Source organism: Nonomuraea candida (assembly GCF_000725485.1).
GTDB lineage: Bacteria > Actinomycetota > Actinomycetes > Streptosporangiales > Streptosporangiaceae > Nonomuraea > Nonomuraea candida.
Map to the genome: position 1 here is coordinate 112,692 of NZ_JOAG01000003.1, position 56,849 is coordinate 169,540.

The following is a 56,849-nucleotide window of genomic DNA, read 5'->3' on the forward strand; positions in this document are numbered from 1 at the left end:
CCGCGCGACACCTGGCGGCTGCGCAGGCTGATCAGCGGGCTCTGACCCCGGCGCGCCCGGATCAGCGGGTCTTGACCGGGCCCTCGTCGTCCTTGACCGTCTGGTGCCACGGGCGGCGCACCGACCCCGGCGCGAACGGCTCCGGCCTGCCCTGCAACCGGTCGGACGAATGGAGCTGCCACGGCACGCTGGTCACCATGACCCCGGGCTTGAACAGCAGCCGCGCCTTCAGCCGCAGCGCGCTCTGGTTGTGCAGCAGGTGCTCCCACCAGTGGCCGACCACGTACTCGGGGATGAAGACGGTCACCACGTCGCGCGGCGAGCGCCGGCGCAGCGTCTTGACGTAGTCGAGGATGGGCTGGGTGATCTCGCGGTAGGGGGAGTCGAGCATCTTCAGCGGCACCTCGATGCCGCGCCGCTCCCACTCCTCCTGCAGCTTGCGCGCCTCCTCGCCCTCGACCCCGACGGTGATGGCCTCCAGGGTGGAGGGGCGCGTCGCGCGCGCGTACGCCAGCGCCCGCATGGTCGGCTTGTGGATCTTGGAGACCAGCACGATGGCGTGGTTGCGGGCGGGCAGCATGGCCGGCTCGTAGTCCTCGGTGATCTCCAGCTCGGCCGCCACCTTGTCGTAGTGGCGCCTGATGCCCTTCATCATGAGGAACAGGACCGGCATCGCGATCACCACGATCCAGGCCCCGACCATGAACTTCGTCACCAGCACCACGATCAGCACCAGCCCCGTCATCACCCCGCCGAAGAAGTTGATCACGCGGGAGCGGTGCATCTGGTGGCGGACCCGGGGATCGGTCTCGGTCTTCAGGTGGCGGGTCCAGTGGATGACCATGCCGGTCTGGCTGAGGGTGAAGGAGACGAAGACGCCGACGATGTACAGGTTCAGCAGGCGGCTCACGTCGGCCTGGAACCCCCACAGCAGCAGGCAGGCGCCCAGCGCCAGGATGATGATGCCGTTGGAGAAGGCCAGCCGGTCGCCCCGGGTGTGGAGCTGGCGCGGCAGGTAACGGTCCTGCGCCAGGATCGAGCCGAGCACGGGGAAGCCGTTGAAGGCCGTGTTGGCCGCCAGGAAGAGGATCAGCGCCGTCACCGCCGAGATCATGATGAACGGCAGCGACCCGCCCCCGAACACCGCGTCGGCCACCTGCGAGATGATCGGCTGCTGGTGGTAGCCGGGGCCGACGGGCGTGCCGTCGGGGCGCAGCAGGTCCTCGGCGACCACGGACGGCTCGGCCACCTTCACCCCGGAGGCCAGGCCGAGCGCGATGATGCCGCTGAACATGGTGATCGCGACGAGGCCCATCATCAGCAGCGTGGTGGCGGCGTTCTTGCTCTTGGGCTTCCTGAAGGCGGGCACGCCGTTGCTGATGGCCTCGACCCCGGTCAGGGCCGCGCAGCCGGAGGAGAACGCGCGCAGCACCAGGAAGGCGGCGGCGAAGGCGGTGAGGTTGGTCTGCTCGGCCACGATCGAGAAGTGCGCGCTCGGGGCCTCGATCCGCTCGCCCAGCACGAGCAGCCGGAAGCCGCCCCAGGCGATCAGGAGGAGGACGGAGATCATGAACGCGTACGTGGGGATGGCGAAGGCGGCGCCGGACTCGCGGATGCCGCGCAGGTTGACCACGGTGAGCAGGACGACGATGGCGATGGCGACGGCGGGCTTGTGCTCGGCCACGAACGGGATCGTGGCGCCGACGTAGTCGACGCCGTTGGCGACGGACACCGCGACGGTCAGCACGTAGTCGACCATGAGGGCGCTGGCCACGGTGAGCCCGGCGTTCTTGCCGAGGTTGGTGTTGGCCACCTCGTAGTCGCCGCCGCCGCTGGGATAGGCGTGCACGTTCTGCCGGTAGGAGGCCACCACCGTGAGCATCACGACCACGACGGCGGCGGCCACCCAGGGGCTGAAAGAGTAGAAGGAGACCCCCGCCAAGGAAAGGATGACGAGAATCTCCTGGGGCGCGTACGCGACGGAGGACAGAGCGTCGCTCGCGAAGACCGGCAGTGCGATCCGTTTAGGGAGGAGTTGCTCGTGGAGCTGCCCGCTACGCAGGGCGCGCCCCACGAGCAAGCGTTTGACAAGATCCGTTACCTTCGCCACGTAACGAGATGCTAGCCCCACACCCAGCCGCTAAACGCGGGACGCCCCCATAGGTCCATACTGGTGTCGAGCAACCGGCCGACCGCGAACATGCGGGGGGAAATGCATATAGTGATCATGGGGTGTGGCCGGGTCGGATCGACCCTCGCGCACATCCTCGAAGACAGCGGCCATTCCGTCGCCATCATCGACCGCGACCCGCAGGCGTTCCGCCGGCTGCGCGCGGGGTTCCGGGGGCGCAGGGTGACCGGCGTCGGTTTCGATCGCGACGTGCTGACCGAGGCCGGGGTCGAGTCGGCCGCCGCGTTCGTGGCGGTGTCCAGCGGCGACAACTCCAACATCATCTCCGCCCGGGTGGCGCGCGAGACGTTCGGCGTCGACAACGTGGTGGCCCGCATCTACGACCCCCGCAGGGCCGAGGTCTACCAGCGGCTGGGCATCCCCACGGTGGCCACCGTGCGCTGGACCGCCGACCAGATCATGCGCCGCATCCTGCCCGAGGGCGCCGAGCCGCTCTGGCGCGACCCGACGGGCACCGTCGTCCTGGCCGAGGTGACCGTGCACGCCGCCTGGATCGGCACCCGCGTCAAAGACCTCGAAAGCCGCGCCCGGGCGCGCGCCGCCTTCATCAACCGCATGGGCGAGGCCGTGACCATCACCGACGACACCGTGGTGCAGGAGGGCGACGTCCTGCACGTCATCGCGGCCGAGAACGACATGGACCGGATCAACAAGGTGCTCGCCGCGGCACCGGAAGAGGACTAGTGATGCGCGTCGCCATCGCCGGAGCGGGCGCCGTGGGCCGCTCCATCGCGGCCGAGCTGCTGGAGAACGGGCACGAGGTCCTGCTCATCGACAACGACCCCCGCGCCATCAAGATCGACAGCGTGCCCCGCGCCGAATGGCTCCTCGCCGACGCCTGCGAGATCGCCTCCCTCGACGAGGCCGGTCTCAACAACTGCCACGTCGTCGTCGCCTCCTCCGGCGACGACAAGGTCAACCTCGTGGTCTCCCTGCTGGCCAAGACCGAATACGGCGTGCCGCGCGTGGTGGCCCGCATCAACCATCCCAACAACGAGTGGCTGTTCAACGAGTCGTGGGGCGTCGACGTCGCCGTCTCCACCCCGCGCCTGCTGTCCGCCCTGGTGGAGGAGGCGGTCAGCGTCGGCGACCTGGTGCGGCTGATGACGTTCCGGCAGGGCCAGGCCAACCTGGTGGAGCTCACGCTGGCGGAGGACGCGCCGGTGGTGGGCCAGCGGGCCGGCTCGGTGCCGTGGCCGGTGGACTCGGCGCTGGTGGCCATCCTGCGCGAGGGCAGGGTCCTGGTCCCGACGTCCGACGACCCGCTGGAGGCGGGCGACGAGCTGCTGTTCGTGGCGAACCAGGAGGTGGAGCAGGAGCTGGCCCACCTCCTGTCCCAGCACTGACCTCCGCACACGGCCGGGCCCGGCCGGCGAACCGGGCCCGCGACGTGTGGCGTTCCGAGGACCGCGCCCCGCGGCCACCACGCCCGGTGATGCCCGCGGCATGAATATCGTTTGCCGCCGTAACCGGGCATGGGGCATATTTCGCCGGATGGAACGATCCCTGATCAGCCACCTCGCCCACGCGGACCACCCCGTCGCCGCGCCCATCAGCGAGGCCGGCCTGGAGCGCCTGCTGCTCCGCGCGAAGCTGCCCGCGCGGGCCCGCATCCTGGATCTCGGCTGCGGGGAGGCGGCGTGGCTCACCAGGGCGCTGGCGCTCTATCCCGACGCGACGGCCGACGGGGTGGACATCTCCGGCACGGCCCTGGCCACGGCCGCGTCGGAGGCGGAGCGCCGCGACGTGTCCGACCGCCTCCGCCTGCACCACGCGTCCGCCGCCGGCTTCTCCACCGCCGAGCCGTACGATCTGGTGCTGTGCGTGGGGGCCACGCACGCCTTCGGCGGCCTCGCGCCGACCCTGGCCGCCGTCCGCGGCCACCTGCGCCCGTCCTCCGGGCTCGCCCTGGTCGGGGAGGGCTTCTGGGAGCGTACGCCGCCGGCGGAGCTCCTCACCGCGCTGGGGGCCGAGCCCGACGAGTACGCCGACCTGGCCGGCACGGTCGCCCGCGCGGAGAGCGCCGGGTACGCCACCGTCCACGGCCACACCAGCACCCTGGAGGAGTGGGACGAGTACGAGTGGTCCTGGACCGGCACCCTGACCCGCTGGGCCCTCGACCACCCCGGCCCGGACGGCGAGGCCGCGCTGGCCGCCGCGCGCGAGCACCGGGACCTGTGGCTCACGGGCTACCGAGGCGTGCTGGGATTCGTCACGCTGCTGCTGCGGCAGGGCTGACCGACACCGTGGAACAGACGAGGACCAACGTGCCCGATCACGACAGGCGAAAGCCCGACGAGCCGTCCACCCGAACCGGCGAGCCGTCCACCCAAGCCGACGAGCCGTCCACCCGAACCGGCGAGCCGTCCACCCAAGCCGGCGAGCCGTCCACCCAAGCCGGCGAGCCGTCCACCCAAGCCGGCGAGCCGTCCACCCAAGCCGACGTGCCGTCCACCCGAACCGGCGAGCCGTCCATGACCACGATCGGGACGCCTCGGCTCGACCTCGTCCCGCTCCGGGTGGAGCACGCCGAGGAGATGGCGGCCGTGCTCGCCGCCCCCGAGCTGCACGCGTTCACCGGCGGCGCTCCCCTCGGCCCCGAGGAGCTGCGCGCCCGCTACGAACGCCTGGTCGCCGGCCCGCCCGGCTGGCGCAACTGGGTGATCCGGCTGCGCGCGGAGGACCGGCTGGTGGGCTACGTGCAGGCCACGATCGAGGGCCGTACCGCCGAGATCGCCTGGGTGATCGGACTGCCCTGGCAGGGCCGGCGCCTGGCCTCCGAAGCGGCCGGCGCCCTGGCCGGCCTGCTGGAGACGCAGGCCATCGACACGATCGTCGCGCACATCCACCCTGACCACGCGGCCTCGGCCGCCGTCGCCCGATCGGCCGGACTGAGGCCCACCGGCCAGTGGCACGACGGCGAACTCCGCTGGGAACGAACTCTCGGGGACCGCTGACATCCACCCGCCCCACGGACTCGCCCTGGCCGGGACGCGCGGCAGCGCCACGCCGCGCCCGGCTCTTCCGTCCCGCAGGGCAGCGGAAAGCCCCTCGCGGCGCGCCCCGCGAGGGGTCTCTACGATGAGGGGGTCACTTCATCAGGTGCGAGAGGCTCTCGTCGTCCCAGGGGTGGCAGCCCCGGTCGGAGAGGAACAGCACCATCGGCGCCTGCATCCTGATCAGCTTGGTGCCGTCCGTCCCGCACACCCCGAACACCGGGCCGTTGTAGTCGTCGTCGGCGATGGCGGGCGTCGCGGCCAGGAGCAGGGCGGCGGCGGTCATGGTGATGGCGGCGATGGCGCATTTGTACATGGTGGTCCCCCGATATGGTGTGAGGTGATCGTTCGCCAGCCTTCGTACCCGCGCGCGTGGATCAACTGGTTCAGGGGTTCCTCTGGAGCTGTTTACCTCACGCCCTCGTTCGTACCGTCCTGGTCATGGGGAGGCTCAGGGGCTCGGGTCCGCCGCCCGTGAAGGCACGGCCGCGCCCCTGGACAGCCACGCGGTGACGCCCAGCACGGCGGCCGAGAGCGTGGCGAGCAGCACCGTGTTCACCGTCGCGCCGGCCCCCGGCACCCCGCCGGCGATCACCGCCGCCATCGGCGTCAGCGCGAGCACGGCCCGGCGACCGGCGGGCGCGCGCAGCGCCACCACCGTCGCCGTCAGCGCCACCGCGAACGCGACGGGGAGACCCCACCTCCACGCGACCAGGGCGGCCGTGATCGGCAGGCCGAGCGCCACGGCGGTCCAGCCGAGCAGCCGGGACGAGCCCAGCGGGCCGGCGCCCGGCGCGGACGCGACGACGAGCAGCGCGGCGCACAGGACCGCCGGGAGCAGCACGAGCCCCACGCCGTCGAGCTCGGCGGACCGGTCCTTGATCAGGACCACGCCGTCCTCGACCAGGACGACGAACGGCTGCGAGGCGCGCCAGAGGCGGTCCACCGCCTTGACCACCGCGTACGCGACCGCGACCGCCAGCGCCGCCCGGCGCCGCCCGGCCCAGGCCAGCAGGGCCACCAGCCCGTACGGCAGCGCGTACACGACCTGTTCGAGCAGTTCTTGCGCCTCCGGCTCCGCGAATCCGCCCGGCAGCGCCCGCGAACCGAGGACGGCGGCCCGGACGAGCAGGGGGGCGAAGATCGCGAGGGGCGCGACGACGGCGGCGACGTTGACCGCGTCGCGCCAGTGGTGACGCCTGGCCGGGTCGCCGGCCCGGCGCAGGCGGATCGCCAGGCCGCCGCGCAGCACGTCGTACGCGTCCCCGAGCGGCGGCCGCCGCGTGCCGGGCCCGGCCGCGGCGAGCAGCACCGCGATCATCTCGTCGGCGTGCCGCGCCCGGTGCTCCTTCGGGTACGCCGCCAGCAACCTGCGATAACGCCGCTCCAGCCGGGTCATGGGGACCCTCGTCATGCGGCACCCCCCGCCGGCCGGGCCGCCGGTGCGGGGTGCGCCGTCATGCGGCCGCGCAGCCGGGAGGTGGCGGCCTCCAGGTTGCGCCGCAGGTGCTCGGCCTCCTCCGCCAGCCGGGCCTCCCCCGCCGGCGTCAGGCGGTAGTAGCGCCGGGCCCGCCCGTCCACGATCTCCTCGCGTTCGGCCTCGACCAGCCCTTCCCCCTGCAACCGGTCCAGCGCCGCGTACAGCGTGCCGGCCCGCAGCCGCACCCGCTCCTCCGAGATGCGCAGCACGTCGGTGATGATGCCGTAGCCGTGCTGAGGCCCGGCCGCCAGCGCCGTCAGGATCAGGAACGTCGGTTCCTGCATCGCTCGACTTTTCATGCCACCGATATATACCGATGAACTGACTACAAGGCAAGCGGACCCGGGCGGCCGCCGGAATGCGCCTTCAGCTCCGCCGTCGCCAGAGGCGGGGCAGGAAGCGCAGCTTTCGCGCCGATTTCTTGCTTCATAGGCAAGAACGTATGCCGCAGGGGCACAGAGCGCTTAGCGTACAGGCATGACACCGCATGCTAACCAGCACAAATCCGAGCACCAGCACGATCACGGGCACGGTCACGGGCATGGGCACGCTCACGGGCACGGGCACCACGACGAGTCCGGGCAGGCGGACATGCTGGCGCTGGACGCCCTGATCTTCAGCCGGTACGTCGGCGAGGTGACCGCCTGGGCGGAACAGTTCGCTCCCGACAAGCCCGGCAGAGTGGCCGACATCGGGGCCGGCCCCGGCACCTACGGCCTGGCGCTGGCCCGGCGTTTCCCGGACGCCGAACTGGTCGCCATCGACCGGTTGCCGGTGATGCTCGACCGCATCCGCGCGACCGCCCGCGAGCAGGGCCTGGACGACCGGCTGCGCGTCGTACAGGCCGACCTGGACGCCGGCTGGCCCGCCGTGACCGGCGTGGACGTCGCCTGGGCGGCCTCGTCGATGCACCACCTCACCGACCCCGACCGGCTGCTCCGCGAGCTCCGCCCGGCGCTGAACCCCGGCGGCCTGCTCGCGATCACCGAGATGAGCGGGATGCCGTACTTCCTCCCCGACGACCTGGGCCTGGGCCGGCCCGGCCTGGAGGAGCGCTGCCACGAGGCGGTGGCGGGGTTCGGCTGGAACGCCTACCCGGACTGGCAGGTCAACCTGGAACGCGCCGGATACGAGCCGGTCGGCCGCCGCACCTACGCCATCGAGGCGAGCAGCCCCGCGCCCGCCGTCCAGCGGTACGCGCGCGCCGTCCTGAGCGGCTTCCGCTCGGTCCTCGCCGACCTGCTGACCGCCGAGGACCTCGACGTCCTCGACCGCCTGCTGTCCCCCGACGGCCCGGAGTCGCTCACCCACCGTGACCTGACGGCGCGTGGCGAGCGCACCGTCTGGGCCGCCCGCCGCCCTCGCGACTGAATCGGGGCGCATCCGCATGAACGGCGGGCACCGGGCAGAGGGGGATGATGCCGAACGGGTCAAAGTTCACCTCCCTTTCACCCGCCCAGCCGGATGCCCGCCCTCCTGCGGGTAAGGGGAGCACCATGCGCTACAACGTCCTGGCCTGCGACTATGACGAGACCCTGGCCCGGGGTGGCCAGGTGGACGAGGAGACGATCAAGGCGTTGGAGCGGCTGTCCCGCGCCGGCGTGACGCTGCTGCTGGTCACCGGGCGCGAGCTGGACGACCTGCTCTCCGTCTTCCCGCATCCCGCCCTGTTCGACCTGATCGTGGCCGAGAACGGCGGTCTCCTGTACGACCCCCGCCAGCGCACCTGCGACGCCCTGGCCGCCCCGCCGCCGCCCGAGCTGGCCGACCGGCTGCGCGGCGAAGGGGTGAGCCCGCTGGGCATCGGGCAGGTGCTGATCGCCACGCGCGAGCCCCACGACGTCCAGGTCCAGGCGGCGATCCGCGAGCTGGGCCTGGAGCTGCAGGTCATCTACAACAAGGGCGCGGTCATGGTGCTGCCCGCCGGCGTGAACAAGGCCACCGGCCTGGCCGCCGCCCTCGACCGCCTGTCCATGTCGCCGCACAGCACGGTCGCGGTCGGCGACGGTGAGAACGACCACGCCTTCCTGACTGCCGCCGAGTGCGGCGCCGCCGTCGCCAACGCGCTGCCCGCGCTCAAGAACGCCTGCGACGTCTGCCTGGAGGGTGAGAACGGCCGCGGCGTGACCGAGCTGACCGCGAAGCTGCTGTCGGGCGACCTCGACACCCTGGAACTGCCCCGCCACCACGTCCTCCTCGGCCACGCCGGCGGCGACGGGGAGGCCGGCGCCGGCCGGGACCGCGAGGAAGGCGGCGAGGGCGGGCCGAGCAGGACCGGCAGGGCCGGCGCGGAAGCGCGGGGCGGCGGGGGAGGCGGTGCGGCGAGGCCGGTCACGGACGACGGCGACGGCGAGGTGCGGCTGCCCACGTACGGTCTCGGCCTGCTCGTCGCCGGCCCCTCCGGCAGCGGCAAGTCCACCGTCACCACCGCCCTGCTCGAACGCCTCACCGGCGCCAGCTACCAGTGCGTGATCGTCGACCCGGAGGGCGACTACGCCGAGTATCCCGGCGTCACCGTGCTCGGCGACCCGGACCGGGTGCCGGCCGTGGACGAGGTCCTGCACGTGCTGGAGCAGCCCGCCCACAGCGTCGTGATCAACCTGATCGGCCTGCAGCTGCGCGACCGCCCGGCGTACTTCGCCGAGCTGCTGCCCCGGCTGACCGCGCTGCGCGCCAGGCTGGGGCATCCGCACTGGCTGATCCTCGACGAGGCCCACCACCTCATGCCCGCCGAGATCCGGCACGTCCCGCTCCAGCAGGCCGGCGACGTCGGCGCGCTGCTGATGATCACGGTGCATCCCGACGCGATGAGCCCGGAGGCGTTGCGGCTGGTCAACGCCACGATCGCGGTGGGCAAGGACCCGGAGAACACGCTGGCCGCCTTCGCCGCCGCGCGCGGCCTGGAGCCGCCCGCGCTGCGCCCCGCTCCGGCGGGCGACCTCGCCCTGTGGCTCGAAGAGGCCGGGTACGCGCGCCGCCTCACCCTCGCCCCCGCCCGCGCCGAACGCACCCGCCACCGCCGCAAGTACGCGGCCGGCACGATGGCCAAGGACAAGAGCTTCTACTTCACCGGCCCGCAGGACCGGCTGCGGCTGCGGGCCAGGAACCTGCACACGTTCGTCGAACTGGCCGAGGGCGTGGACGACGACACCTGGCTGCACCACCTCCGCCGCGGCGACTACTCGGGGTGGATCCGGGGCAGCCTGGGCGACGACGAGCTGGCGGAGGAGGTGGCGGCGGTGGAACGCGAGGAGGCCGGCATCGCGCCGCAGGAGAGCCGGCGGCGCGTCGCCGACCTCATCAACGCGCGTTACACCCTCCCCGCCGAACCCACCGCCTTCGACCCCGACCACGAGGACCGCTGACCGCCCCGTGCCCGGGCCCTGAGCGGGCCCGGGTCGGGGGTCAGGCGGGGGCGACGGGTGGCTTGATCGGGGTGCGGCCGCGGCCGAGCACCCACAACATGGCCGCCAGCGCCGCCACCTGCAACGGCCAGCCCATGACGATCTTGGCGAACCCGAGCGCCGCCACCGCCTGATCACCGCCGCCGAACAGGTAGACCGGCCCCTGCACCGCCACCCGGACCGCGCACGGCAGCATGAGCAGCCAGGTCAGCCGGACGCACAACTTCACGATGCCCGCGTCCTTGTGCCAACCCGTCGGATCACCGGTGACCGAGCCGATCAGGAACCCCACGACCGGCCACCGGGTGACGATCGAGATCAGCATCGCCACCGCGTAACCGGCGTTGTAGAGGATGCCGGGCAGGAAGTAGTCTTTCGCGTCGCCCGTGCGGCTGGCGAAGAACGCGCCGATCGCGATGCCGATCAGGCTGTTGATCACGAACTGCGGCGTGGAGCGCTGGATGATCCGCACCAGGAGCAGCAGGACCGACAGCGAGACGCTGATGATGAGCGACAGCTTCAGATCTTCGGTGAAGATCCAGGACAGCGTGAACGCGATGGTCGGGACCGCCGCCTCGATGATGCCGCGCACCCCGCCGAACGCCTTGGCGAGCTGTGCTCGCACCGCGGCCTCGACGGTGTCATGGGCGACCTCTTCCGCCTCAGCACTCACCTGATCAACTCCCTGGGCGCAGCTCGTAACGCGGATTGAACATCACCTTGCGCCCGTCCTGCATGCTGACCAGGCCTTCGGCCTTGACCGTGCGGCCGGGCTCGATTCCGGCGATCTTGCGGCGGCCGAGCCAGACCAGGTCGATCACGTCGGACCCGTCGTAGAGCTCGGCCTCCAGAGCGGGGGCGCCACCCCTGGGACGCAGAGTGACCGTACGTAGCGTACCCGCCACGCAGAAGCGGCGGCGCCCGCCACACGAGACGATCGGGGTCGCGCCGACCTCGTCGGCGTCCTCCCGGAGTTCCTGGGCCTCGATCTCGGACTGGCTGGTGGCCAGCCTGCTGAAGAACCCGCGCAATCCCCCACGTTTAGGGGGCTCTGCCGTACTCATGATGCATCAGCCTATGTGATGTCAGCTCTTAGCGAATCTCACTGATTTCAGGTCCTCGTTTGAACGGGTTGAGCCCGGGCCGCTCGGCCTGCTCGCTCGCCTGATCGCTCGCCTGCTCGTTGGGCCGGCGCAGCGGGATCGGCTCCTCCCGCGCCATCGGCTCGTCACCGCGCACGACCACGACGTCCCTGATGAAGTCGATGTACGCCGCCGCGACCGTGTCGTCCACCGCCGCCTTGCCCGCGATGACCGCGAGCAGGAACCAGCGGGGGCCGTCGATGCCCAGGTAGCGGGCCGGCCGGCTCTCGCCCTCGACCCGCATCTCGCCGGCCAGCTCGCTGCCGAACGGCCCCTCGCGCTCCTCCAGGTGCTTGGCCTGGGCGAGGATCTTGGTCTTCACCTCGTCCCACAGGCCGGAGCTGCGCGGCGCGGCCAGGGCCTGGAGCTGCAGCGAGCTCTCGTCGTACAGGACGACGACGCCGACGTGCTGGTCTCCCAGCGAGGCCAGGCGCACGTCGAAGTCGGGGTTGTGGGGCAGCCGCAGGCCGCCCAGATCGATGCGGTCGCTCTCCGGGTGGGGCTCGTCGGCGTCCCACGGGCCGGACTCTCGCGTGGGCGCGGCCTGCTCCTGCTCGACCGCCTGCTCCGGCTGCTCACGACGACGACGTCGGAACACGTTCCTCACTCTCCCTGCTCGTCGGGCCGCTCACGGGCCCGTTGTACGTCGGGCCCGTGACGGGCCCCTTCCTGCCCACCGGTCAACGCCCCGTGGACCCGAACCCGTTCGCGCCCCGCGCGGACTCGGGCAGCCGCCCGGCCTCGACGAAGGCGACCCGCTCCACCTGCTGGATCACGAGCTGCGCCACCCGGTCGCCCCGCCGCAGCCGGAACGGCTCCTTGAGGTCGGTGTTGATCAGCGTCACCCTGATCTCGCCCCGGTAGCCGGCGTCCACCGTGCCGGGCGCGTTGACCAGCGTGACGCCGTGTCTGGCCGCCAGCCCGGAGCGCGGATGCACGAACGCGGCGTAGCCGTCGGGCAGCGCGATCGCCACGCCGGTGCCGACCACGGCCCGCTCGCCGGGCATCAGCTCCGCGTCCTCGGCCGCGTAGAGGTCGGCCCCCGCGTCGCCCGGGTGGGCGTAGGACGGCATCGGCAGCCCGGGGTCGAGCCGCTGGATGAGGACCTCTGTCCTGGTCAAGGATTCACCTCGTAGTCCTGGTGTTCGGCGGCGATGGCGGCCAGATCGCCGTGCTTGGCGAAGTGTTCCATGTTCACCTCGATGAACAGCGCTGCCGCGCGGACGGCGACCGGCCCGTCTGGAGCGCCGATGCGCCCCTCAGCCTCAAGGTACGCCTTTCTGCCCGCGATGCCGTTGCACCAGGCACGCAGGTGGAGTGTCGTGCCCACGGGAACGGGGAGGAGGTAGTCGGTCTCCAGCCGTCCCGTCACATAAGGCTTGTGGAACAGGTAGACGGACATGCCGATGACCTCGTCCATGGCGGCGGCCAGCACGCCGCCGTGCGCCAGCCTGGGCGCGCCCTGGTGTGCCTCCCCCACCGTGAACTCCGCCTCGACGGTCGCGCCGTCGGGCGTCCTGGCCGTGAGGTGCAGCCCGGTCGGATGGCCGGCGCCGCAGCCGAAGCACTGACTGTAGTGGGAGCCCAGCGTGCTGCCCGGCGCCGGCGCGGCGGGGTGCGCGGCGGGCGTCTCGGCGTGCGGTGGCGGGGTGGTGAGGGAGGAACGAGTCACGGGTGACGAGGTTACTCCGTGTCGCCCCCGCCCCCGTCCACGCGCTATCGCGACACGACGGCCCCATCGCGCCACCGCCATCCCCGGGCGTCGCTCCGGCCCGGCACGCTGTCGTCACGCGGAGGCCGGCCGTCGTCGCCCCGGAGCCGGCCGTCGTCGCTCCGCAGGTCGTCGTCGCCGCCGAACCCGCCGTCGTCAGGGCCCGGCGGATCGCCGCCCGGCGGGGCGTCGCCATGGCCGGGTGGCAGCTCGGGTGTCTGGTGCCGGAGCTCGGGCAGCGCGCGGTAGATCACCGCCGCCACCGGCACGGCCACGGCCGCTCCCGCGATGCCCGCCAGGATGCCGCCGATGGCCAGCACGAGGATGATCGCCAGCGGGTGGAAGTTGAGCGCCCGCCCCACGATCAGCGGCTGCAGCACGTGGTTTTCGAGCTGCTGCTCCACGATGAGGATGCCGAGGAAGATCAGCGCGTAGACGAGCCCCTTGGCGCCCAGCGTGACCAGGGTGGCGACGGTGCCGGCGAAGAAGATGCCGACGATGGGGATGAAACTGGCGAAGAAGATCAGCACGGCCAGCGGCGCCCAGAGCGGCACGCCCATCCCGGCCAGCACGATCCCCATGATCAGCCCGTGCACCGCGGCCACCGCCACCGTGCCCTGGACGTAGTGGGAGAGCGTGGTCCACGCGGCCCGCCCCGCCCGGTCGACGCGCGGCGCCACCCCGCCGAACGCCTTCAGGAACCACGCCCAGATCCGGTCGCCGTCCTTGAGCAGGAAGAACGTCACGAACAGCAGCAGCACGATGGACGCGAGCACCTCGAAGGCCACCGCGCCGGCCGACAGCACGGTGCCGGTGATGGCCGTGCGCTGCGCGTTGACCATGGCCGCGATCTCGTCGACGTAGCCCGTGATCTGCGCTTCCTTCAGGTGCAGGGGGCCGGTGATCAGCCACTCCTGCACGGCCCTGGCCGTCTCCTGGACCTGCTTGACCAGGTTGGGGAACTCCTCGCTGGCGCGCGCGCCCACCAGCCAGCCCGTGCCGGCGAGCACGGCCAGGGCCACCAGCATGGTGATCCAGGTGGCGTAGATGGGGCGCATGCCGGCGTTGCGCAGGCCCCTGGTCAGCGGGAACAGCAGGGCGGTCAGCAGGAGCGCGATCGCCACGGGCAGCGCCACGAACGCCAGGCGGGCGATCACCTGGGCGAGGAAGTAGACGACCACGCCGACGAGGATCAGGCACCCGGCCCAGGCGGCCATCCTGGCCAGCACGGGCGGCACGAGCTTGGTGGGGCGGTCGGACAGCACGTGTTCAAGACTGGCACGTCCGGAGCCGGGATGCGCGCGGATAACCGTCCGGGCAGCTGAGAGCGTAAAGAAGCGGCAATCCGGGGAGCCGCGAGATCGGGTCTGTGCAGAGGGCGGCGGGCGTGTCACCGTCGTGCCCATGAAGATCAGGCGGCGGGCAGCTCCCGCATCGTGCGCAGGGGCGAGGCGAACACCCACAGGAACGCCAGGCACGTCCCCGTGGCGGCCACCAGCAGCGCGTTCCTGACCCCGATCGCCTCGCTCAGCGCCCCGCCGATCACGCCGCCGACCGGCATCGTCCCCCACACCAGGAAGCGGATGGTGGCGTTCATGCGGCCGAGCATCGGCTCGGGCGTGATGGCCTGGCGGAAGCTGAGCTGGGTGACGTTGAAGACGACCGCGCCGGCCCCGGAGCAGAACTGGAAGACCACGAACAGCCCCAGCCGCCAGTCGGCCTCGACCAGCGGCACCAGGAACATCAGCGGCGCGGGCAGCGCCATGGCCAGCCAGATCGTCGGCCCCTGCCCGAAGCGCCGGGCCACCCGCCGGTTGACCATCGCTCCCACGACGCCTCCGAGCCCGCCGGTGGCCAGGAGCAGCCCGATGGCGCCCGCCGCCAGCCCTAGCTCCCTGGCCAGCAGGAGCAGGATCGCGGGCTGCGCCATGGTGGCGAACAGGTTGGCGGTGGCCGCGCAGCCGGCGATGCGCCGCAGCAGCCGGTGGCCGAACACGAACCTGACGCCCTCCCCGATCTCCCCGGCCAGGTGGGTGCGCGAGCGCCCGGGACGCGGCTCGCGCCTGCGGATGGCGCCCAGGCACAGGGCCGACCAGGCGTAGCCGGCCACGGTGACGGCGAGCGCGAACGGCGCGGTGAGGAGCTGCACGAGGTAGCCGCCCAGGCCGGGCCCGCCGAGCTGCGCCACCGTGCGCACCCCCTCCAGCAGCGAGTTCCCCTCGACCAGCCGCTCGCGCCCGACGAGGTGCGGCAGATAGCTCTGGTACGCCGCGTCGAAGAACACGGTGCACACCCCGAGCACGAGCGCCACGGCGTAGAGCTGGTGGATCGTCAGCACGTCCAGCCACCAGGCCGCCGGCACGGAGGCCAGCGCCAGGGCCCGCGCCCAGTCGGCGACGATCAGCACGGCGCGCTTGCGCAGCCGGTCCACGATCGCCCCGGCGGGCAGCCCGATCACCGCGAAGGCCACCGTCTGGCAGGCGGCCAGCAGGCCCACCTCGAACGACGAGGCGTGCAGCGCCGACACCGCGACCAGCGGCAGGGCCAGCAGGAGCAGCTGGCCGCCGACCTGGCTGGCGCTGTCGGCCAGGAAGAGGCCGCGGAAGTCGTGCTCGCGCAACAAACCCATGGCGGGCCAGCATTCATGACCGATTTATTAAAGTCAACCGGTTATAGGCTGCCTGCCATGGGCACCAAACGCCGCCCCGCCACCGAGGCCGAGGCCCGGGCGCTGGCCTCCTCCGTACGACTGCGCATCCTGCGCCTGTGCCTGGACCGGGCACTGACCAACAAGGAGATCGCCGACCGCCTCGGCGCCAACCCCGCCACGACCCTCCACCACGTGCGCAAGCTGGTCCAGACCGACTTCCTGGCCGCCGAGCCGAGCCGCCCGGGGCCGCGCGGCTCCACCGAGATCCCCTACCGGGCCACCGGCAAGTCCTGGGACATGGACGTGCGCGAGAGCGGGGTGACCGGCGCCAACGCCGCGATCCTCGACGCCTTCCTGGAGGAGCTCAAGCTGGTGGACATCGAGGAGGGCGACTTCGCCAGGCTGGGCCTGCGGCTGACCGCCGAGGGATACGACGAGCTGCACACGCGGCTGCAGGAGGTGTTCGACGAGTTCCGGGTCCGCCGGCCGCCGCCGGACGGGCAGGCGTACTCGTTGTTCGTCGCCCTCCACCGCGACGTCGCCCGCGACACCGCACCACCCCCGGGCGACGCCTGACCCGAAGAAAGACGCTGACCCGAGAAACACGGGAAACGCCGGCCACCCCGGCGAGACCGGGGGCGGCCGGCGTCAGGACCTGAAGGACCTGAAGAGCCTGAAGGACCTCAAAGACCTCAAAGACCTCAAGGACCTGAAAGGGCCTCAGCCCAGGTGCACCTCGACCTTCAGCTCCTCACCGTGGTCCAGCACGAACTCCTCGACGTTGCCCGCCGCGCACAGGTCGTCGGCCGCCTGCCGCACCAGCTCGACGTCGGGCGTCCACACGGTCAGCCGCGACACCTCGGCCCGCATCGACACCTTGGCCTCCGACTTGGCCTTGCGCACCTGCCCGAGCACCTCGGAGGCCACGGCCAGCACCGCCGGGTCGCCCGCGCCCCGCTCGGCGACCGGCCAGGAGGCGCGGTGCACCGAGCCCTCGCGCCACCACGACCACACCTCCTCGGTCACGAACGGCAGGAACGGCGCGAACAGCCGCAGCAGCGTGTCGAGCGCCTGCCGCAGCGCCGCGTGCGCGGACGCGGAGGCGCCGCCGGACTCGTAGGCCCGGGCCTTGACCAGCTCCAGGTAGTCGTCGCAGAACGACCAGAAGAAGCGCTCCACTGCCTCGATGGCCCGGGTGTGGTCGTAGCCCTCGAACGCCTCGGTGACCTCCCGCACCGTGTCGGACAGCACCGCCAGCATGGACAGGTCGAGCGGCTCGGTGACGTCGGCGGCGCCGGCGTCGCCGGCGGCCAGGCCCAGCACGAACTTCGAGGCGTTCAGGATCTTGATGGCCAGCCGCCGCCCGATCTTGAGCTGCCCCGCGTCGAACGCGGTGTCGACGCCGTAGCGGCCGTTGGCCGCCCAGTAGCGCACCGCGTCGGAGCCGTGCTGCGCGAGCAGGTCGAGCGGGGTGACCACGTTGCCCTTGGACTTGGACATCTTCTTGCGGTCGGGGTCGAGGATCCATCCCGAGATCGCCACGTCGCTCCACGGCAGCCCGTCGAACTCGTAGTGCGACCTGACCACGGTCGAGAACAGCCAGGTGCGGATGATCTCGTGGGCCTGCGAGCGCAGGTCGGCGGGGTAGACCCGCTGGAACAGGTCGTCGTCGGTGCCCCAGCGGCCGGCGATCTGCGGCGTCAGCGACGAGGTGGCCCAGGTGTCCATGACGTCGGGGTCGGCCATGAACCCGCCGGGCACGCCGCGCTGCTCCTCGGTGTAGCCGGGCGGCACGTCGGAGGACGGGTCGACCGGCAGCATGTCCTCGGTGGGCAGGATGGGCGCGTCGTGGACGGGCTGCCCCGACTCGTCGATCGGATACCACACCGGGATCGGCACGCCGAAGAAGCGCTGGCGGGAGATCAGCCAGTCGCTGGTGAGCCCCTCGACCCAGTTGTCGTAGCGCACCCGCATGTGCGGCGGATGCCAGCGCAGCTCGGCGCCGCGCTCCAGGAGCCGCCGGCGCAGCTCCTGGTCGCGCCCGCCGTTGCGGATGTACCACTGCCGGGTGGTGACGATCTCCAGGGGCTTGTCGCCCCGCTCGTAGAACTTCACCGGGCGCTTCACGGGCTTCGGCTCGCCGTCGAGGTCGCCGGACTCGCGCAGCAGCTCCACGATGCGCTCGCGGGCGCTGTGCACGGTCTTGCCCGCCAGCTCTTTGTACGGCTCCGCCTCCACGCCCTCCGGCGGCTCGGGCAGCAGCCGCCCGTCCCAGCCGATGACCGGCCGGGTGGGCAGGTGCAGCTCCCGCCACCAGGTGACGTCGGTGATGTCGCCGAACGTGCAGATCATCGCGATGCCGGTGCCCTTGTCGGGCTCGGCCAGGCGGTGGGCCAGCACCGGCACCTCGACCCCGAACAGCGGCGTCAGCACCGAGGTGCCGAACAGGTCCCGGTAACGCTCGTCGTCAGGGTGCGCGACCAGCGCCACGCAGGCCGGGATCAGCTCGGGCCGGGTCGTCTCGATCCAGACCGGCCCCTTCTCGCCGTAGAAGGAGACCTTGTGGAAGGCGCCGGGCCACTCGCGGTCCTCCAGCTCGGCCTGGGCCACGGCGGTGCGGAAGGTGACGTCCCACAGCGTCGGGGCCTCGGAGAGGTAGGCCTCGCCGCGCAGCAGGTTGCGCAGGAACGCGCGCTGCGACACCGCCCGCGACTCGTCGCCGATGGTGGTGTAGAGCAGCGACCAGTCCACCGACAGGCCGACCCGCCGCCACACCTCCTCGAACGCCCGCTCGTCGATGGCGGTCAGCTGGTGGCACAGCTCGACGAAGTTGCGCCGGGAGATCGAGATCTCCCGCTTGCCGGGCTTGTCGGGCGGGGTGAAGTCGGGGTCGTAGGGCAGGGCCGGGTCGCAGCGCACGCCGTAGACGTTCTGCACGCGCCGCTCGGTGGGCAGGCCGTTGTCGTCCCAGCCGATGGGGTAGAACACGGCCTTGCCGATCATCCGCTGGTAGCGGGCCATGATGTCGGTGTGGGTGTAGGAGAAGACGTGACCGACGTGCAGCGAGCCCGACACGGTCGGGGGCGGCGTGTCGATGGAGAAGACCTGCTCGCGCGGCCTGGACCGGTCGAAGCGGTAGGTGCCCTCGTCTTCCCAGCGAGCTACCCATACCTGCTCCAAGCCGTCGAGAGTCGGCTTGTCGGGCATGGAGGCATGGCGTAGTCGCTGTTGAGTCATGCCTCCTTATGGTACGGCTTCGCGGGCACGCGAAGCGGTAGAGACTAGTGTTCGTTACAAAGGGGAAGGGAGATCGACATGGCGGAGGACAAGCCCGATATCGCCTGGCGGGTCGTCGGTGGCCTGGTGGGTCTGGTGACGGCATGGGCGGCGCGCAAGGCCCTGGGGTTCGCCTGGAAGAAGGCGACCGGCAAGGAGCCGCCCATCGACACCGAGTCGCCCGAGGTGAGCATGGGCGAGGCGATCGGTTACGCCGTCGTCATGGGCGTGGGCATGTCGGTGGCGCAGATCGTGGTCAACCGGACCGCCAAGAAGCGTTACGACGCGTGGAAGTCTCTGAAGCAGGTGACTCCAGGGCAGTGAGAAACTCACTCGCCCAGCGGTCCACGTCGTAGGTGGCGACCCGGCGGCGCATCGTGCGCATCCGCCGGGCCAGCTCGTGCGGCGTGGCCCGCATCGCCGCCAGCATCTGGCGCTTGACGTCCTCCACGTCATAGGGGTTGACCAGATACGCCTGCCGCAGCTCGTCGGCGGCCCCGGTGAACTCGCTGAGCACCAGCGCGCCGTGCAGGTCGTGGTGGCAGGAGACATACTCCTTGGCCACCAGGTTCATGCCGTCGCGCAGGGGCGTGACGACCATGACGTCGGCGGCCAGGTAGAGCGCGGCCAGCTCCTGGTGGTCGTAGGACTGGTGGAAATACCACACCGGCTGGTAGCCGAGCTGGGCGTGCTCCCCGTTGATCCGGCCGACCTGCAGCTCGATGTCGTCGCGCAGCTTCCGGTACTCGTCCACCCGCTCCCTGCTGGGCGTGGCGATCTGCACGAACACCGCCTCGCCCGACCGCAGCCGGCCGTCGTTGAGCAGCTCGCCGAACGCCTCCAGCCGCTGCCCGATGCCCTTGGTGTAGTCGAGCCGGTCCACGCCGAGCAGCACGTGCTCGGGGTCGCCCAGCTCCGCCCTGATCTCCTTGGCCCTGGCCACGACGTGCGGCTCGCGCACGAGCGAGTCGAGCTGCGCGAAGTCCACGGAGATCGGGAAGGCCTGCGTGGTCACCACCCGGTCGTCGAGGAAGATCTCGTTCCCCTTGTACGGCAGCCCGAGCAGCCTGCGGCACAACCTGCGGAAGTTGGAGGCCCCGCCGGGCAGCTGGAAGCCCACCAGGTCGGCCCCGAGCAGCCCTTCGACCAGGTCCTTGCGCCACGGCAGCCGCCAGAACAGCTCGGTCGGCGGGAACGGGATGTGCAGGAAGAACCCGATGCGCAGGTCGGGCCGGAGCCGGCGCAGCATGGCGGGCACGAGCTGGAGCTGGTAGTCCTGCACCCACACCACGGCGCCTTCCTCGGCGGCCTCGGCGGCCGCGTCGGCGAAGCGCTCGTTGACCGAGCGGTAGGTCTCCCACATCTCCCGGTCGAACACCGGCGGCGCGACCACGTCGTGGTAGAGCGGCCAGAGGGTGGCGTTGGAGAAGCCCTCGTAGTAGAGCTCCACCTCGCGGGCCGACAGCGGCACGGGGATCAGGCTCATCCCGTCCTGCTCGAACGGCTCCAGCTTCTCGTCGGGAGCCCCGTGCCAGCCGGCCCAGGCTCCGTGGCGGCGCTGCATCACCGGCGCTATCGCGGTGACGAGTCCGCCGGGGCTCCTGCGCCACGAGGCCGTTCCGTCAGGCTCGATCGTGCGGTCCACCGGCAACCGGTTCGCGACGATCAGAAACGAGCTACGGCCACTCACGCAGTCCTCCTCTATGGGGTCATATGTCAGCAGAGCCGCCGAGCGCGCGGCTCACGGCGACCGCCACCGACTCCGGCCCCGCATGGGGGACGATCGCGGCGATATGGGAGTCGGGCCTGATGAGCCATGCCTCATCCGGCCCCGCGCCGAGCCTCTCAGCGAGCGAGCCAGTCCCATCCATCTCCGCGAGCCCGCGTACGGCGAGCGGCGCCCTAATGACCTTGCCCAGGACCTGCGCAAACAAACCCGAATCGCACATATCGCCCAGAAGGACGAGGAACCCGTCCCTGGTGTGCCGGCGCAGCCGGCCTCCGGGCAGCGGCACGTCGGGCACGATGACGCCGGGCGCCGGAGCGCACGTCGCCCCCTTCGGCGGCCGGCCCGCGAAGGGGCGCGACGGCTCGGGGGTGGTCAGCGGCGAGTCCACGTACCAGAAGGGCTCGGCGAAGCGCCCCGAGTCCACCTCGGCGACGCGCCCGCCCTCCAGCACCGCCCGCCGGTGCATGCGCTCCTCCACGCTCCTGGGCGCCAGGAAGCGCATGGTGGCGGCGGTGACCTCCAGGTTCTCCCGCGCCGCCGCGTGCCGCTCGGCATGGTACGACTCCAGCAGCTCCTCCCCCGCCCACCCGTTGAGCACGAAGGCCAGCTTCCAGGCGGCGTTCTCGGCGTCGGGCACGCCGGAGTTGAGCCCGCGCGCTCCGAACGGGGCCACCAGGTGGGCGCAGTCGCCCGCCAGCAGGACCCGGCCGACGCGCATGCGGGAGGCGAGGCGCGAGTGGAAGCGGTAGGTGCTGTGCCACAGCAGCTCGTAGGGCCGGTCCCCGATGATCTGCCGGATCTTGCGCGCGATGTCGGTCTCGGTGGGGATGAAGTCCGGCGCGATCTGCCAGTCCACCCGGTAGGTGCCCCCGGGGCACGGGTGGATCAGCACCTGGCGGCCGGGGTTCCAGACCGGGTCGAAGTAGAAGCGCCGCTCGTTCTCCCACCCCGGCAGGTCGGCCTTGATGTCGCAGATCAGGAACTGGTCGTCGAACGTCTCCCCGGTGAAGGCCACCCCCAGCGCCGCGCGCAGCGCCTGGGCCCTGGCGCCCGCGCAGAGCAGCACGTACGGCGCGCGCAGCGGCCGCCGGCCGCAGTGCACGGTGACGCCGGAGCCGTCCTGGGTCAGGCCCGTCACCTCGTGCTCCCAGCGCACCTCGATCAGCGGCTGGGCGGCGATGGCCGCGTCGAGGAGCTGCTCGGTGCGGGTCTGGGAGATGTTCACGCACGCCGGCAGCGGCCCCTCGCGCTCGAAGGACCAGGAGAACAGCTCGCGGTCGCGGTAGTACGTGCGCGCCGTGGTCCAGGCCAGCCCTTCCTCGGCCACCGCGCCCGCGCCTGCGGCGGCCCAGATGTCGAGCACGTCGCGCTGCTGGCAGATGGACTTCGACCCGCCGCTCCCCCGCCCCGGGCGCTGGTCCAGGACCAGCACCTGGACGCCCCAGCGGGCCAGCAGCAGCGCCGCGCTCTGCCCGACCGGCCCGGCCCCGATCACGATGACCTGGGCGTCGTTCCCGGCCCCCGCGTTCCCGGCCCCGGCCTTCCTGTCCCCGGCCTTCCTGACCCCGGCGTTCCCGGCCCCGGCGTTCATGACTGCAGCTCGTCCCACACCTGACGGTCGCGCTCGGCGGTCCACACGCGCGGCCGCTCGACGCCGTGCAACTCGTCCCAGAGCCTGGAGACGTTGAACGGCAGGCAGTGCTCGAAGATCGGCCAGCGGCCGTAACGCGGCTCCAGGGCCCGGTGCGTACGCTCGAACGCCTCCTTCACCGACCCCGCCGCGCCCACCTCGCGCAGCATCACGGTCAGGAAGTCGCGGGTCTGCCCGATGGCCGCCTCGACGCCCTCCTTGCCCCTGGCCACCGCGCCCCTGCCGCCGACCAGCGTCTCGGCCCCGAACGAGGCGACCCGGTCGAGCGTGCCCGAGGACCAGTCGCGGTGGAAGGCGTCGCCGGTGTAGAGGGCCGCCTGCGACTCGACCAGGTCGCCGGCGAACAGGATGCGCCGCCCGGGCAGCCAGGCCACCAGGTCGCCCTCGGTGTGGCCGCGCCCGCAGTACTGCAGGACGAGGTCGCCGCGCCCGCCGCCCAGGTCGATGGTGAACCGGTCGCTGAACGTGGCGGTCGGCCAGGTCAGGCCGGGGATCGAGGCGGGCTCGCGGAACAGGCGGGGCATCCGGGCGTACTCGCTGGCCCAGTCCTGCTCGCCGCGCTCGGCGATCAGCTCGCGGGTCTTCTCGTGGGCGACGATCACGTCCGCGCCGAACGCCGAGGCGCCCAGCACCCTGACCGCGTGGTAGTGCGACAGCACCAGGTATCGGACCGGCTTGCCGGTGTGCTCGCGCAGCCGGTCCAGCCAGGCGCGGGCGGCCACCGGCGTGGCCAGCGCCTCGAAGCAGACGAGGAAGTCCTCGCCCTCGATCGCGCCGACGTTGGGGTCGCCCTCGGCGGTGAGCGCGTACACGCCGTCCGCGAGCACCTCCAGGGACTGCCGCTTCTCACCGAGATCCGCCGATGAGGCGAACGGCTTGGTCGCCATCGCTCCTCCTCCCGCTCAGGCCCGCGAGGTCGCCGGGCGGCTCTGACAGGGCAGGACATACCCCGGCAGCCTCCCTTGCGTCACGCGGGACCGCACAGGCCGTCCCGTCCCGGCGCTCTTGACAGGGAAGTCCGGACGGTGATTTGTTTACCGAACATTCGGTCAGTTGACAAGGGAGGCCGGCGCGTACGGTCAGGTGGCCGCGGAGGTCCGCGGCCGGAGCCGGGAGTTCAGGTGAGACTCGGAGATCCCCCCGCACCGCACGAGTTCGACGCGATCGAGCGCGTGTCCCGTGACGAGCTCATGGCGCTCCAGCTCGGACGCCTGCAGCGCACCCTCCACCACGCCTACCAGAACGTCCCGCTCTACCGGGAGAAGTTCGATCAGGCGGGCGTGCACCCGAGCGACTGCAAGGAGCTCGCCGACCTGGCGAAGTTCCCCTTCACCACCAAGCAGGACCTGCGCGACTCCTACCCGTTCGGCATGTTCGCCGTGCCGCGCGAGCGGGTGGCCAGGATCCACGCCTCCAGCGGCACCACCGGCCGGCCCACCGTGGTGGGCTACACCAAGAAGGACATCGACGTCTGGGCCGACGTCATGGCCCGCTCGATCCGCGCCTCGGGCGGGCGGCCGGGCGACCTGGTGCACGTGATCTACGGGTACGGCCTGTTCACCGGCGGGCTGGGCGCGCACTACGGGGCCGAGCGGCTGGGCTGCACCGTGGTGCCGGTCTCCGGGGGCATGACGCCGCGGCAGGTGCGGCTCATCGAGGACTTCCGGCCCGACATCGTCATGGTGACGCCGTCGTACATGCTGGCCCTGCTGGACGAGTTCGAGGCCCAGGGCCTCGACCCGCGCACCGCCTCGCCGCGCATCGGCATCTTCGGCGCCGAGCCGTGGACCGAGAAGATGCGCGCCGAGATCGAGGACCGCTTCGACCTGCACGCCGTGGACATCTACGGCCTGTCGGAGGTGATGGGCCCCGGCGTGGCCAACGAGTGCGTCGAGAGCAAGGACGGGCTGCACGTCTGGGAGGACCACTTCTACCCCGAGACCGTCGACCCGTTCACCGGCGAGCCCGCGCAGGCGGGCGAGCTGGTCTTCACCAGCCTCACCAAGGAGGCCATGCCGGTCATCCGCTACCGCACCCGCGACCTGACCCGGCTGCTGCCCGGCACCGCCAGGCCGGCCTTCCGGCGGATGGAGAAGGTGACCGGCCGCACCGACGACATGATCATCCTGCGCGGCGTGAACGTGTTCCCGACCCAGATCGAGGAGCTGGTGCTGGCCGTCGAGGGCCTGTCGCCGCACTTCCAGCTCCACCTGACCCGCCCGGCGCGGCTCGACGTGATGACGGTCAGGGTCGAGGCGCGCCCCGGCTTCGAGGGGGGACGCGCGGAGGCCGGCCGGATCCTGCGCAAGGCCGTCAAGGACCGCGTGGGGGTGAGCGTGGAGGTCGAGGTGGTGGACCCGGAGACGCTGGAACGGTCGGTGGGCAAGCTCAAACGAGTCATCGACAAGCGGAATAATTGACGCCATGGCCTCCCCGAACGCCGTCAGACGGCGCAGGCGCGGGCACGACCCCGAGTCCGTGCTGTCCATCGCCGTGGGCGTGTTCAACGAGCGCGGCTACGACGGCACGAGCATGGAAGATCTGGCCAGGGCGCTCGGCGTGACCAAGTCGGCGATCTACTACCACGTCCCGGGCAAGGAGCAGCTCCTCGCCCGGGCGCTCGACCGGGCGCTGGACGGCCTCCTGGAGCTGGTGGCCGACGAGCGCGCCGCCCCGGGGCCGGCCGTCGACCGGCTGGAGCGGGTGGTGCGGCGCAGCGTGCGCATCCTCGTCGACCGCCTGCCCTACGTGACGCTGCTGCTGCGGGTGCGCGGCAACAGCGCCACCGAGCAGGCGGCGCTGGAGCGGCGGCGGGAGTTCGACCGGTTCATCAGCCGGCTGGTCACCGAGGCGGCGGCGGAGGGCGGCATCCGGGCCGACGTGGACCCGGCGCTGGTGACGCGGCTGCTGTTCGGGGCGGTGACCTCGATCGCGGAGTGGTATCAACCCGCCCGTGGCGCCTCGGCCGACGACCTGGCCGACGCGCTCCTCAAGATCACCTTCACCGGGCTGCGCACCCGGGCGGCCTGAGTCGCGGGGGATGGAGGCACGCCGGGAGCGGCGTGCGGGTGGCGACCAGGGGCCCGCGGAGCCGAGGGGGTCAGCTCGTCGGAGCCTAGGGGGTCAGCTCGTCGCGCGCCGTGGGATCGACCTCGCGCCCGTGCCCGGCGGAGGGCAGCGGCCGCTTGCCGCGCAGGTCGTCGCGGATGGCCTCGCCCAGCTTCTTGGTGGCCATGCGGTTGAGCGCGCCGCCGGCGATGGCGCCGGTCAGGAAGGGCCCGAAAGTGGTCAGGTGGCGGCCGAGCGTGCGCATGAGGCGGTTGCGCAGGGCCGTCTTGGTGGCCGCGCCGAGCGCCAGGGAGACGGACGCGGGGGCCAGCGGGTCGATGCCGCGCTGTTTGGCCCAGGCGGCGGTGAAGGCGACGGCGCGCTGGGCGCCGGAGCCCTGGACGCGTACGCCATAGACCTCGTGCAGCTCGGCCAGCAGCTTGACCTCGATGGCGGCGACGACGATGGTCTCGGCGACGAGCTGGGCGGGAGCGGAGAGCAGGAGGGGTGGCGCGGCGAACTGCGCCGCGGCAAGTGCTCCGCCGATGGCGCCGACCGTCATCGTGGCCTTCTGGGCGGTGCGCACCAGGTCGTCGGCCAGCTCTTCGCCGGTCAGCCCATGATGATGCTCGGCAAGGGTGTGCAGATCCCGGATCGGGATGCGCGGCGCGATGTTGAGGAAGACGTCGGCCAGCCAGCGGCCCCGGCCCGCGCCGGTCGCCCGGGCCCGCTTCGCCCCTGCGGACAGCGCCTGGGCTAGTCGGCCGAGCAGCCTGCGCCGCTCGGCCGGCTCGAGCTCACCCGGAGCGGTGAGCTTTCCTACGAGCTCGCCGACCTCACGATCGGGGTCGGCGATCTCGCTGCCTGGTTGCTGGTCTTTCTCTGGTTCCGCCACGCGATGCCTCCTTGTCTCTTGGTCGCGACCGCTCAGGTGAGTTTCCCGCCCCTCCCCCGAGCCGTTTCGCTCCAGGAATCAGGCGGCGCACTCCCGGCATACCTGCTGACCGTTCTTCTCGGAGGCCAGCTGGCTGCGGTGGTGCACCAGGAAGCAGCGCGAGCAGGTGAACTCGTCGGCCTGGCGGGGAATCACCCGCAGCGAGAGCTCTTCGTTCGACAGATCCGCACCGGGCAGCTCAAGCGACTCGGCCAGGTCGGTCTCATCGATGTCGATGCTGCCGGACGACTTGTCGGTGCGCCGCGCCTGGAGTTCCTGAAGGCTGTCCTCCCCCAGGTCGTCGTCTGTCTTGCGCGGGCTGTCGTAGTCGGTAGCCATGGTGCTTACTCCATCCCCCTCATCCATATGTGTTCGCGCTCATCGCGCGTCTTCTAACGTCCGGGAAGCCCATCTTGTGCCCGCTCCGTCGGGGAGATTTCCCATCGGTACCCCGGGGAAACGGACCACGAACCTCCCAACACGTCAGGGCCTGCTGCCGACGGCAATGGTTAGCCAAATATGGCGAAACCCACAGCCTTGGCGTCATGCACCACCGTGTTCGACGGCACATCCAACCACATGTGCGGCGTGGATGAGACGCCCCCCGTGCCACAACACGCGCATCAATACTCGGACGAACGCGCCGGAACGACACGATCGGTCAGCGCCTCGGCAAGCTGATGGTCACGACAAGCCCTCCGCCATCACGCGGCACGGCGGTGACGTTACCGCCGTGCGCCTGCACCACCGCACGGACGATGGACAGTCCGAGGCCCGATCCCTTGGCCGAATCCACACGGTCCGCGTGGAGCCTCCTGAAGGGCTCGAACAGGCTGTTCACCTCGTACGCCGGTACATGCTGTCCAGTGTTGGCCACCTGAACAACCAAGGCACCGTCCGCCATTCCCGTGCGGATCCAGACTTTTCCGTTTTCGGGAATGTTGTACTTCACAGCGTTCTCAAGCAGGTTGCTGACCGAGCGCTCCAAGAGCACCGGATCGCCTATGGTAGGCGCGCTGACCAGTTCGGTGGTGACGGTTACGCCGTGCTCTTCGGCGAAGGCGGCCACCTGTTCCACGGCCGTCTGCGCGACGTCCTTGACGTCCACCGGTTTGCGCACGGCCAGCTCGCGTTCGCTCCTGGCGAGCAGCAGCAGCCCCTCGATGAGCTTCTCGTTGCGCGCGTTGACCTCAAGGAGGGTACGCCCGAGCGCCTTCAGGTCCTGCGACGCCTCCGGGTCCGACAGGGCGATCTCCAGGACCGTCCGGTTGATGGTGAGGGGGGTGCGCAGCTCGTGGGAGGCGTTGGCCACGAACCTGCGCTGGGTGTCGAAGGCGACGTTGAGCCGGGTCAGCATGGCGTCGAAGGTGTCGGCCAGCTCCTTCAGCTCGTCGTTGGGCCCCTCCAGGGCGATGCGCTGGTGGGCCAGCGTGCTCTCCGACAGCTTCTTGGCCGTCGCGGTCATCCTGGCCACGGGCCGCATCGCCCGGTCGGCCACGATGTAACCGATGATGAGCGACAGGATGCCCACGCCGACCAGCGCCATCACGGAGCTGGTGAGCAGGGCGTCCCTGGCGTCCTGCACCGCCTCCTTCTGGAAGGTGCTCATCGCGGCCTGGAGCTGCTCGTCGAAGCCGGGCTGCGGGAAGTTGGTTCTGATGACCGGCCACGCGCTGCTGATGGCGTTGCCGACGATGGCGTACATCGACAACAGCAGCACGGCCGCCGCCGCGAACACGAGCGCGCCATAGGTCAGCGTCAGCCGCCACCTGATGCTGACCTTGGCCGGGAGCTCTTTCACACGTTCCATGGTGGACCGCTGGGCGGGCTGCTGCGCCGGCGGAGGAGGGCCGTCCCAGGCGGGCGGCCCGGTGGGCGGCGGTGCCTGCACGCGCGTCGCCTTCCTCGCGGAGTGCGGGCTGATCATCGGATGCGTCGGGCCCGCTTCGCGCTCTGGCCGTTCACTCACAACTTGTACCCAACCCCGGGCACGGTCTCGATCACCTGAGGCTCGCCCAGCTTCTTCCGCAGCGTCATCATGGTCACGCGGACCACGTTGGTGAAGGGATCGATGTTCTCGTCCCAGGCCTTGTCCAGCAGGTCCTCCTGGCTGACCACGGCCCCTTCGGCGCGCATCAGCTCCTCCAGGACCGCGAACTCCTTCTTGGTCAGCACGACCTCCCGGCCGTCGCGCTCCACCAGCCGCTTGCCGGGGTCGAGCCGGATGCCGGCGCGCTCCAGCACGGGCGGCAGGGCGGGGGCGGAGCGGCGGCCGAGCGCGCGGACCCGGGCGACCAGCTCGATGAACACGAACGGCTTGGCGAGATAGTCGTCGGCCCCCAGACCGAGCCCCTCCACCTTGTCGTCCACGTCGCCCGACGCGGTCAGCATGAGGATCCGCGAGGCCGTGCGCTGCTCCACCAGCCGGCGGCACACCTCGTCGCCGTGCACGACCGGCAGGTCACGGTCGAGCACGATCACGTCGTAGTCGATGTAGGAGGTCCGTTCGAGGGCGCCGCCGCCGTCGTAGGCCACGTCGACCGCCATGGCCTCGCGCCGCAGCCCGGTCGCGATCGCATCGGCGAGCACCCGCTCATCCTCTACAACCAGCACTCGCACGCCTGGTACACCTCTCTCCGATTCTGGTCACTCATTCTGCCCACAGCCTCGATAAGCGCACGGTAAGGCATGTTCGGGAGGCTCCGGTCCAAGCGTGAGCCAGGCCACCCGGAAATTCATGTTTCGGAGGGCGACAGGCCGGGGTATGCCTGCGGGACACCCCTTGCCCGGTCTTCATCCGGCAATGGGAGACTTCGCCCCCTGCACGAGTCGAAACCCCCAGAGAGTAGGTGAGATGGGCGAGTTCACGACCACGATCGAGCACCGCCTGGACCAGGCTTACAAGGGCCTTCGGGAGGCCCGCAGCGTCGGCGACGACTACCTCGCCGACACCCTCACCGCCGAGATCGAGGACCTGCGCCGGCTGGCCGACGATCACGGCATCCCGTTGCCCCGCTAGCCCCACGCGAAACGGCCGGAGCCTTTCCGGCTCCGGCCGTCTCGCGGCTCACCCCGCCTGCCCCGGCGAGCGGCCCACCACGGTGGCGCTCCCCGCGTCAGGGGGGTGACAGGTGGTCAGGCGTCGCGCTCGGGATCGAGCGGTGCCAGCAGGTCGTGCAGTTCGTCGAACAGCCCCGGGGCCGCGCACAGCGCGAATTCGGGGCTGACCGGCCTGCCGTGCAGCCCGCCGAGCCGGGCCCCCGACTCGGTGGCCACCAGCCCGGCCGCGGCGAAGTCCCAGTGGTTGACGCCGCGCTCGTAGTACGCGTCCACCCGACCCGCCGCCAGCGAGCACAGGTCCACCGCGCACGAGCCGCCGCGCCGGATGTCGCGCACGCGCGGCAGCACCTCGGCCACCACCCGCCCCTGCGCCGCCCGGCGGTCCTTGGCGTAGCCGAAGCCCGTGGCGACCAGCGCCTGCGCCAGCGGCACGCCGGTGTTGCAGCGCAGCCGCTCGCCGCCCAGATGGGCGCCCTCGCCCAGCGCCGCGGTGAAGACCTCGCCGCGCGGCACCACGTTGACGACGCCGGCCACGACCCGGCCGCCGACCTCGACGGCGATCGAGACCGCCCAGTCCGGCAGGCCGTACAGGAAGTTGACGGTGCCGTCGATCGGGTCGACGATCCAGCGCACGTCGGACGCGCCCGGCTCTTCGCCGCCCTCCTCGCCGAGGATGCGGTCGCCGGGCCTGGCGGCCAGGATGCGCTCGCGGATGAGCTCTTCCGAGGCCTTGTCCAGCGCGGTGACCACGTCGGTGGGGCTGGACTTGGTCTCGACCTCCTCCGACATCGTGGGCCGCTTGGCCAGCAGCATCTCGCCGGCCTCGCGGGCGATGTCCTCGGCCAGTCTCAGGAAGTCCGTCATCAGGCCACCGAGTCCGGGCGCTTCCACTCCTGGCCGAGCACGTGCTGGCCGAGGAAGGCCAGGACGGTCTCGTACCAGGCGACGATGTTGCCGGGCTTGAGGATCCAGTGGTTCTCGTCGGGGAAGTACAGGAACTTGGAGTCGACCTCGGTGCGCCGCAGGTCCCACCACAGCCGCAGGGCCTCGCCGATCGGCACCCGGTAGTCCTTGTCGCCGTGGATGACGAGCATCGGGGTGGTGATCCGGTCGAGGGCGTTGTGCGGGGACAGCAGGGCGTAGCGCTCGGCGCCGGGCAGGCCGAACTCGCGCTGCCAGTACATCGCGGCGTCGGTGGTGCCGCCGAACTGGTCGAGGTTCCACAGCGAGGCGTGGGTGACGATGGCCTTGTAGCGGTCGGTGTGGCCGGCCAGCCAGTTGGCCATGTAACCGCCGAAGGAGCCGCCCATCGCGGCGATGCGCTCGCTGTCGATGTCGTCCCTGGCCAGGGTGGCGTCCACGATCGCGTCGAGGTCGGCCTGGGTGCGCGGGCCCCAGTTGCCCCAGCCGCGGTCGATCATCTCCTGGCCGTAGCCGGTGGACATGCAGGGATCGGGCATGAGGACGGCGTACCCGTGCTGGGCCAGGATCCACGACTGCCAGCGCCACTGCCAGTCGTTCCAGGAGCCGATCGGGCCGCCGTGGATGAACATCACGAACGGCGCGGGGTTGGCGGCGGAGGCGCCCTCGGGCAGGGCCAGCCAGCCGCGGATGGTGGCGCCGTCGTCGGCGGTGGCGGTGACCTCGGTCAGCGTGCCGGGCACCTCGGGGCGCGGCGCGGGCGAGGGCAGGTCGGCGATCTCGCCGGTGGCGGCGTCGATCCTGGCCGGGGCGGGCGCGAGGTTGACGGCGCTGCGCAGCGCGTAGACCCAGCGGCCGTCGGGCGAGGGGTTGAGGCCGAGGTAGGAGGAGTCGTCGCGGGTGAGCCTGACCGCCTCGCCCTCCAGCGGGACGCGGAAGATCGGGCGGCGGCCCTGGTGGTCGGCGGCGATGTAGACGGCCGACGAGTCGGGGGCCCAGTCGATGTCCGAGGGGAACAGGTCGGGCGCGTACGCGCGGCCCTGGCCGGTGGCCAGGTCGGCGATCCACAACTCGCTGCGCGCCGAGACCTCCAGGCCGGTGAGCCGGTCGCGGGAGCAGGCGATCCTGGTGCCGTCGGGAGAGATCGCGAGCGGCCCGGTGAAGTCGTGGGCCTCGTCCGACAGCAGCACGCGCCGCTCGCCGGTGGCGACGTCGATGGCCACCAGGTCGGTGCGCCACTCGCCCCTGGGCAGGTAGTTGCGCCAGGTGGTGATCACGGTCGCGCCGTCGGGGGTCAGCTCGAAGCCGCCCTCGCGCAGCGCGTCGCCCGCGTCGGGGGTCAGGTCGCGCACGTCCTCCAGCCGGTCGGCGCCGAGCCTGGCCGCGAACAGCCGGGGGCGACCGGGGCCGAGGTCGTGGTCCCAGTAACGCACGGGGTAGCCCTCGTGCAGGATGGCGCTGATCCCGGCGTCCTTGCGGGCCTTGCGCTTGTCCTCGTCGGCCGACTCCTCGCCGTCGAGCACGTCGGAGACGAAGACGACCACGTCGCCGGCCGTGCGCACGGCGCCGATGCCGCCGGGCCTGGTGGCCACCTGGCGGGCCTCGCCGCCGGCGCGGGGCAGCAGCCACAGCGCGGGGACCTCGTCGCCGCCGTCCTTGACCGTGGGGTCGGGGCGGGCGGAGGTGAACAGCAGGTCGCCCGCGGTGGTGAAGACGCCGGCGGACTCGCCCTTGGCCGACCGGGTCAGCCGGTACGGCTCGCCGTCCACCGGAACGGCCCAGAGCGCGGTGCCGTACGACTTGCCGTCGGGGTTGAGGGACTGAACGGTGGAGACCAGCCTGGAGCCATCGGGCGAGAGCCGCAAGGAGAGGACGCGGGGAATTGCCACATAGTCACGAATGTCGTTGAATGCGCTCACTCGATCGAACCTACCTCGCGGGCCGGACCGCCGACACTCCCCCATAGGGTTGTCACGTGGGAATTTACGACGCCTTGCTGGTCCTGTCGTTCGGCGGTCCCGAGGGCCCCGACGACGTGATGCCGTTCCTGGAGAACGTCGTGCGCGGCCGGGGTGTGCCGCGTGAGCGCCTGCTCGAAGTGGCCGAGCACTACCAGAGCTTCGGCGGGGTCAGCCCGATCAACCAGCAGAACCGCGACCTGGTCGAGGCGCTGCGCCCGGTCGCCGGGGTGCCGGTCTACTGGGGCAACCGCAACTGGCACCCGTTCGGCGAGGACACCGTGCGCCGGATGAAGGCCGACGGCGTCAGGAAGGCGGCGGTGTTCGCCACGTCGGCGTTCGCGGGCTATTCGAGCTGCCGCCAGTACTACGAGGACATCGAGCGCATCTCCGTCGAAGGCGGCCCCGAGCTGGTCAAGATGCGCCACTACGGCGAGCACCCCGGCTTCGTGGCCGCCATGGCCGACCACACCAGGGCGGCGCTGGAGCGGCTCGGCCGCGACGACGCCCGGCTCGTGTTCACCGCCCACAGCATCCCGGTCTCCATGGCCGAGACCGCCGGGCCCGAGGGCGGCCTGTACGAAGCGCAGCTGCGCAGGAGCGCCGAGCTGGTCAACCGGGCGCTCGGCCGCACCCAGCCGTGGGACCTGGTGTGGCAGTCGCGCAGCGGCCCGCCGCAGGTGCCGTGGCTGGAGCCCGACGTCTGCGACCACCTGCGCAAGGTCAGCGCGCCGGCCGTGGTGCTGGTGCCGATCGGGTTCGTCTCCGACCACATGGAGGTCGTCTACGACCTCGACACCGAGGCGAAGGCCGTGGCGGCGGAGCTGGGCCTGCCGATGGAGCGGGCCGCGACGGCGGGCACGCACCCGAGGTTCGTGCGGATGGTGCGCGAGCTGATGGAGGAGCCCGAGCCGGTGCCCTGCCCGCTCACCTGCTGCCCGCCGCCGCGCAGGAGGCCGCAGGCGTAGCTTCCGGGGCGGCGGTCATGAGGCGTACGCCCGCGCGTACGCCTCGGCGATCGACATGACCTTGTTCACGTAGTCCCACGAGTGGTTGTAGAACCAGATCGCCTTGCGCAGCCGCTCGCCGCCCTGTCCCGCCTTGTTCGCGCACAGGTAGTTGGCCGCCCCCGGCACGGCGTCGTACGGGCTCCAGATGTCCTTCTTGCCGTCGCCGTCGCCGTCCACGCCGTAGTGCTTCCAGGTGGCGGGCATGAACTGCATCGGCCCCAGCGCGCCAGCGCTCGACGGCCCGTTGTTGCGCCCGTGCCCGCTCTCCACCTGCCCGATCGCGGCCAGCACCGTCCAGGACAGGCCGGGGCAGCGGGTGGCGGCGGCCTTGTAGAGCTCCAGGTAGCTGCCCGGCCTGCCGACGCTGACCTCCTGCTGCCGGGCGGGCTGCTGCTGTTGCGGCTGCTGCCGCTTGGCGGCGCGGGCGGCGGAGTCGAGCAGGACGACCTGCGCGTCCTTGCCGAGCAGCCGGCGCACGCCCGACTCGCTGATCTTGCCCTCCTTGCCGTGCAGCAGCACCGCGACGCCCTGCGCGAACCCCAGCGACCTGCCGAGGTCGGCGCTGATCAGCCCGTCCACGCCGTGCAGCCCGAGCGGGGCCGAGGCGGCGACGCGCAGCCTGGGCCCGCCGTCCACCTGGTACATGGCGCCGAGGATCAGCCCGTACTTGCGCACCGTCTTCGTCTCGGCCACCAGCTCGCCCCTGGCCAGCGCGCTCCACACGGCGGGCTGGTCGGCGACGGGCTGTGGCGTCCAGGAGCGGAAGTCGGCGGGGTCGACGGCCAGCAGGTTCAGGCCGGTGCCGGACACCTTGACCGCGCCGGCGTCCACGACGGCGGCCTTCTGCACGTGGGCGAGGCCGCCCAGCTTGAGCCTGGTCTCCTTGGGCACGGTGCCGCGCGCGACCGCCAGGACGCGGGGCGGGGTGGCCGTCACGCCGGGGCCGCCCGCGCCGAAGTCCCGCACCGGCTCGGCCGTGGGCACGAGCTGGTCGAGGCGGGGGGCGGCGGACTGCCGGGGGGCGGCGGCCTCCGGCTGCCGGGTGCGCGTGCGTACGGGCTCCTGCGTGCTGCCGACCAGGTCCTCGTCCATGATCACCACGATGCCGCCGGCCGCGGCCGTGACCGCGAGCACGGCGATGACCATGAGCATGACCGCACGGAGGGAGGGAAGACCGGACACTCGGGACACGTTAACTCACGCCACCCCGAAACCACTTGCGATATCCGACATATGTGCGCAATGGTTAGCTGCTTGAGTAAGGGGGAAACAACGTGATCGGGCCTTACCGAGGGTTGTTCGACAGGCCCGGGGTCAAGGCGTTCGTGCTGGCCGGGCTCATCGGCCGGATGCCGATGTCCATGCTCGGCATCGGCGTCATCCTGCTGATCACCGCGCTGACGGGCAACTACGCCACCGCCGGCGCGGTCGGGGCGGCGTCCAACCTGGCCTTCGCCGTGGCCGCCCCGCTGTCGGGCCGGCTCGCCGACAGGTTCGGGCAGGGCCGGGTGATCGCGCCGTTCGCCCTCGTGAACGCGATCGCGCTGGCGGCCCTCATGATCTTCGCCGCCTCCCGGCTGCCCGAGTGGACCCTGTACGCCGCGGGCCTGCTCATCGGCGCCACCTCGCTGTCGCTCGGCTCGATGGTGCGCGCCCGCTGGTCGGCCATCCACGGCGGCTCCGACCGGCTGCACGCCGCCTTCGCCTTCGAGTCGGTGGCCGACGAGATCGTCTTCGTCACCGGGCCGGCGCTCGTCACGGTGCTGGCGACCACCGTGAACCCGTACGCGGGCCTGATCGTGGCGCTGGTCTGCATGCTGGGCGGCTCTCTCGCGCTGGCCTCGCAGCGGCGCACCCAGCCGCCCGTCCAGCTCATCAGGTCGTCGTCGGGCACGCCCATCCTGATCCCCGCCATCGCCCTGCTGGCCTGCGTCTCGCTGGCGCTGGGCGCGATCTTCGGCTCCGTGGACCTGATCACGGTGGCCTTCGCCGAGGAGCACGGCGTGAAGTGGGCCTCGGGGTTCCTGCTGGCCTCGTTCGCGGGCGGGTCGATGGTGTCGGGCCTGTGGTTCGGCTCGCGCAACTGGCGGATCTCGCTGCGCACCCGGTTCGTACGGGCCCTGGCCCTGTTCATGGTGGGGCTGTCGCCGATCCTGTTCATCAACACCCCCGGCGTCATGGCGGCGGCGCTGTTCCTGGCGGGCTTCGCCATCTCGCCGACGCTCATCACGTGCTTCTCCCTCACCGAGCGGCTGGTGCCGCAGGCTCTGCTCACCGAGGGGATGGCGTGGATCTCGACCGCGATCACGCTCGGCGTGGCGCTCGGGTCGTGGGCGGGCGGGCACCTCACGGAGACGTCCGGGGCTTCCAGCGCGTACGTCTTCTCCATCGCCGCGGCCGTGGTGGCGGTGATCGTGGGCATCGGAGGTTCGGGTTTGCTGAGACTTCCCGCGGCTCCTTCACCCCCGGCGAGCTGATCCGCTACGGTCGAAAGATCCCTCGCAACACCCATCACACTGGAAGCACTAGTTATGTCCCGACAAATCAGTTCACTTCTAGCTATCGCGGCTGTTTGCGTGACTCTTGCTCCGGCGCCGGCCTTTGCCGCGCCCAAGGAGGAGCCCGTCGACTGTGAACAGGTCAAGTGCATCGCGCTGACCTTTGACGACGGGCCCAGCAAGTACGCGGGAACGCTGCTCGACACGCTCAAGAAGCACGACGCCAAGGCGACGTTCTTCCTTGAGGGCCAATACGTGAAGAGCCGGCCCCAGTACGTCAAGCGCATGGTGGCCGAGGGCCACGAGCTCGGCAACCACAGCTACAGCCACCCCGACTTCACCAAGAGCGACGCGGCGACGATCAAGAGCGAGATCCAGAAGACCCAGGACGCGGTGAAGAAGGCGGCGGGCGTCGAGCCCAGGCTGCTGCGCCCGCCGTACGGGCTGGCCGACCTCCAGGTCTCCGACATCGCCGCCGAGTTCGGCATGCCGATCATCCTGTGGACCGCCGGCTCCAAGGACTGGAGCACCAAGGACGTCGACGCCATCCAGAAGCAGACCCTGGCCGTGGCCGAGCCGAACGGCATCATCCTCATGCACGACTGGGTGAAGCAGACCGTGGACGGCATGGCCTCGCTCATCAAGACCCTGAAGAACAAGGGCTACCACCTGGTGACGGTCTCCGACGTGATCAAGAGCCAGGAGCTCAAGCCCGGCGACGCCTTCCCCACTCCCGAAGGCTGGGAAAGCTGAGTATCGTTCGCGTTTAATACCGGACGAACGCTCTGGAGGGGTGCCCGCGGTGGACGATCCGCTCGCCGGGCCGGCCCGTACGACGCGGGCCGCCGCGACCTTCGTGAACTGGGCGCGCAACCAGTCGGGCACCCCCGCCGAAGTGCGCACCCCCGCCTGCGCCGAGGACGTCGTACGCGCGGTGCGCGACGCGGCGGCCTCGGGCCGGCGGGTGCGCATGATCGGCACCGGCCACTCCTTCACCGGCGTGGCGCTCACCGACGGCATCCTGCTGCGCCCCCACGCGCTGACCGGGATCGCCTCCCACGCCGGCGACCACGTCACGGTGCTGGCCGGCACGCCGCTGCGGGTGCTCAACGAGCTGCTCGCCGAACGCGGCCTGGCCCTGGCCAACATGGGCGACATCACCGAGCAGACCGTCGCCGGCGCCATCCAGACCGGCACCCACGGCACCGGGCGTGACAGCGGCGGGCTCGCCGACCAGGTCACCGGGCTGGAGCTGGTGCTCGCCGACGGCTCCGTCGTCACCGCCGCCCCCGGCGAGGACCTCTTCGACGCCGCCCGCGTCGGGCTGGGCGCGCTCGGCGTGCTGACGACCGTGACGTTACGGGTGGAGCCGGCGTTCCTGCTGCACAACCGGCGGCGCACGCTCGGGTACGGCGAGGTGCTCGGCTCGCTCGCCGAGCTGACCGCCGCCAACGAGCACCTCGACTTCTTCTGGCTGCCGCAGACCGAAGCGTGCCTGGTCAAGACCAACAACCGGAGCGCGGGCCCGGCCCGGCCGCCCGGCGCGCTGCGGCACTGGCTGGACACCGTGTTCCTGGAGAACACCGTCTTCGGGGCCGCCTGCGCGCTCGGGGCCCGCCTGCCCGGGCTGATCCCGAGGATCAACGCGCTCAGCGCGGCGGCGCTCGGGGAGTCGGAGTCGGTGGACGTCTCGTACAAGGCGTTCACGGCGCGGCGGGACGTGCGCTTCCTGGAGATGGAGTACGCCATCCCGCGCGAGCACCTGGCCCAGGCCCTGCGCGAGACGCGCGACCTGATCGAGCGGATGGACTGGCGGATCACCTTCCCGGTGGAGGTGCGGGTGACGCCGCCCAGCGACGCGTGGCTGTCCACCGCGTACGGGCGGCCGACGGCGTACGTCGCCTGCCACGTCTACCGGCCGACGCCGGACCCCGCCTACTTCAAGGGCGTCGAGGAGATCATGACCCGGCTGGCGGGGCGGCCCCACTGGGGCAAGCTGCACACGCGTGACGCGGCGTACCTGGCCGGGGTGTATCCCCGCTTCGCGGACTTCCGCGCCCTGCGCGACCGCCTCGACCCGGACCGCCTGTTCACCAACGACTACCTGGACACGGTGCTCGGCTGACGGGAGTCACCGGGCCGGCGGGGTGTCGCCGGGCTCGGTCCGGTCGTCGGCGGACGTGGGCGGCGGGAGCGGCTCGTCGGACGGCGGCTCCTCCACCGGGTCCGGCCGCTCCTCCTCCGGCGGCGGCGAGCCCGTCGCCTCCTCCGACGGCTCCACCTCGCCGGTGGGCGTCGGGGTCGGGGTCGGGGTGGGCCGCGGGGCCGGCGTGCCGCTCGGCGTGGGCGTCACGCTCGGCCCGGGCGTGACCGGCTGCTGCGTGGCCGTCTGCGGCGCCTGGTGCGCCGGCGCGCCGTCATCGCCGTCCCGCCGGTCCGCCGGGCGGTCCTCGCGCTGCTGCTGGGCCTTCGGCGGCGTCTTGCCGGTGACCTGGTCGTGCACGGTCTGCTGGGCCACCGCCTCGTAGACCAGGATGCTGCCCATGCTGATCCCGAACACGATCGCGGCCGCCGCCCCGACCTTCAGCCAGGGCAGCCTGCGCCGGCCCACGGCCGGCATGACCAGCGTGGACGTCCCCTCGCCGCCCTCGCCGCCCTCGCCGGGGGCCTCACCGCGGTCCTCGCCTGCGTCCTTGACCGGCGCCCCCTGGACGGGCCGCGTCTCCTCCGCCGGATGCTCGCGCCGCACGATCAGCGGCGTGTGCTGCTTGACCCGCTCTCCCGTCTGCTTGAGATAGTGCGTGTAGACGGCGGTGGCGACCGTGCTGGCGACGCTGACCACGGCCGCCCCGATCACCGTGCCCGCCACACCGAGATAAGACGCGGCCACCGCGGCCGTCACCGCGGCCAATGCCCCGCCCAGGATCTGCGGCATGCTCAGCTCGAACTTCCGCTGCTCGCCGCTCATCCCCCGGATCAGTCCTCTCTCGCCATGCCATGCGTTCGGTAAAGAGCTGTCTCGTGAATAGACGCGACTGCGTGTCCCGTTGTTCCTGTGACCTGCGTGACAGGCACCCTTGTAACTCGTGCCCCGACGACTCGGCCTGCCCTCCGTTTACCTCGCCGCGGCCGTGGCAACGGCCGCCACGACCGCCGTCCCTCTGGCCATGACACCCGCCTCAGGACTCGCCCTGCACCCCGTCCGGCCGGAACCCGCCCGGCCCTACATCGTCACCGCCCGCAACCGGGTGGCCGCCCGCGACCTCGTCGGCGAGGTGCGCTGGCGGGTGCGCCGCTACTACACCTCGGCGCTGCCCGGGTTCGCCACCTTCCTCACCGCCGACGAGCTGGCCGAGCTGCGGGCCGACCCGCGCGTACGCACGATCGAGCCCGACCGCGTGATCCATCCCGTGGCCGTGCGCAGACCCGCCAGGCCGCCGGTCGCGCCGGCCGGCGGCGCGGGCGCCACCGTGTACGTCCTGGACAGCGGCGTCGACACCGGCAGGTCCGAGTTCGGCGACCGGGCCTGGCGGGCCTTCGACGCCACCGGCGGCACCGGGCGCGACTGCGGCGGGCACGGCACGCAGGTGGCCGCCCGCGCCCACGACCTGGCCCCGAAGGCCGGCATCGCCTCGGTCCGGGTGCTCGGCTGCGACGGCGCCGGCACGCTGTCGGACGTGCTGGCGGGGCTCGACTGGATCAGCCGGCACGCCCACGGCCCCTCCGTCGCGAGCCTGGCGTTCGACGGCTCCGGCTCTCCCGCCCTCACCGACGCGTCGCTCTCGCTGGCGCGTTCGGGAGTGCTCGTGGTCGGGGCGTCCGGCGGCGGCACGGCCTGTCACGTCACGCCGGACGGCAGGGTCTTCACGCCGCATGTCCCGTACCTCGCGGGAGCCGCCGCGGGGCACCTGGAGCTCCATCCAAACGCCGGCCCCGCCGCGCTGGCCACCATGATCGACTGCGGCACCTCGCGGAAAGCGATTCGCCAGAACCCGTCGAGGCCATCTAACCTCCAGATACGCAACGGCGGGCTCTAGAGGGATGGACTCTACAAATGTGACCGGCGTCACATCGCCCCGGGGCTATCCCAGGAAGGCGATGTTCGGACATGCCGGGTACGGTGCTGGCAGGCAACCGGCACACGCGAGAGACTCAAGGGTCCGGGGGAAGAATGGCGACGCTGACGAAGGGACTCGCATGCAGGAGCTCCGACTCGTCGCGGTGAGTGAGGACGGCACCTACCTCGTGCTGGCTACTGCCGGACGGGGCACGCGCTTCACACTTCCCGTGGACGACCGGCTCCGTGCTGCCGTCCGCGGCAACTTCTCCCGTCTCGGCCAGTACGAGATCGAAGTGGAGAGTCCGTTGCGCCCCAAGGAGATCCAGGCCCGCATCCGTGCCGGAGAGACGGCGGAAGAGATCGCCGCGACCGCCGGGATCCCGGTCGAGCGGGTCCGCTGGTTCGAGGGGCCGGTGCTGCAGGAGCGGGAATACGTCGCCCAGCAGGCGCAACGCGTGGCCGTCCGGATGCCCGGCGAGTCCGCGCCCGGGCCCACCCTCGGCGAGCTCGTGGCCGAGCGGCTGACCAGGCGCGGCGTGCCCACCGACGAGATCGACTGGGACTCCGCCAAGCGCGACGACGGCCTGTGGCGGGTCAAGCTCGGCTACGTCTGGAACGGTCACACCCGCCACGCCGAATGGCTCTTCGACCCGCGCAAGCGCCACGTGACGCCGCACGACGACGAGGCCCTGCGCCTGTCCGCCGCCGACTTCGACCCCGAGCCCGCCGTGGTGGAGGACACCACGGTGACGCCGTTCGCGCCGCGCGTGGCCAAGCTCCAGCCGGTGCCGCCGCTGTCCTCCGACCCGCTGCCGTTCCCGTCGGTGGTGCGGGGCGAGCCCGAAGAACCGGCCGTCGGCTACAACCCGCCGCCCAGGTCGTCGGAGTCCGCCTACACCCGCCCGGCCGACACCCCCGCCTTCGACCCCCTCCAGGAGCCGCCCGGCCCGCGCCAGGATTCTCCGGGGCTGCGGCAGGATCCGCCCGGGCTGCGGCAGGAGCCTCCGTCACGCGAGCCCTTCCGCCCCGAACCACCTGCCCGCGAAACCGGCTATGCCCGCCCCGGCGACACCTCGTCCCGCCGTGGCGGGTCTTCGCCATGGTTGCCCGATTTCAGCTCGGGGCGTACGAGCGAGCGTGAGACCGACTCCATCTACGCCCCCGCCGCCCCGCCCTCCTCCCGTCCGGCGCAGGAGCGCACCCCCTTCCTGACCCACCCGGGCTCGACCGGGGCCACCTCAGACTCGGGCTCGACCGGCGCCACGGCGGGTCCGGGGCCGGCCAACGCCGCCACGGGCCCGGCACCGACCGGCGCCGCCCAGGACCAGGGGCCCGCCGTCGCCGCCGGCCAGGAGCAGGACGCGGCGCCCGCCCAGGCGAGCGGCGCGCAGGCTCGTCCCGCCGTCGCGCCCGCGGAGGCCCCTCCGGCCGCCCTCACCACGCAGCCGTCCGCCACGACGACGGAGCCCGTCGCGGCGAAGCCCGCCCTCGAAGACCCTGCCGCCGCGCCGCCGCAGGCGGAGACGGCCGTCATCGCTGCCGCCGCGCCGGAAGCGGTGGACACCGCCAAGGCCGAGGCGGCCGACGGCTCCCAGGCGAACGCGGCGAACGCGGCGAACGCCTCCGGCACGCAGGCGATGGGCACCACCGCGAGCGCGGAGACGGCCGACGTCTCCGGCGCGACGACGGAGCCCTCTGCGGGACAGCCCGCAGCGGCCACCGCACCCGAGCAGCCGCCCGCCGCAGAGACTTCCGCCGCAGACACTTCCGCCGCTGAGACTCCTGTCGCGGAGACGACCGTCACGGAAGCGCAGACCACACAGGCCGCGCAGGCCGCGCAGGCTTCCGTCGCCGAGGCGCAGGCCGCGGAGACACCCGTCTCCGAGCCGGCTGTCGCGGAAGCGCGGGCTGCCACGCCCGTTACGGAAACCCCTGAGGCGGAAACGCAGGCTACGGCTACGCCTGCCGCAGAGGCATCCGACACGGAAGCGCCCGCTGCCGAAACGCCCGGCGCCGAGACTCCCAACGCCGAGGCTCCCGGCGCCGAGACTCCCGGCGCCGAAGCTCCCGTTGGCGAGGTCGACGGCACCAAGGCGTCCGCTTCGCAGGCATCCGTCGCTGTCGAGGAGACGGTTGCGGCCGAGAAGCCGGTCGCTGCCGAGGAGACGGTCGCTGCCGAGGAAGCGGCGGCCCAGCCGGAGCCCACGCCTGAGCCGGCGCCTGAGCCGGAGGCGGCGACTGGACCGGAGCCTGTGGCCGAGGCGGAGGCCGCGACTGAATCGGAGCCCGTGGCCGAGTCGGAGCCCGTGGCCGAGTCGGAGCCCGTGGCCGAGTCGGAGCCCGTGGCCGAGGCGGCGCAGGAGAGCACGCCGGACGAGCCGGAGACCGCGCAGGAGAGCAAGCCGCCTGCGCCCAAGCCCAAGCCCGCCCCCGGGCGGGAGCCCGTCCAGGAGGGCAAGCCACCGGCGCCCAAGCCGAAGCCGGCCCCCGCCGTGCCGGCCGCGCGGGCGGGCAAGGACGGGGGCAAGGACGAGCCGCCCGTGCCCGTGCCGTCCCCGCCGCCGGCCCCGGCCGCCCGTCAGGCGCGCAAGGGTTCGAGGGGCCGCCGGGCCTCCGTACCGACGTGGGACGAGATCATGTTCGGCGCCCGCCGCCAGGACTGACGCGACACCCACCGGCCGGAACCCGCGCGGACGCGCAGGACCGGCGCTTCCGGTGGCCCCATCGAGCGGTGCGTCGTGGCATGGCTTGATCTGGCCTGCACCGGCCGGGCGCGTGTCAGGGTTCGCCGCGCTCCAGGAACGGCGCCAGCCGTCAGGGTTCGCCGCGCTCCAGGAACGGCGCGAGCCACTCCGGGGTCACCTCGGCGGCGAACTCCGCCCCTTGGGTCTCGGAGACGTCGATCGCCGAGTAGCCGCCCTTGCCCGCCCCGACCCCGGCGATCAGCGTGAGCACCCCGGCCCGCCGCTGGAGCCAGGTCTGGCGCAGCCGCCAGCCCACCACGGCCCGCCGTTCGACCACGGCCTGGGCGCGCCGCAGCGATCCCGAGCGCACCGACAGGCGCCGGCCGTCGTAGCCGTGTCCCAGGGAGGCGTACCGATCCAGGCCCAGGGGCACCCCGACCGCGGCCAGGAGCAGCGAGAGCACCAGCACGACCCACCAGAACGTCCCCGCGGTGAACCAGAGGCCGATCACGCTGACCGCGCTCACCAGGAGCCAGGGAAAGACGGCGCGGAACAGCCGGCGCTGCCGGGCCACGGGCGGGTGGGCGCGCAGCGGCGCGTCGTAGGGGCCGATCGCCTCGCGGGTCACCTGGAACGCCACGTCGCGCGGCACGTCGGGCAGGAGCTGCCCGCGCGTCTCGGAGTCGCCGAGACCGGTCACGATGGCCCAGACGCGGGCGACCCTGGCCCACCGCTCGGCCAGGCCGTCCACGATCTCGTAGCCGCGTACGCGCTGCGACTCCAGCGACACGCTGCGCCGGTTGATCAGCCCGCGCTCGGCGACCAGGTAGCCGTCGCGGCGTTTGAGGACGAAGTTCCAGTTGAAGACGGCGTACATCAGCCCGCCCGCGACCGGCATCGCCAGCACGAGCAGCACCGCCACGGCCAGCAGCAGGTAGGGGTGCTCCCAGAGCCACTCTCCCGCGACCCAGGCGTCGTCCTGGCTGAGCCCGAGGTCGTCGCCCCACTGGAAGGCCAGCCCCACCGCGCCGCCGACGAAGGCGAACGGGGTCAGCAGGTACGCGCCCGACAGCGGCCCGTACAGCAGCCACCTCCTGGGCACGGTGGTGATCGGCCGTTCCCGGGGGCCGGCGGGGGCAGGGATGGAGGCGCCGGTCGTGGCGCCGGTCGCGTGCGGCTCGGGCCCGGCCGTGCGGCGCAGCAGGACCGCCTTGAGCCGTTCGGCCTCCTCCAGCGAGATCCCGTTGAGCTTGGCCTCCTCCTCCCCGCCGCTCGCCCCGGTGTCGATCTTGAGCACGGTGAGGCCGAGCAGCCGGTGCATGGGAGGGGTGGACAGGTCGACGCCCCGGATGCGCTCCAGCGGGATGGTGCGGACGGAGCGGCTGATCAGCGAGCGCTTGGTCTCCAGACGGTCGCCGACGATCTCGTACGTGAACGTCGCCCATCTGATGATCGCGAACACCACGGCGGCGAAGACGCCCACGGCGGCGTAGGCGTACGACCTGACCGAGAAGCCGCCCACGAACAGGACCCCGACCAGCGGGAGGAAGAGGGAGGGCAGCATGCGGACGGGGTCGATGAGCAGCACCTTGGGGCTGAGCCGCTGCGGCACCCGTGCGATGCCCGCCCCGCCGTACGGCGGCCCCGGACGGGGCGGCTGCATCGGCGCCCCAGGGTGCGGGGGATGCGCCGGCGGCCCGGCGTACGGAGGCGGGACCGGCGGCACGCCGGGAGGATGCGGAGGCGGGACCGGCGGCCCGCTCCCGCCGTGCGCGGGCGGCACGGGAGCCGCGCTCCCGGGATGCCGGGGCGGCGAGGGATGCGCCCAGCCGGTGGACGTCTCAGGAGCCGCGCCGCCCTGCGGCGCCTCCGCCCCTCGGGGACCCTTGCCGTCCTGGGGCGGCTCCGGGGTTCGGGAAGCCCGGCCACCCTGGGGCGGCTCCGGGGGCGTGGGCGAAGGGGTGGGGTCGTCGGGGCGGGGGCCGGTCATGTCGCGTCGTCTCTGAGCTCTTCGGCCCGCCGCGCCAGTTGCTCCGCGAGCCCCGCCGCCACCCGGTAGTCGAGCCCCTTGATCGTCGAGGAGCCCGCGTGGGACGCCGTCCTGATCTCCAGCGTGGCCAGCCCGAGCAGCCGCTCGAACCACCCCTGGGCCTTGTCCACGGTCTGGATGCGGCTCACGGGCACGAACACCCACTCCCTGGTCAGGAATCCCGACCGGGCGTAGACGACGTCGCCTGACAGCTCCCAGCGATGCACGAAGTACCGTACGAACGGCTCGGCCACCAGGAACGGCAGCGTCACCACCATGACCGCGACGGGCAGCAGCCACGCGTCCCCGGCCAGCCACTCCGGCACCCATGACCAGCGGCTGCCGTCGAGCCATCGCGACACCAGGAGCGAACCGCCCAGCAGGAACACGAGCGCGACCAGCGACTCGAGCAGCCACATCCGGATGGCCTTGGGCGAGACGCGGTTCGCCGGATCGCGTAGCGGGCCTGTTGACGTCACAAGGCCAGCTTAGGGTGCGAACCGGGCAGGCGATCTGCCAGCGGGCGGGTAAAGATCCATCGGCCGTCCCGGCGTGTCTGCCCACCCCCGGATCGGCCCCGGTGCCATGCTCGTGGCGGCCGGCCGCAGGCTGTCGAGCTTGGCCACGTCGGCGGCGCCACGTTCGTGCCAGCCAGGCCCCGGCCGAGCGCCTGACCGCACCACAGCGCGAGCGCCCTCACGCAACGTGGCAGCCGCCGTCCGCACAGCCAGCCCCGCCCGGCATCCCGTACGCACCCCTGCGCCGCCACCGGGCGTCCCGCACGCCACTCCGAGCGCCGCCACCCGGTGTCCTCACGCCCCCGGCGGCGCCGCCACCCGGCGTCCCTCACCACCCGGCGCGCCACCGCCCTGGCATTCCGTCGCAGAACGCCCGCCCGGGCGTCCCCTCACAGAGCGTGACGGCCGCCGGCCGGGTTCCCCGGCCCAATACCGTCTGCCGGCGAGCCGGCGCATCTGGTTTTCAGGTCGTGGGACCGACCGAAAACTCTGTCCCTTTCGTCGGATTCCCCCGGCACGCCCGGCATGCCCCGCTCCGTCGCATAGCAGCAGGCCCACCGGGTTCCCGGTACGGGCGTGCGGGACCGGGACAGGAGAGGTTCTTGTGTCCAAGCTCACTACACGGATGCCGTCATTCTGGCTGTTTTCGGATCCTTTACCGAGCACCGACCATCGAGAAACGGTCTGCGCACCGCCGTAAGCCGCGTAGCATCATCCGGCATGGGGCTGTGTAACGCGGCATCTCGCATGCGACGCTCCGCTGTCATCGGGACAGCGGTGGCCGTCACGTTCAGCTTGTCAGGTTGCGGCAGTCTCGGCTTCATCGGCAGGTCCCAGGCGGCGGACCTGGCAGAGATCAACGTCTCCAGTCCGGAGCTGCGCGAGGGCAAGCCGCTGCCGCGCGAATACTCCTGCAAAGGCGACCAGAGCAGCCCGCCGCTGCGCTGGTCGAGCCAGCCGCTGTCCGAGGCCAAGTCGATCGCCATCGTGGTCGACAGCCACACACCATCAGATTCGGCCGTGCACTGGGTGCTCTATGACATCCCGGCCACCACGACCGAGCTGGGCCCCGACGCCGCCGCAGACCCCCCAGCGGGTTCCGGCCAGGCGAGGGTCACCAGCGGAAAGGTGGGCTACGAGCCCCCCTGCCAGGAACAGGCCAGCTATCGGTTCACGGTCTACACGTTGAAGGGCAAGGTCGATCTGCCGGGGACCTCCGAGCTCCCCACGATCTTGAAGAAGATCGCGGACCAGACCATCGCCCGAGGCCGCCTGACGGCGGTGAACATCGAGTGAGACGCCGAACACGACATGTAGTGCCGATGGACCAATTCTTCACGTAGGGTGTGACAACTCTCATAGTGGTCCGACAGAATCAGATCCAATTGTTAGGCACTGGTGATCAAAGGGGGCAGATCGCGTCGATGGCCGCGCGATCTCATCGGTGCCAGAGGGAGGCCATGGCTTTGAGGGTGGTGCAATGATCGCGGTCGTAGTGAGCTTGGTCGCTGTCGTGCTCCTCGTGCTCGTCGTCGTGGCACTGGGCATGCGCTCGATGAACCGCAGGGAGAGCTCGCTTCCTCCGGAGCGGCTGAAAGAGATGGCCGAGAAAGAGGAGAAGACCCAGACCCGTTCGACGGACCAGTTCGCGGCGCACGAGCCGCGGATGGCCAATTTCAGCCCTGACTTCAGCCCCATCGACGAGCCCAAGCCGAAGCCGGTGCGCACCGGTCAGCGTGGCAGGCGCGGTGTGGACGAGTGGGGCAACCCGAACAACCCCGACGATGACGACGAGGAGTTCTGGGCCAATCTCCGCAGCGACGCGGAGGAGGGCAACTTCGGCGCCGGAGGCACCGTGGCGGCCAGGAAGGGCGCCGCCCGTCCCGTCGAGCGCGAGGCCGCCGAGGCCGCCGAGGCCGGAGGCGCCCAGGAGCGTCCCGCCAAGCGGTCCGAGCGCTCCGCCAAGCCGCAGCCCGCGGCCGCGGCCGCCGTAGACCCCGACGCCACCACCATCCAGGCCCCTCTCCCCCAGCGCCAGCCCGCCGCCGCGGCCGCGGGGCTCGCCGACCTGGTCGAGCCGCAGAAGCGCGCCATTCCCACCCAGGCCGAGCTGGCCGACCAGCGCACCGTGACGTTCGCGGCGCCGACGGCCGACGTGCTGAGCATCCTCGGCGCGGGCGCCCAGCCGGTGCCCGCCCCCACCCGCGAGCCCTCTCCCGTCCGCGAGCCCGCCCCCGCCGCGCCGGGCGGCACGCGCCCGGCCTCCCGCTCCTCCCGCAGGACCGGCTCCCGCTCCCGCGCCCAGGCCGCGGACAGCGCCGCCCGCCCCGCCGCCCCGGCCGCGACCGGCGGCGCCTCCTACCCGGCCACCCCCGCCGCCACCGGCAGCGGCTCCTACCCCGCGACGCCCGCCGCCACCGGCGGCGCCTCCTACCCCGCGACGCCCGCGGCGACCGGCAGCGGCTCCTACCCGGCGACTCCGGCGGCGACCGGCAGCGGCTCGTTCCCCGCCGCCGTGAGCCCCACCTCCAGCGGCGGCTTCCCCGCCCCTGTCACCCCCATCCACCCGGCGCCCACGAGCGACCCGTTCCCCGCCTACAGCGGCGGCGCGGCCGACCCGCTCGACCCGGCGTGGTCGGGCCCGCCCGCGGCGACCACGTCCGGCTCCTGGCCCGCCTCGGCCGACATCCTCGACGACCCGGCCCCCGCCGCCGCCCCGTACGCCGGGGCGAGCTCGTGGCCGGCGTTCGAGCAGCCCGCCGCGCGCTCGTCCTATCCCGCCTCCTACGAGGTGAGCGCGGGCTGGGCCGTGGCCGACGACTCCGACCCGCTCACCGGCCCCTCCCCCGCCTCCGGCACCCCGACGGTGCCCGGCAGGGCGGTCTCCAGCTACGACGTGCTCTCGGCCCCGGCGCCGACCCCGGCACCGACACCGACACCGACACCGACACCGACACCGCCCGTGGCCTCGCCGTTCGCGGCGGGCGCCTACGAGACCGGCGACATCACGACCAGCCCCGCCGCCTGGCCCGCGCCTCCGTCGCCGGGCGCCGTCCCCCAGGGAGGGTGGCCCGCCTACGGCGACCAGCCGGCGCCGGACAACGGCCGGAACGGCCACCGCCGCGCCCCGGAGAAGGATTATCCGCACGACTACTACCGATGATCTCCCGGTCCCATTAATACGTAAAACCAGCGCGATGCCCCACTAAAGCGGGGACGACGGAGCAATAGGGTTTGCTCCATGTTCCGCGACACGCAGAGTAGCTGGTTGAGCACCCTCCGGCACGACGTGCCAGCCTCGCTCGTGGTTTTCCTCGTCGCGGTGCCCCTCTCCCTGGGCATCGCGATGGCCTCGGGGGCGCCGCTGGCCGCCGGGCTCATCGCCGCGGTGGTGGGCGGCGTCGTGGCGGGGGCGCTGGGCGGCTCGGCGGTGCAGGTCAGCGGGCCCGCCGCGGGGCTGTCGCTGGTGGTCGTGGATCTCGTGCACACCTACGGCTGGCGCGCCACCTGCATGATCACGCTGCTGGCCGGGGCCGTACAGCTCGTGCTGGGAATCTTCAAGGCGGCCAGGGCCGCGCTGATGGTCTCGCCCGCGGTCATCCACGGCATGCTCGCGGCCGTCGGCGTGATCATCGCGCTCTCCCAGCTCCACGTCGTGCTGGGCGGCAGCTCGCAGCGCTCCGCCGTGGCGAACCTGGTGGAGCTGCCGGGCCAGCTCGCCGGCCTGCACGGGCACAAGGTCGCCGTCGGCCTGCTCACGATCACCGTGCTGGTGGTCTGGTCGCGGCTGCCCCGCCAGGTCAAGGCGGTGCCCGCGCCGCTGGTGGCGCTGGCGGTGGCGGCGCTCACGGCGTGGACGTTCGGCTGGGACGTGACCCGCGTGGACCTGTCGAACGGCTTCACCGGGTGGGCCTTTCCCGTGCTGCCCCAGGGCGACTGGCACCTGATCGTGGTCTCGGTGCTGCTGGTGGCGCTGCTGGCGGGGTGCGAGTCGCTGCTGTGCTCGGTGGCGGTGGACGGGATGCACGGCGGCCGGCGGGCCGACCTGGACCAGGAGCTGACCGGCCAGGGCGTGGCGAACATGGTGTCCGGCGCGCTCGGCGGCCTGCCGGTGGCCGGGGTGATCGTGCGCAGCACGGCGAACGTGCGGGCGGGGGCGCGTACCCGCTGTTCGACCATCCTGCACGGGGTGTGGGTGCTGATGTTCGCGCTGGGGTTCGGCTGGACGATCACGCTGATCCCGCTGGAGGCGCTGGCGGCGCTGCTGGTGTTCATCGGCGTGCAGATGGTCAACCTGGGGCACATCAGGAAGGTGCACGGTCACGGCGAGGTGCCGGTGTACGTGGTGACGCTGGCCGCGGTGATCCTGCTCGGCCTGGCCGAGGGGGTGGTGGCGGGGCTGGCCCTGGCCGCGCTGCTCGCGCTGCGCCGCCTGACCTGGGTGACGGTGCGCAAGCGGGGCGACCGCGCGGGGCGGCTGCACGTGACGATCTCGGGGTCGCTGACGTTCCTGGGGGTGCCGCGGCTGACGCACGAGCTGCGGACGATCCCGGCGGGCACCGCCGTGGACCTCGACCTCAACATCGACTTCATGGACAACGCCGCCTTCGAGGCCATCCACTCCTGGCGGCTGGACCACGAGCGCATGGGCGGCACGGTGGTCATCGACGAGCTGCACGACGAGTGGTACGCGCTGGCGGCCAGCGGGGCGCGCATGTTCCCCGCCAAGTCGCCGCCCCGGGTGCCGGACCGCTGGTGGCTGCCCTGGGCGCACCGCCGCCACCGTCCGGAGCCGGCCGCCGTGCCGGCCGACGGCCCGGCGGAGTGCCTGATCACGGCGGGGGCGCGGGAGTACCACCGCCGTACGGCGCCGCTCGTACGGCCCATCTTCACCGAGCTGGCCCGCAAGCAGCAGCCCTCGCACCTGTTCATCACCTGCGCCGACTCGCGCATCATGCCCAGCCTGATCACGGCGAGCGGCCCCGGCGACCTGTTCACCGTGCGCAACATCGGCAACCTGGTGCCGCGCAAGGGCTCGGAGCCGCGCGACGACTCGGTGGTGGCCGCGATCGAGTACGCCACGCAGGTGCTGGGCGTGCACACCATCACGGTGTGCGGGCACTCGGGCTGCGGCGCGATGGCGGGGGTGCTGAGCGGCGGGGTGCGGGCGGGGAGCCTGCCCGGGCTGCGCAGGTGGTTGCGGCACGGTGACCACAGCCTGGCCACGTTCATCGAGACCGAGGGCGACCGGCTGCACGCCGGGGCCCTGGACGTGTTGTGCCGGGTCAACGTGCAGCAGCAGCTGGAGAACCTGCGCACGTACCGGAAGGTCGACGAGCAGGTGCGGGCGGGCAAGCTGGAGCTGGTCGGGCTCTTCTTCGACATCGGCTCGGCGCGGGTGCACATGGTGCCGCCGCTGCGCTCTACGCTCTGCGTGAAGACGTTCGATCGGAGGGTGACCACCGGCGAAGAATGAGCCCGTGAGGATTCTGGTTCTGGGTGGTTCGAGCTTCCTCGGCCGCGCGGTCGTGACGGCGGCGCCGGCCCGGGCCTCCCCAGCGCCCGGCTCGCACCCGTCGAGGCCCGGGCCTCCGCAGGGGCAGGACCTCGACCGGCGAGAGCCGGGGCGCGTCAGGCGGTCAGCAGGAGTTGGCGCCGTCGAAGGTGCGGGGGCCGCGCGGGATCTTGGAGGAGATGGTCTGCCCCGGGTCCACGGTGTGGCAGGCGCCGTCGCTGCCGTGCGCCCACACGATCTTGAGCCTCAGCCTGTGGCCGCAGTCGTTGCGCGCGTATCCCGTCTTGGTGATGGTCCCGGTGTTGTGCCAGACGGCGACGCAGGAGGGCGCGTTGCCCGCCGGCATGGCCGCCGCGCCCGGCGCCGCGGCGGCGAGGGCGCAGGTGAAGGCGAGGGCGGTGAGAGCTGTTCTGGCGGTGTGGCGCACGACGGGTGGCTCCTTGGTCGGCGAAGATATCACTAACGATTAGTAATCGATTGAATGCTTTACGTCAACAGCCGAGGTCGCGGCGTGTGCGGGGTAGCTGAGCGCTGTGGGGCAACGGGTCGTCGCGGTGATCGGGGTCGGACCGCGGGGCCTGTCGGTGCTCGAACGGCTGGTGACGCGCCTGCGTGAGCGGCCCCCGGACGACGAGGTGACCGTCTGGGCGTTCGACGCGGTGGGGCACGGCGACGGGCGGGTCTGGCGGGCTGACCAGCCGCCGTGGTTCGCGGCCAACACCACCGCGGGCGAGAGCACGATGTGCGCTCCCGGCGCTGGTTGCCTGCCCGTGCGCCGGCTGGGCACGATGGCGGGCTGGGGCGGCCTGGCGGTGGGCGCGTACCCGTCGCGGCGGCATTACGGACAATACCTGGCGGAGGTGTTCGCCACGTTGTGCGCGTGCGGCCCGCCGAACGTGCGGGTGCGGCCGGTGCGCGCCGAGGTCACCCGGATCACCCGCACGCCACGGGGGCTGCGGCTGGTGGCGGGCGGGAACGCGTACCTGGTGGACAAGGTGGTGCTGGCGACCGGGCACGGCGCGACGGAGCCCGACGAGGCGCAGCTCGCCCTGCTGCGGCACGCCGACGGGCACGGCCTGCGTTACGTCCCGCCGGGGCTGGCCACCGAGATGCCGCTCGACGAGCTGCGGCCGGGGGCCGAGGTCGCCGTGCGCGGGCTCGGGCTGACGTTCTACGACGTGACGCGGGCGGTGACGCTGGGGCGCGGCGGGCGGTTCCGTACCTGCCGGGAAGGGTTGCGGTACGTGCCCAGCGGCGACGAGCCGCGCCTGCTCGCGCTGTCGCGCGGCGGGGTGCCGTTCCTGGCCAGGCCCGCCGTGCCGGACTTCCCCGTGCCGCCCGTACGGCTGCGCGTCGTCACCGAGGAGCGGCTGGCGGCGCTGCGCGAGACGGCGCTGGCGGCCACCGGCACGCCGCAGCTCGACTTCGCCCGCAGGGTGGAGCCGCTCATCCAGTTCGAGGCGGACCTGGCCTGCTCGACCGGGGCGGCGCATCCGCTCGCGGGGCTGGCCCGGCCGTTCCGTGACCGGTTCTTCGCCGGGCCGGACGACTACCGCGCCTGCCTGGCCCGCCTGCTGCGCGAGGACGCCCGCCGGGCCGAGGCGGGCTGCGTGGACGGCACCGTCAAGGCGGCCACCGAGATGTTGCGCGCGATCAGGCCGCTGCTGCCGCTGGTCGTCGACTTCGGCGGGCTGCTGCCGGGCTCGCACCGGGATTTCCTGTCCAGGTTCGTACCGGAGAGTTTCGTGTTGTCGGCCGGGCCGCCCGCCTCGCACGTCGCCCAGCTCGCGGCGCTGATCGACGCCGGCGTCGTCCGGCCGGTCGGCCCGGCGGGGCGGGTGGAGGCGGGGGCGGACGGGTTCGTGGTGTCGTCGCCGCAGGTGGGCGGCTCGCGCCGGGTCGCGGAGGCGCTCGTCGATGCGCGGGCGCCGGCCAGGAACCTCGCCAGGGACGCTTCGCCGCTGGTCAAACAGCTCCTGGCGGACGGGATGATCAGCGAGTTCGTCAACGTGGACCCGGTCACGGGCGACCGCTTCGCCACGGGCGGGCTGGCGGTCACGCCGGCTCCGTACCGGGTGATCGACGGGCGCGGCCGGGCCGATCCGGACATCCACGCGCTGGGCGTGGCCACGAACCACACGCGCTGGTTCACCGAGGTCGGGACGGGCCGGCCCGGCCAGGACAGCCCGTTCTTCCGCGACGCGGACGCGGTGGCCGCCGCCCTCCTGGAGCCCCGCTGACCCACGGAATCGGTCGAGCACGAAAGGACCCGTCGTCGGCGCCCCCTGACACGGCGGAAGGGGCCACCGCGGAAGGGGCCACCACGCGACCGGACACCGCGGAGGCGTTGATCGCGGGCTAACGCGGTGGAAACAGGCGGCTCGCGATGCTGCCTGCCATGCGTTTCATGACATGGCATGACATGCCGCTGGTCTCGCTCGGGTTCGTGTGAGCCGTCGTGCCCGCGAAGCCCGGGGCGCGGCGCCGGCCGGTGGCGGCGATCGTGTCACTGACCCTCCTCCTGCCCTCCGGCGCCACCCCGGCACCCGGCCGGCCGGCGCGCGCCCCCGTTCTCCTCCCCCTCGCCCCCGCTCCCACCTCCGTCACGACGTCACCCGCGCCGCCGTCGGAGCCATCGCCTGCGCCGCCGAGGCGTGCACACCCCGTACGGTCCTCACCGGTGACGGAGATCCCGCACGCGTACGAGAAGCCGCTCACCCGCTCCCTCGACCGCTACCTCGACGACCTGCCGGGCGACCTCTCCGTGTCGGTGCGGGAGGTGCCCTCCGGCCTGTCCTACTCCTACAACTGGGGGCTCAGGACCGCCACGGCCAGCATCGTCAAGGTGAACATCGTGCTGGCGCTGCTGCTGCGGGCCCAGCGGCAAGGGCGGGGGCTGGCGGGGTGGGAGCGGCGGGCGGCGGCACGGGCGATCAAGGCGAGCGACAACGACGCCGCGTCCCGGCTGTGGACGGCCATCGGCGGCGCGCCGGGGCTGGCCGCCGCGAACAAGCGGCTCGGCCTGCGGGCCACGCGTCCCGGCCCGGGCGGCGCGTGGGGCTCGACCACGACCGGCGCCACCGACCAGGTACGCCTGCTGAACGCCCTCGTCTCCCCCAAGAGCCCGCTGTCGGCCGCGAACCGCCGGTACGTCCTGGGCCTGATGCGCGACGTCGTGCCCGAGCAGCGGTGGGGGGTGAGCGCGGCCGGCGGGCGGGCGGAGCTCAAGAACGGCTGGCTGCCCCGGGCACGGGACGGCGGGCGGTGGACGGTCAACAGCATCGGCCGGGTGCGGGGGCGCGGGCGTACGTACCTGATCGCGGTCGTCTCCCGGCGCAACCCGTCCCTGGCGGCGGGCATCAGGGCGATCGAACACGTCAGCACCCTGGTCACCGGCAGCCTCGCCAAGGCCGCCGCCCCACCTCGGCGAACACCGACGTGAAGGTGATGTCGCCGGTCGCAAGCGACGCCCACCGGGGCGGACGGTATCGAGGACGCCGGCTGACAGCGGCACGGTGTCATGCCGGCCTGCCTTGACCATCCGCGCCCCTCGCCAGTTGGCGCGGACGGTCGAGGCGGTCCCGGGAGTGCGGTTCGCGCCATCAGCGACCGGATGAGGCCGGTCGGCTCTCGACGGGCGTGGCCGCGGTCTCCAGCGCCCAGTCGAATCGTGCGCGGGATTCCTCGATGTGTTCCAGGTAGCGGCGAGTCCATGCGCACATGCCGTAGACGGTGTGCCGCATCGCCTGGCCCGCGTCCGTGAGCGCATATTCCACGCGCGGCGGCACGGTCGGGTAGACGGTGCGCTCGACGAGCCCATCGCGTTCGAGGCTGCGCAGTGTCTGTGTGAGCATCTTGTGGCTGATGCCCTCCACCTCACCGCGCAGTTGCGTGAAGCGCAGGGTGCGCTCGCCGAGGATGCTGATCACCAGCAGCGTCCACTTGTTGGCGATGCCGGGGAAGATCTCACGTGCGAGAGAGTGGGCGCGCGTCACATCGTCGTCCTCCGAAACACGCCTGACGTCTTCGGTCACCACCAGGTGCCTTTCTCTCGCGAAAGTGCGCTCTTCCCCGTGACCTGGTCACTCTCTTACGGTTCCGGGGTATTCATACGTTACCGCTAGGACATGCCATGACCATTCTCAAGACGTACGCACGCCTGTGGGCCGACGAGATGGACACGTCGCTGACACTGCTGCGTGAACTGACCGGCGCAGAACCCGATCTGCGCTTCGCCTTCGACTCCGTCGAACTCGCAGCGATCGGTGACTTCCTCGTCATCGCGGGGCCGCCTGCGGAGCGTGCCCGCTATTCCCACGCCAGCGCCACTGTGATCGTCGACGACCTCGACACCCTGATCGAGACGCTCGGCACCGCCGGCGCCGAGATCACCACACCGGTAAGCGTCAGCGCCACCGGTCGGTTCCTGTACGCGCGCCATCAGGGTGGCGCAGAGGTCGAGTACGTGGAATGGGTTCCGGAGTTGGTGGAGCGCATCGTGCGGGCGTAGTCAGCGCGTCCGTGCCCCCGACGTGCCCGGGGCACGGACCCGCCGTCACGTCGGCGGCGTGTGCGCCAACTGCTGCCACCTCAGCCGCTTCACTGCTCGGTGTCACTGGTCGCCGCGTTCCTGACCTTCCGCGTCAGAGTTCACCAGGGCGTGACTCCATTCAGCCCCTACGGCTACGCCCGGAGTCCACGGGGCGATCCGGCCCAACTCCGTGACACGGAGTGGTCGGAGGAGACCACCTCGATCACTCCTTGGGCAACATGGTGATCTTCCGGGGAGCGTTGACGCCGGCCGCCCAGCACGCCGACGTCAACGCGCTCACCACGGTCAGCACCCACAGCCCGGCGGCGGCTCCGGAAGGCCGACCAGCCCTCGGCCAGATCGGCCGGGAACCGGCGCCGGGATGGCCACGGCGTTGTCGGCGAGAGGTCTATGGGAGGGCGGACCGGGTCACCGCGCGGATGGTCTCCTCGAAACGGCGCGCCTCGTTCGGGTCCACGGCGAGCTCGATCGGCTTGCCCTTCTTCCAGGTCGTGAGTGGCGCGGCCGGCGGATGGTCGATGAGCGCGGCCAGCGGCGGCACGGCCTTGGCCACCGGCTGGGCGAACACGGCCGACGCCACCCGTACGAGGCCGCGCAGCGGCTGCTTGAAGGGCTCGTGCAGGCCGGTCGCCACAAACACCGGGTTGTACAGCACGTACTTCGTCCGCTCGGAGAAGTAGGCCGTCCCCAGCAGTTCGCCGGCCGCGGCTCCCTGCATGGTCGCCGTCGGCCCCCGGTACTTGTCCTTCAGCTGGAGGTCGTCCCAGTGGATCCTGCCGCCGCGACCGGCGCCGCACAGGTTGATGATCACCGGTGCCGGCGCCTGCTCCAACGGGTCACGCAACCCTTCGGCCATGAGCCACCGGTTGAGCACGTAGAGGGCGAAGGTGTGCTCGAAACCCTCGTCGGTCTCCACTCGTACCGCGTTGTACCGGAACGCGGCGAGCACCAACGCGTCGATCACGGGGTGCTCGGTGCGAAGTCGTTCCATCAGGTCGCGGGTCTGGCGCAGGGAGCTGAGGTCGGCTCTGACGAATCGGGCCTTCGGCACCTCCTCGCGCAGGCGTCGTCCGCCCTCCTCGCTGCTGCCCACGGCCACGACCTGGTCGCCGAGCTCGGCGTAGTGGCGGGCGAGGGCCTTGCCGATGCCGTTCGTGCCGCCGGTGATCACGATCGTACGAGCCATAACTTGAGGGCCTCCTCAACTTGAGATAGCCCTCAACTTAACCGGGATTCCGGGCCCGCGCAAGGACGCCGCACACCACCGCGAGCGGCGGGAACGCCCGACGGCGTGATCGTCGCGACTCGACACGCTCGGGCCACGGCCGGCTGTTATGCGGCACACCTTCGCCAGCACGGCACTGGCTGAGGGCGTACCTGTCTTCGAGGTGTCGCGATGGCTGGGGCATGAGTCCATCACCACGACCGTGGACCTGTACGGTCACCTGGTATCTGAAGCATCACAGCGTGCACGCGCAGCTATGGATCAGGCGTTTTCCCAGGAGCTCCGATCACCGCGATCGTCTCAGCCACGGCAGTCAAACCTCTTCCCGGAGGCCACTTTCGGGCAGATCCACCACGTCGAAAATCCTGATTATTTCAACCTCAGGAGTGTCTTCGGCTGCCCAGAACCGAATCGTAATCACTAAGTTTTCTCGCGGCCAGATGGATATCGGCCGAAGGATGGTTGGATCGTCGGCCATATCTTCAGTCCAGTACCACCGATCCCGCCAGTGTCCAGTTCGGATGTCTCTGAGGACCTTTGCCACAAGTTGGTGATCTCCCTCCTTGCGGCTGTCCGAGTTCCACCATTGCGCGAGTACCCGATCGCT

Annotated in this window: 53 protein-coding genes (2 of these 53 cut by a window edge); 24 read left to right on the forward strand and 29 right to left on the reverse strand. The window is 72.0% G+C overall.

Annotated elements, in window-relative coordinates; all coding sequences use genetic code 11:
- A protein-coding gene (locus tag IO39_RS00550; RefSeq protein WP_043614088.1) for an alpha/beta hydrolase crosses the window boundary here: on the forward strand, nt 1-45 show its end. 1,587 nt of this gene lie to the left of the window's left edge; only the last 45 of its 1,632 coding nucleotides appear in the window; its start codon lies beyond the left edge, outside the window; it ends in the stop codon at nt 43-45.
- Nucleotides 46-61: 16 nt separating this feature from the next.
- Here the strand turns inward: IO39_RS00550 and IO39_RS00555 are convergent, their stop codons facing one another.
- Nucleotides 62-2,110, reverse strand: coding sequence for an APC family permease (locus tag IO39_RS00555; protein ID WP_043614089.1), 2,049 nt, complete (start codon nt 2,108-2,110; stop codon nt 62-64).
- Nucleotides 2,111-2,212: 102 nt separating this feature from the next.
- Here IO39_RS00555 and IO39_RS00560 point away from each other — a divergent pair, with 102 nt between their 5' ends.
- The 4 genes from IO39_RS00560 to IO39_RS00575 all read left to right on the forward strand — a co-directional run bounded on the left by IO39_RS00560 (nt 2,213) and on the right by IO39_RS00575 (nt 5,148).
- Complete coding sequence (locus IO39_RS00560) at nt 2,213-2,875, forward strand: potassium channel family protein (RefSeq protein ID WP_043614091.1); 663 nt, start codon at nt 2,213-2,215, stop codon at nt 2,873-2,875.
- 2 nt (nt 2,876-2,877) lie between these two features.
- Nucleotides 2,878-3,537 (forward strand): potassium channel family protein, encoded by a 660-nt coding sequence (locus IO39_RS00565; RefSeq protein ID WP_043614092.1) that lies wholly within the window; start codon nt 2,878-2,880, stop codon nt 3,535-3,537.
- A gap of 148 nt (nt 3,538-3,685) precedes the next feature.
- Nucleotides 3,686-4,429: an SAM-dependent methyltransferase gene (locus IO39_RS00570; RefSeq protein WP_043614096.1), complete on the forward strand. Its 744-nt coding sequence runs from the start codon at nt 3,686-3,688 to the stop codon at nt 4,427-4,429.
- Between the two features lie 29 nt (nt 4,430-4,458).
- Nucleotides 4,459-5,148: a GNAT family N-acetyltransferase gene (locus IO39_RS00575; RefSeq protein WP_245641745.1), complete on the forward strand. Its 690-nt coding sequence runs from the start codon at nt 4,459-4,461 to the stop codon at nt 5,146-5,148.
- Between the two features lie 133 nt (nt 5,149-5,281).
- Here IO39_RS00575 and IO39_RS00580 read toward each other — a convergent pair whose 3' ends face one another.
- The 3 genes from IO39_RS00580 to IO39_RS00590 all read right to left on the reverse strand — a co-directional run bounded on the left by IO39_RS00580 (nt 5,282) and on the right by IO39_RS00590 (nt 6,951).
- Nucleotides 5,282-5,503, reverse strand: a complete 222-nt coding sequence (locus tag IO39_RS00580; protein ID WP_043614099.1) for a hypothetical protein — start codon at nt 5,501-5,503, stop codon at nt 5,282-5,284.
- Nucleotides 5,504-5,638: 135 nt separating this feature from the next.
- Nucleotides 5,639-6,601: a hypothetical protein gene (locus IO39_RS00585; RefSeq protein ID WP_157547757.1), complete on the reverse strand. Its 963-nt coding sequence runs from the start codon at nt 6,599-6,601 to the stop codon at nt 5,639-5,641.
- Nucleotides 6,598-6,951 (reverse strand): PadR family transcriptional regulator, encoded by a 354-nt coding sequence (locus IO39_RS00590; RefSeq protein WP_043614102.1) that lies wholly within the window; start codon nt 6,949-6,951, stop codon nt 6,598-6,600. Before IO39_RS00590 ends, IO39_RS00585 begins: the two co-directional genes overlap by 4 nt.
- Before the next feature lie 193 nt (nt 6,952-7,144).
- Between IO39_RS00590 and IO39_RS00595 the strand changes: the two genes are divergently transcribed.
- Together IO39_RS00595 and IO39_RS00600 are read left to right on the forward strand one after the other, a co-directional pair.
- Nucleotides 7,145-8,038, forward strand: coding sequence for a class I SAM-dependent methyltransferase (locus IO39_RS00595; RefSeq protein ID WP_043614103.1), 894 nt, complete (start codon nt 7,145-7,147; stop codon nt 8,036-8,038).
- 125 nt (nt 8,039-8,163) lie between these two features.
- Nucleotides 8,164-10,032, forward strand: coding sequence for an HAD-IIB family hydrolase (locus tag IO39_RS00600; RefSeq protein WP_043614108.1), 1,869 nt, complete (start codon nt 8,164-8,166; stop codon nt 10,030-10,032).
- Nucleotides 10,033-10,072: 40 nt separating this feature from the next.
- Here IO39_RS00600 and IO39_RS00605 read toward each other — a convergent pair whose 3' ends face one another.
- The 7 genes from IO39_RS00605 to IO39_RS00635 all read right to left on the reverse strand — a co-directional run bounded on the left by IO39_RS00605 (nt 10,073) and on the right by IO39_RS00635 (nt 15,553).
- Nucleotides 10,073-10,744: a DUF3159 domain-containing protein gene (locus IO39_RS00605; RefSeq protein ID WP_043614110.1), complete on the reverse strand. Its 672-nt coding sequence runs from the start codon at nt 10,742-10,744 to the stop codon at nt 10,073-10,075.
- Nucleotides 10,745-10,748: 4 nt separating this feature from the next.
- Complete coding sequence (locus tag IO39_RS00610) at nt 10,749-11,135, reverse strand: OB-fold nucleic acid binding domain-containing protein (RefSeq protein WP_043614113.1); 387 nt, start codon at nt 11,133-11,135, stop codon at nt 10,749-10,751.
- A 28-nt stretch (nt 11,136-11,163) separates the two neighbouring features.
- Complete coding sequence (locus IO39_RS00615; protein WP_043614117.1) at nt 11,164-11,811, reverse strand: DUF3710 domain-containing protein; 648 nt, start codon at nt 11,809-11,811, stop codon at nt 11,164-11,166.
- An 82-nt stretch (nt 11,812-11,893) separates the two neighbouring features.
- Nucleotides 11,894-12,334 carry a dUTP diphosphatase gene (gene dut / locus IO39_RS00620; RefSeq protein ID WP_043614120.1) on the reverse strand — a complete coding sequence of 147 codons (441 nt, stop codon included), beginning with the start codon at nt 12,332-12,334 and terminating at the stop codon, nt 11,894-11,896.
- A complete protein-coding gene (locus IO39_RS00625) occupies nt 12,331-12,885 on the reverse strand; it encodes a PaaI family thioesterase (protein WP_043614122.1) in 555 nt (184 codons plus the stop codon). The genes dut and IO39_RS00625 overlap by 4 nt, the downstream gene beginning before the upstream one ends.
- 44 nt (nt 12,886-12,929) lie before the next feature.
- Entirely contained in the window at nt 12,930-14,189 is a 1,260-nt protein-coding gene (locus IO39_RS00630; protein ID WP_084772031.1) for an AI-2E family transporter, read from the reverse strand.
- Nucleotides 14,190-14,335: 146 nt separating this feature from the next.
- Nucleotides 14,336-15,553, reverse strand: a complete 1,218-nt coding sequence (locus IO39_RS00635) for an MFS transporter (RefSeq protein WP_043614125.1) — start codon at nt 15,551-15,553, stop codon at nt 14,336-14,338.
- A 57-nt stretch (nt 15,554-15,610) separates the two neighbouring features.
- Here IO39_RS00635 and IO39_RS00640 point away from each other — a divergent pair, with 57 nt between their 5' ends.
- The gene (locus IO39_RS00640) at nt 15,611-16,150 is read left to right on the forward strand and encodes an ArsR/SmtB family transcription factor (RefSeq protein WP_043614128.1); all 540 of its coding nucleotides are present in this window, start codon (nt 15,611-15,613) and stop codon (nt 16,148-16,150) included.
- Between the two features lie 144 nt (nt 16,151-16,294).
- On the opposite strand, the gene valS is transcribed toward IO39_RS00640, so the two are convergent.
- Nucleotides 16,295-18,811: a valine--tRNA ligase gene (gene valS / locus IO39_RS00645; RefSeq protein ID WP_043614131.1), complete on the reverse strand. Its 2,517-nt coding sequence runs from the start codon at nt 18,809-18,811 to the stop codon at nt 16,295-16,297.
- 78 nt (nt 18,812-18,889) lie between these two features.
- On the opposite strand from valS, the gene IO39_RS00650 reads away from it, so the two are divergent.
- The gene (locus IO39_RS00650) at nt 18,890-19,174 is read left to right on the forward strand and encodes a DUF4235 domain-containing protein (protein ID WP_043614134.1); all 285 of its coding nucleotides are present in this window, start codon (nt 18,890-18,892) and stop codon (nt 19,172-19,174) included.
- Here IO39_RS00650 and IO39_RS00655 read toward each other — a convergent pair.
- The 3 genes from IO39_RS00655 to IO39_RS00665 are packed head-to-tail and all read right to left on the reverse strand — an operon-like array spanning nt 19,107 to nt 23,117.
- Nucleotides 19,107-20,540 carry an alpha,alpha-trehalose-phosphate synthase (UDP-forming) gene (locus IO39_RS00655; protein ID WP_043614137.1) on the reverse strand — a complete coding sequence of 478 codons (1,434 nt, stop codon included), beginning with the start codon at nt 20,538-20,540 and terminating at the stop codon, nt 19,107-19,109. The genes IO39_RS00650 and IO39_RS00655 overlap by 68 nt on opposite strands.
- 19 nt (nt 20,541-20,559) lie before the next feature.
- Nucleotides 20,560-22,170 carry an FAD-dependent monooxygenase gene (locus IO39_RS00660; RefSeq protein ID WP_084772033.1) on the reverse strand — a complete coding sequence of 537 codons (1,611 nt, stop codon included), beginning with the start codon at nt 22,168-22,170 and terminating at the stop codon, nt 20,560-20,562.
- Nucleotides 22,167-23,117, reverse strand: coding sequence for an MBL fold metallo-hydrolase (locus tag IO39_RS00665; protein WP_043614140.1), 951 nt, complete (start codon nt 23,115-23,117; stop codon nt 22,167-22,169). Before IO39_RS00665 ends, IO39_RS00660 begins: the two co-directional genes overlap by 4 nt.
- Nucleotides 23,118-23,351: 234 nt before the next feature.
- Between IO39_RS00665 and paaK the strand changes: the two genes are divergently transcribed.
- Both paaK and IO39_RS00675 read left to right on the forward strand, forming a co-directional pair.
- Nucleotides 23,352-24,650: a phenylacetate--CoA ligase PaaK gene (paaK, locus tag IO39_RS00670; RefSeq protein WP_043614143.1), complete on the forward strand. Its 1,299-nt coding sequence runs from the start codon at nt 23,352-23,354 to the stop codon at nt 24,648-24,650.
- 4 nt (nt 24,651-24,654) lie between these two features.
- The gene (locus tag IO39_RS00675; protein WP_043614146.1) at nt 24,655-25,260 is read left to right on the forward strand and encodes a TetR/AcrR family transcriptional regulator; all 606 of its coding nucleotides are present in this window, start codon (nt 24,655-24,657) and stop codon (nt 25,258-25,260) included.
- Between the two features lie 85 nt (nt 25,261-25,345).
- On the opposite strand, the gene IO39_RS00680 is transcribed toward IO39_RS00675, so the two are convergent.
- The 4 genes from IO39_RS00680 to IO39_RS00695 all read right to left on the reverse strand — a co-directional run bounded on the left by IO39_RS00680 (nt 25,346) and on the right by IO39_RS00695 (nt 28,831).
- On the reverse strand, nt 25,346-26,173 hold the full coding sequence (locus IO39_RS00680) for a hypothetical protein (RefSeq protein ID WP_245641746.1): 828 nt from the start codon (nt 26,171-26,173) through the stop codon (nt 25,346-25,348).
- A 78-nt stretch (nt 26,174-26,251) separates the two neighbouring features.
- Nucleotides 26,252-26,551: a DUF4193 domain-containing protein gene (locus IO39_RS00685; RefSeq protein WP_020542847.1), complete on the reverse strand. Its 300-nt coding sequence runs from the start codon at nt 26,549-26,551 to the stop codon at nt 26,252-26,254.
- A 322-nt stretch (nt 26,552-26,873) separates the two neighbouring features.
- Nucleotides 26,874-28,139 carry a sensor histidine kinase gene (locus IO39_RS00690; protein WP_043614148.1) on the reverse strand — a complete coding sequence of 422 codons (1,266 nt, stop codon included), beginning with the start codon at nt 28,137-28,139 and terminating at the stop codon, nt 26,874-26,876.
- Between the two features lie 38 nt (nt 28,140-28,177).
- Nucleotides 28,178-28,831, reverse strand: coding sequence for a response regulator transcription factor (locus IO39_RS00695; RefSeq protein ID WP_043614151.1), 654 nt, complete (start codon nt 28,829-28,831; stop codon nt 28,178-28,180).
- Nucleotides 28,832-29,066: 235 nt separating this feature from the next.
- Here IO39_RS00695 and IO39_RS55840 point away from each other — a divergent pair, with 235 nt between their 5' ends.
- Entirely contained in the window at nt 29,067-29,231 is a 165-nt protein-coding gene (locus IO39_RS55840) for a hypothetical protein (RefSeq protein ID WP_165974805.1), read from the forward strand.
- Nucleotides 29,232-29,347: 116 nt separating this feature from the next.
- Here IO39_RS55840 and IO39_RS00700 read toward each other — a convergent pair whose 3' ends face one another.
- Both IO39_RS00700 and IO39_RS00705 read right to left on the reverse strand, forming a co-directional pair.
- Nucleotides 29,348-30,136, reverse strand: coding sequence for an inositol monophosphatase family protein (locus tag IO39_RS00700; RefSeq protein WP_043614154.1), 789 nt, complete (start codon nt 30,134-30,136; stop codon nt 29,348-29,350).
- Nucleotides 30,136-32,157, reverse strand: coding sequence for a S9 family peptidase (locus IO39_RS00705; protein ID WP_052422289.1), 2,022 nt, complete (start codon nt 32,155-32,157; stop codon nt 30,136-30,138). Before IO39_RS00705 ends, IO39_RS00700 begins: the two co-directional genes overlap by 1 nt.
- Nucleotides 32,158-32,168: 11 nt before the next feature.
- Here IO39_RS00705 and IO39_RS00710 point away from each other — a divergent pair, with 11 nt between their 5' ends.
- Nucleotides 32,169-33,119, forward strand: a complete 951-nt coding sequence (locus IO39_RS00710; protein ID WP_043614160.1) for a ferrochelatase — start codon at nt 32,169-32,171, stop codon at nt 33,117-33,119.
- Nucleotides 33,120-33,134: 15 nt separating this feature from the next.
- Here IO39_RS00710 and IO39_RS00715 read toward each other — a convergent pair whose 3' ends face one another.
- Complete coding sequence (locus IO39_RS00715; RefSeq protein WP_043614163.1) at nt 33,135-34,343, reverse strand: lytic transglycosylase domain-containing protein; 1,209 nt, start codon at nt 34,341-34,343, stop codon at nt 33,135-33,137.
- A 92-nt stretch (nt 34,344-34,435) separates the two neighbouring features.
- Here IO39_RS00715 and IO39_RS00720 point away from each other — a divergent pair, with 92 nt between their 5' ends.
- The 3 genes from IO39_RS00720 (at nt 34,436) to IO39_RS00730 (ending at nt 37,784) form a co-directional block, all read left to right on the forward strand.
- Complete coding sequence (locus IO39_RS00720; RefSeq protein ID WP_043614166.1) at nt 34,436-35,638, forward strand: MFS transporter; 1,203 nt, start codon at nt 34,436-34,438, stop codon at nt 35,636-35,638.
- Nucleotides 35,639-35,737: 99 nt separating this feature from the next.
- On the forward strand, nt 35,738-36,412 hold the full coding sequence (locus tag IO39_RS00725; protein ID WP_245641748.1) for a polysaccharide deacetylase family protein: 675 nt from the start codon (nt 35,738-35,740) through the stop codon (nt 36,410-36,412).
- Nucleotides 36,413-36,461: 49 nt separating this feature from the next.
- Entirely contained in the window at nt 36,462-37,784 is a 1,323-nt protein-coding gene (locus IO39_RS00730) for a D-arabinono-1,4-lactone oxidase (RefSeq protein ID WP_052422329.1), read from the forward strand.
- A gap of 6 nt (nt 37,785-37,790) precedes the next feature.
- Here IO39_RS00730 and IO39_RS00735 read toward each other — a convergent pair whose 3' ends face one another.
- The gene (locus IO39_RS00735; protein WP_043614172.1) at nt 37,791-38,627 is read right to left on the reverse strand and encodes a DUF4179 domain-containing protein; all 837 of its coding nucleotides are present in this window, start codon (nt 38,625-38,627) and stop codon (nt 37,791-37,793) included.
- 118 nt (nt 38,628-38,745) lie between these two features.
- Between IO39_RS00735 and IO39_RS50105 the strand changes: the two genes are divergently transcribed.
- The gene (locus IO39_RS50105; RefSeq protein ID WP_157547759.1) at nt 38,746-39,696 is read left to right on the forward strand and encodes a S8 family serine peptidase; all 951 of its coding nucleotides are present in this window, start codon (nt 38,746-38,748) and stop codon (nt 39,694-39,696) included.
- A gap of 160 nt (nt 39,697-39,856) precedes the next feature.
- Nucleotides 39,857-42,382, forward strand: coding sequence for a septation protein SepH (gene sepH / locus IO39_RS58730; protein WP_281199882.1), 2,526 nt, complete (start codon nt 39,857-39,859; stop codon nt 42,380-42,382).
- 151 nt (nt 42,383-42,533) lie between these two features.
- On the opposite strand, the gene IO39_RS00755 is transcribed toward sepH, so the two are convergent.
- Nucleotides 42,534-44,066, reverse strand: a complete 1,533-nt coding sequence (locus IO39_RS00755; protein ID WP_245641749.1) for a PH domain-containing protein — start codon at nt 44,064-44,066, stop codon at nt 42,534-42,536.
- A gap of 323 nt (nt 44,067-44,389) precedes the next feature.
- Nucleotides 44,390-44,911 (reverse strand): PH domain-containing protein, encoded by a 522-nt coding sequence (locus IO39_RS00760; RefSeq protein WP_043614176.1) that lies wholly within the window; start codon nt 44,909-44,911, stop codon nt 44,390-44,392.
- 786 nt (nt 44,912-45,697) lie between these two features.
- Between IO39_RS00760 and IO39_RS00765 the strand changes: the two genes are divergently transcribed.
- The 3 genes from IO39_RS00765 to IO39_RS00775 all read left to right on the forward strand — a co-directional run bounded on the left by IO39_RS00765 (nt 45,698) and on the right by IO39_RS00775 (nt 50,426).
- Nucleotides 45,698-46,246: a YbhB/YbcL family Raf kinase inhibitor-like protein gene (locus tag IO39_RS00765; protein ID WP_052422292.1), complete on the forward strand. Its 549-nt coding sequence runs from the start codon at nt 45,698-45,700 to the stop codon at nt 46,244-46,246.
- A 184-nt stretch (nt 46,247-46,430) separates the two neighbouring features.
- Nucleotides 46,431-48,113, forward strand: a complete 1,683-nt coding sequence (locus IO39_RS55845; protein WP_169789005.1) for a hypothetical protein — start codon at nt 46,431-46,433, stop codon at nt 48,111-48,113.
- Nucleotides 48,114-48,191: 78 nt separating this feature from the next.
- A complete protein-coding gene (locus IO39_RS00775; RefSeq protein WP_052422293.1) occupies nt 48,192-50,426 on the forward strand; it encodes a SulP family inorganic anion transporter in 2,235 nt (744 codons plus the stop codon).
- A 163-nt stretch (nt 50,427-50,589) separates the two neighbouring features.
- On the opposite strand, the gene IO39_RS00780 is transcribed toward IO39_RS00775, so the two are convergent.
- On the reverse strand, nt 50,590-50,892 hold the full coding sequence (locus tag IO39_RS00780) for an alpha-amylase inhibitor (RefSeq protein WP_043614188.1): 303 nt from the start codon (nt 50,890-50,892) through the stop codon (nt 50,590-50,592).
- A 106-nt stretch (nt 50,893-50,998) separates the two neighbouring features.
- Here IO39_RS00780 and IO39_RS00785 point away from each other — a divergent pair, with 106 nt between their 5' ends.
- Together IO39_RS00785 and IO39_RS00790 are read left to right on the forward strand one after the other, a co-directional pair.
- The gene (locus IO39_RS00785) at nt 50,999-52,705 is read left to right on the forward strand and encodes an FAD/NAD(P)-binding protein (RefSeq protein ID WP_043614191.1); all 1,707 of its coding nucleotides are present in this window, start codon (nt 50,999-51,001) and stop codon (nt 52,703-52,705) included.
- Between the two features lie 440 nt (nt 52,706-53,145).
- Complete coding sequence (locus tag IO39_RS00790) at nt 53,146-53,907, forward strand: serine hydrolase (RefSeq protein ID WP_052422294.1); 762 nt, start codon at nt 53,146-53,148, stop codon at nt 53,905-53,907.
- A 160-nt stretch (nt 53,908-54,067) separates the two neighbouring features.
- Here the strand turns inward: IO39_RS00790 and IO39_RS00795 are convergent, their stop codons facing one another.
- Nucleotides 54,068-54,499: a winged helix-turn-helix transcriptional regulator gene (locus tag IO39_RS00795; RefSeq protein WP_281199883.1), complete on the reverse strand. Its 432-nt coding sequence runs from the start codon at nt 54,497-54,499 to the stop codon at nt 54,068-54,070.
- Nucleotides 54,500-54,597: 98 nt separating this feature from the next.
- Between IO39_RS00795 and IO39_RS00800 the strand changes: the two genes are divergently transcribed.
- Entirely contained in the window at nt 54,598-54,975 is a 378-nt protein-coding gene (locus tag IO39_RS00800) for a VOC family protein (protein ID WP_043614197.1), read from the forward strand.
- Nucleotides 54,976-55,405: 430 nt separating this feature from the next.
- On the opposite strand, the gene IO39_RS00805 is transcribed toward IO39_RS00800, so the two are convergent.
- Nucleotides 55,406-56,203, reverse strand: coding sequence for an SDR family NAD(P)-dependent oxidoreductase (locus tag IO39_RS00805; protein ID WP_052422296.1), 798 nt, complete (start codon nt 56,201-56,203; stop codon nt 55,406-55,408).
- Between the two features lie 352 nt (nt 56,204-56,555).
- Nucleotides 56,556-56,849, reverse strand: partial view of a hypothetical protein gene (locus IO39_RS55855; RefSeq protein WP_169789003.1) — the 3' portion only. Its footprint extends 27 nt past the window's final position; 294 of the gene's 321 nt are visible here — the last part of the coding sequence; its start codon lies beyond the right edge, outside the window — the gene reads right to left on this strand; its stop codon occupies nt 56,556-56,558.

Coding starts and splice junctions, on each gene's coding strand:
- IO39_RS00560 (WP_043614091.1), top strand. CDS start 2,213: ATGCATATAGTGATCATGGGGTGTGGCCGGGTCGGATCGACCCTCGCG.
- IO39_RS00565 (WP_043614092.1), top strand. CDS start 2,878: ATGCGCGTCGCCATCGCCGGAGCGGGCGCCGTGGGCCGCTCCATCGCG.
- IO39_RS00570 (WP_043614096.1), top strand. CDS start 3,686: ATGGAACGATCCCTGATCAGCCACCTCGCCCACGCGGACCACCCCGTC.
- IO39_RS00580 (WP_043614099.1), bottom strand. CDS start 5,503: ATGTACAAATGCGCCATCGCCGCCATCACCATGACCGCCGCCGCCCTG.
- IO39_RS00585 (WP_157547757.1), bottom strand. CDS start 6,601: ATGACGAGGGTCCCCATGACCCGGCTGGAGCGGCGTTATCGCAGGTTG.
- IO39_RS00590 (WP_043614102.1), bottom strand. CDS start 6,951: ATGCAGGAACCGACGTTCCTGATCCTGACGGCGCTGGCGGCCGGGCCT.
- IO39_RS00595 (WP_043614103.1), top strand. CDS start 7,145: ATGACACCGCATGCTAACCAGCACAAATCCGAGCACCAGCACGATCAC.
- IO39_RS00600 (WP_043614108.1), top strand. CDS start 8,164: ATGCGCTACAACGTCCTGGCCTGCGACTATGACGAGACCCTGGCCCGG.
- IO39_RS00610 (WP_043614113.1), bottom strand. CDS start 11,135: ATGAGTACGGCAGAGCCCCCTAAACGTGGGGGATTGCGCGGGTTCTTC.
- IO39_RS00635 (WP_043614125.1), bottom strand. CDS start 15,553: ATGGGTTTGTTGCGCGAGCACGACTTCCGCGGCCTCTTCCTGGCCGAC.
- IO39_RS00640 (WP_043614128.1), top strand. CDS start 15,611: ATGGGCACCAAACGCCGCCCCGCCACCGAGGCCGAGGCCCGGGCGCTG.
- valS (WP_043614131.1), bottom strand. CDS start 18,811: ATGACTCAACAGCGACTACGCCATGCCTCCATGCCCGACAAGCCGACT.
- IO39_RS00650 (WP_043614134.1), top strand. CDS start 18,890: ATGGCGGAGGACAAGCCCGATATCGCCTGGCGGGTCGTCGGTGGCCTG.
- IO39_RS00660 (WP_084772033.1), bottom strand. CDS start 22,170: ATGAACGCCGGGGCCGGGAACGCCGGGGTCAGGAAGGCCGGGGACAGG.
- IO39_RS00665 (WP_043614140.1), bottom strand. CDS start 23,117: ATGGCGACCAAGCCGTTCGCCTCATCGGCGGATCTCGGTGAGAAGCGG.
- IO39_RS00675 (WP_043614146.1), top strand. CDS start 24,655: ATGGCCTCCCCGAACGCCGTCAGACGGCGCAGGCGCGGGCACGACCCC.
- IO39_RS00685 (WP_020542847.1), bottom strand. CDS start 26,551: ATGGCTACCGACTACGACAGCCCGCGCAAGACAGACGACGACCTGGGG.
- IO39_RS00690 (WP_043614148.1), bottom strand. CDS start 28,139: ATGATCAGCCCGCACTCCGCGAGGAAGGCGACGCGCGTGCAGGCACCG.
- IO39_RS55840 (WP_165974805.1), top strand. CDS start 29,067: ATGGGCGAGTTCACGACCACGATCGAGCACCGCCTGGACCAGGCTTAC.
- IO39_RS00700 (WP_043614154.1), bottom strand. CDS start 30,136: ATGACGGACTTCCTGAGACTGGCCGAGGACATCGCCCGCGAGGCCGGC.
- IO39_RS00705 (WP_052422289.1), bottom strand. CDS start 32,157: ATGGGGGAGTGTCGGCGGTCCGGCCCGCGAGGTAGGTTCGATCGAGTG.
- IO39_RS00735 (WP_043614172.1), bottom strand. CDS start 38,627: ATGAGCGGCGAGCAGCGGAAGTTCGAGCTGAGCATGCCGCAGATCCTG.
- sepH (WP_281199882.1), top strand. CDS start 39,857: ATGCAGGAGCTCCGACTCGTCGCGGTGAGTGAGGACGGCACCTACCTC.
- IO39_RS00755 (WP_245641749.1), bottom strand. CDS start 44,066: ATGCAGCCGCCCCGTCCGGGGCCGCCGTACGGCGGGGCGGGCATCGCA.
- IO39_RS00765 (WP_052422292.1), top strand. CDS start 45,698: ATGCGACGCTCCGCTGTCATCGGGACAGCGGTGGCCGTCACGTTCAGC.
- IO39_RS55845 (WP_169789005.1), top strand. CDS start 46,431: ATGATCGCGGTCGTAGTGAGCTTGGTCGCTGTCGTGCTCCTCGTGCTC.
- IO39_RS00775 (WP_052422293.1), top strand. CDS start 48,192: ATGTTCCGCGACACGCAGAGTAGCTGGTTGAGCACCCTCCGGCACGAC.
- IO39_RS00800 (WP_043614197.1), top strand. CDS start 54,598: ATGACCATTCTCAAGACGTACGCACGCCTGTGGGCCGACGAGATGGAC.
- IO39_RS00805 (WP_052422296.1), bottom strand. CDS start 56,203: ATGGCTCGTACGATCGTGATCACCGGCGGCACGAACGGCATCGGCAAG.